The 55,184-nt window shown below is 64.2% G+C and carries 54 protein-coding genes (1 of these 54 running past the window's edge); 29 read left to right on the top strand and 25 right to left on the bottom strand.

The window, feature by feature from the left end:
* Together Q8N40_RS22695 and Q8N40_RS22690 are read right to left on the bottom strand one after the other, a co-directional pair.
* A protein-coding gene (locus Q8N40_RS22695; protein ID WP_305713391.1) for a hypothetical protein crosses the window boundary here: on the bottom strand, positions 1–261 show its 5' portion. The gene continues 225 nt to the left of window position 1, outside the view; 261 of the gene's 486 nt are visible here — the first part of the coding sequence; the start codon lies at positions 259–261; its stop codon lies beyond the left edge, outside the window.
* Between the two features lie 57 nt (positions 262–318).
* The gene (locus Q8N40_RS22690; protein WP_305322629.1) at positions 319–603 is read right to left on the bottom strand and encodes a YARHG domain-containing protein; all 285 of its coding nucleotides are present in this window, start codon (positions 601–603) and stop codon (positions 319–321) included.
* Between the two features lie 243 nt (positions 604–846).
* Here Q8N40_RS22690 and Q8N40_RS22685 point away from each other — a divergent pair, with 243 nt between their 5' ends.
* A complete protein-coding gene (locus Q8N40_RS22685; RefSeq protein ID WP_305713390.1) occupies positions 847–1,332 on the top strand; it encodes a Mov34/MPN/PAD-1 family protein in 486 nt (161 codons plus the stop codon).
* A 466-nt stretch (positions 1,333–1,798) separates the two neighbouring features.
* On the opposite strand, the gene Q8N40_RS22680 is transcribed toward Q8N40_RS22685, so the two are convergent.
* Complete coding sequence (locus Q8N40_RS22680; RefSeq protein WP_305322627.1) at positions 1,799–1,957, bottom strand: hypothetical protein; 159 nt, start codon at positions 1,955–1,957, stop codon at positions 1,799–1,801.
* Positions 1,958–2,585: 628 nt separating this feature from the next.
* On the opposite strand from Q8N40_RS22680, the gene Q8N40_RS22675 reads away from it, so the two are divergent.
* The 3 genes from Q8N40_RS22675 (at position 2,586) to Q8N40_RS22665 (ending at position 4,531) form a co-directional block, all read left to right on the top strand.
* Positions 2,586–2,789, top strand: coding sequence for a hypothetical protein (locus Q8N40_RS22675; RefSeq protein ID WP_305322625.1), 204 nt, complete (start codon positions 2,586–2,588; stop codon positions 2,787–2,789).
* Positions 2,790–2,808: 19 nt separating this feature from the next.
* Positions 2,809–3,468 carry a DsbA family protein gene (locus Q8N40_RS22670; RefSeq protein ID WP_305322624.1) on the top strand — a complete coding sequence of 220 codons (660 nt, stop codon included), beginning with the start codon at positions 2,809–2,811 and terminating at the stop codon, positions 3,466–3,468.
* 94 nt (positions 3,469–3,562) lie between these two features.
* Positions 3,563–4,531, top strand: a complete 969-nt coding sequence (locus Q8N40_RS22665; protein ID WP_305322623.1) for a tripartite tricarboxylate transporter substrate binding protein — start codon at positions 3,563–3,565, stop codon at positions 4,529–4,531.
* Positions 4,532–4,582: 51 nt separating this feature from the next.
* Here the strand turns inward: Q8N40_RS22665 and Q8N40_RS22660 are convergent, their stop codons facing one another.
* On the bottom strand, positions 4,583–4,837 hold the full coding sequence (locus Q8N40_RS22660; RefSeq protein ID WP_305322622.1) for a PilZ domain-containing protein: 255 nt from the start codon (positions 4,835–4,837) through the stop codon (positions 4,583–4,585).
* Positions 4,838–5,100: 263 nt separating this feature from the next.
* Here Q8N40_RS22660 and Q8N40_RS22655 point away from each other — a divergent pair, with 263 nt between their 5' ends.
* Positions 5,101–5,502: a VOC family protein gene (locus Q8N40_RS22655; protein ID WP_305322621.1), complete on the top strand. Its 402-nt coding sequence runs from the start codon at positions 5,101–5,103 to the stop codon at positions 5,500–5,502.
* Positions 5,503–5,772: 270 nt separating this feature from the next.
* On the opposite strand, the gene Q8N40_RS22650 is transcribed toward Q8N40_RS22655, so the two are convergent.
* Entirely contained in the window at positions 5,773–6,483 is a 711-nt protein-coding gene (locus tag Q8N40_RS22650) for a Spy/CpxP family protein refolding chaperone (RefSeq protein ID WP_305713389.1), read from the bottom strand.
* Positions 6,484–6,615: 132 nt separating this feature from the next.
* Between Q8N40_RS22650 and Q8N40_RS22645 the strand changes: the two genes are divergently transcribed.
* From Q8N40_RS22645 to Q8N40_RS22600, 10 genes are all read left to right on the top strand, one after another.
* Complete coding sequence (locus Q8N40_RS22645) at positions 6,616–6,861, top strand: hypothetical protein (protein WP_305713388.1); 246 nt, start codon at positions 6,616–6,618, stop codon at positions 6,859–6,861.
* 47 nt (positions 6,862–6,908) lie between these two features.
* The gene (locus Q8N40_RS22640) at positions 6,909–8,249 is read left to right on the top strand and encodes an ABC transporter substrate-binding protein (RefSeq protein WP_305322618.1); all 1,341 of its coding nucleotides are present in this window, start codon (positions 6,909–6,911) and stop codon (positions 8,247–8,249) included.
* Between the two features lie 135 nt (positions 8,250–8,384).
* Positions 8,385–9,323: a carbohydrate ABC transporter permease gene (locus Q8N40_RS22635; RefSeq protein WP_305322617.1), complete on the top strand. Its 939-nt coding sequence runs from the start codon at positions 8,385–8,387 to the stop codon at positions 9,321–9,323.
* A complete protein-coding gene (locus tag Q8N40_RS22630) occupies positions 9,323–10,237 on the top strand; it encodes a carbohydrate ABC transporter permease (RefSeq protein ID WP_305713387.1) in 915 nt (304 codons plus the stop codon). The genes Q8N40_RS22635 and Q8N40_RS22630 overlap by 1 nt, the downstream gene beginning before the upstream one ends.
* 5 nt (positions 10,238–10,242) lie before the next feature.
* Positions 10,243–11,343, top strand: coding sequence for an ABC transporter ATP-binding protein (locus Q8N40_RS22625; RefSeq protein ID WP_305713386.1), 1,101 nt, complete (start codon positions 10,243–10,245; stop codon positions 11,341–11,343).
* 34 nt (positions 11,344–11,377) lie between these two features.
* On the top strand, positions 11,378–12,367 hold the full coding sequence (locus tag Q8N40_RS22620) for a hydroxyacid dehydrogenase (RefSeq protein ID WP_305318002.1): 990 nt from the start codon (positions 11,378–11,380) through the stop codon (positions 12,365–12,367).
* A gap of 57 nt (positions 12,368–12,424) precedes the next feature.
* Positions 12,425–13,849, top strand: a complete 1,425-nt coding sequence (locus Q8N40_RS22615; protein ID WP_305318003.1) for an amidase — start codon at positions 12,425–12,427, stop codon at positions 13,847–13,849.
* A gap of 104 nt (positions 13,850–13,953) precedes the next feature.
* Positions 13,954–14,385, top strand: coding sequence for a hypothetical protein (locus tag Q8N40_RS22610; protein ID WP_305713385.1), 432 nt, complete (start codon positions 13,954–13,956; stop codon positions 14,383–14,385).
* Positions 14,386–14,562: 177 nt separating this feature from the next.
* Entirely contained in the window at positions 14,563–15,396 is an 834-nt protein-coding gene (locus Q8N40_RS22605; RefSeq protein ID WP_305713384.1) for a DUF2147 domain-containing protein, read from the top strand.
* Positions 15,397–15,553: 157 nt separating this feature from the next.
* Positions 15,554–15,913 (top strand): hypothetical protein, encoded by a 360-nt coding sequence (locus Q8N40_RS22600; RefSeq protein ID WP_305318006.1) that lies wholly within the window; start codon positions 15,554–15,556, stop codon positions 15,911–15,913.
* Between the two features lie 95 nt (positions 15,914–16,008).
* Here Q8N40_RS22600 and Q8N40_RS22595 read toward each other — a convergent pair whose 3' ends face one another.
* From Q8N40_RS22595 to Q8N40_RS22585, 3 genes are read right to left on the bottom strand one after another with little or no spacing between them, the layout of a single operon-like run.
* Complete coding sequence (locus Q8N40_RS22595; RefSeq protein ID WP_305713383.1) at positions 16,009–16,518, bottom strand: GNAT family N-acetyltransferase; 510 nt, start codon at positions 16,516–16,518, stop codon at positions 16,009–16,011.
* Positions 16,515–16,922 (bottom strand): cupin domain-containing protein, encoded by a 408-nt coding sequence (locus Q8N40_RS22590; RefSeq protein ID WP_305318008.1) that lies wholly within the window; start codon positions 16,920–16,922, stop codon positions 16,515–16,517. Before Q8N40_RS22590 ends, Q8N40_RS22595 begins: the two co-directional genes overlap by 4 nt.
* A gap of 41 nt (positions 16,923–16,963) precedes the next feature.
* Positions 16,964–17,662, bottom strand: coding sequence for a ribonuclease activity regulator RraA (locus tag Q8N40_RS22585; protein ID WP_304740306.1), 699 nt, complete (start codon positions 17,660–17,662; stop codon positions 16,964–16,966).
* Between the two features lie 226 nt (positions 17,663–17,888).
* On the opposite strand from Q8N40_RS22585, the gene pxpB reads away from it, so the two are divergent.
* Genes pxpB through Q8N40_RS22570 form a run of 3 tightly spaced genes read left to right on the top strand, consistent with a single transcriptional unit; the run spans position 17,889 to position 20,432 of the window.
* Positions 17,889–18,620, top strand: coding sequence for a 5-oxoprolinase subunit PxpB (gene pxpB, locus Q8N40_RS22580; protein ID WP_305713382.1), 732 nt, complete (start codon positions 17,889–17,891; stop codon positions 18,618–18,620).
* On the top strand, positions 18,617–19,642 hold the full coding sequence (locus Q8N40_RS22575; protein ID WP_305713381.1) for a biotin-dependent carboxyltransferase family protein: 1,026 nt from the start codon (positions 18,617–18,619) through the stop codon (positions 19,640–19,642). Before pxpB ends, Q8N40_RS22575 begins: the two co-directional genes overlap by 4 nt.
* A 19-nt stretch (positions 19,643–19,661) precedes the next feature.
* Positions 19,662–20,432 carry a LamB/YcsF family protein gene (locus Q8N40_RS22570; protein WP_305713380.1) on the top strand — a complete coding sequence of 257 codons (771 nt, stop codon included), beginning with the start codon at positions 19,662–19,664 and terminating at the stop codon, positions 20,430–20,432.
* A 95-nt stretch (positions 20,433–20,527) separates the two neighbouring features.
* On the opposite strand, the gene Q8N40_RS22565 is transcribed toward Q8N40_RS22570, so the two are convergent.
* From Q8N40_RS22565 to Q8N40_RS22545, 5 genes are all read right to left on the bottom strand, one after another.
* Entirely contained in the window at positions 20,528–20,680 is a 153-nt protein-coding gene (locus Q8N40_RS22565) for a hypothetical protein (protein WP_305318013.1), read from the bottom strand.
* Between the two features lie 292 nt (positions 20,681–20,972).
* Positions 20,973–22,580 (bottom strand): sulfite reductase subunit alpha, encoded by a 1,608-nt coding sequence (locus Q8N40_RS22560; protein WP_305713379.1) that lies wholly within the window; start codon positions 22,578–22,580, stop codon positions 20,973–20,975.
* The gene (locus tag Q8N40_RS22555; RefSeq protein WP_305713395.1) at positions 22,577–24,358 is read right to left on the bottom strand and encodes a NirA family protein; all 1,782 of its coding nucleotides are present in this window, start codon (positions 24,356–24,358) and stop codon (positions 22,577–22,579) included. The genes Q8N40_RS22560 and Q8N40_RS22555 overlap by 4 nt, the downstream gene beginning before the upstream one ends.
* A 323-nt stretch (positions 24,359–24,681) precedes the next feature.
* The gene (locus Q8N40_RS22550; protein WP_305713378.1) at positions 24,682–25,848 is read right to left on the bottom strand and encodes a CmpA/NrtA family ABC transporter substrate-binding protein; all 1,167 of its coding nucleotides are present in this window, start codon (positions 25,846–25,848) and stop codon (positions 24,682–24,684) included.
* Positions 25,845–26,435, bottom strand: coding sequence for an ANTAR domain-containing response regulator (locus tag Q8N40_RS22545; protein ID WP_305320300.1), 591 nt, complete (start codon positions 26,433–26,435; stop codon positions 25,845–25,847). The genes Q8N40_RS22550 and Q8N40_RS22545 overlap by 4 nt, the downstream gene beginning before the upstream one ends.
* 112 nt (positions 26,436–26,547) lie before the next feature.
* Here Q8N40_RS22545 and rimO point away from each other — a divergent pair, with 112 nt between their 5' ends.
* On the top strand, positions 26,548–27,873 hold the full coding sequence (gene rimO, locus Q8N40_RS22540) for a 30S ribosomal protein S12 methylthiotransferase RimO (protein ID WP_305713377.1): 1,326 nt from the start codon (positions 26,548–26,550) through the stop codon (positions 27,871–27,873).
* A gap of 235 nt (positions 27,874–28,108) precedes the next feature.
* Positions 28,109–29,305, top strand: coding sequence for an acetylornithine transaminase (locus Q8N40_RS22535; protein WP_305713376.1), 1,197 nt, complete (start codon positions 28,109–28,111; stop codon positions 29,303–29,305).
* A gap of 102 nt (positions 29,306–29,407) precedes the next feature.
* Here the strand turns inward: Q8N40_RS22535 and Q8N40_RS22530 are convergent, their stop codons facing one another.
* Together Q8N40_RS22530 and pcsA are read right to left on the bottom strand one after the other, a co-directional pair.
* Positions 29,408–30,382: a quinone oxidoreductase gene (locus Q8N40_RS22530; RefSeq protein WP_305713375.1), complete on the bottom strand. Its 975-nt coding sequence runs from the start codon at positions 30,380–30,382 to the stop codon at positions 29,408–29,410.
* Between the two features lie 108 nt (positions 30,383–30,490).
* A complete protein-coding gene (pcsA, locus tag Q8N40_RS22525; protein WP_305713374.1) occupies positions 30,491–31,228 on the bottom strand; it encodes a phosphatidylcholine synthase in 738 nt (245 codons plus the stop codon).
* 135 nt (positions 31,229–31,363) lie between these two features.
* On the opposite strand from pcsA, the gene Q8N40_RS22520 reads away from it, so the two are divergent.
* Complete coding sequence (locus Q8N40_RS22520; RefSeq protein ID WP_305713373.1) at positions 31,364–32,587, top strand: UbiH/UbiF family hydroxylase; 1,224 nt, start codon at positions 31,364–31,366, stop codon at positions 32,585–32,587.
* On the opposite strand, the gene Q8N40_RS22515 is transcribed toward Q8N40_RS22520, so the two are convergent.
* Positions 32,556–33,509 carry an AEC family transporter gene (locus Q8N40_RS22515; protein WP_305713372.1) on the bottom strand — a complete coding sequence of 318 codons (954 nt, stop codon included), beginning with the start codon at positions 33,507–33,509 and terminating at the stop codon, positions 32,556–32,558. The two genes, Q8N40_RS22520 and Q8N40_RS22515, sit on opposite strands and share 32 nt — an antisense overlap.
* 121 nt (positions 33,510–33,630) lie before the next feature.
* On the opposite strand from Q8N40_RS22515, the gene hspQ reads away from it, so the two are divergent.
* Positions 33,631–33,963 (top strand): heat shock protein HspQ, encoded by a 333-nt coding sequence (gene hspQ, locus Q8N40_RS22510; RefSeq protein ID WP_305319580.1) that lies wholly within the window; start codon positions 33,631–33,633, stop codon positions 33,961–33,963.
* Positions 33,964–34,207: 244 nt separating this feature from the next.
* Here hspQ and Q8N40_RS22505 read toward each other — a convergent pair whose 3' ends face one another.
* Positions 34,208–35,032, bottom strand: coding sequence for an invasion associated locus B family protein (locus Q8N40_RS22505; protein WP_305319579.1), 825 nt, complete (start codon positions 35,030–35,032; stop codon positions 34,208–34,210).
* 288 nt (positions 35,033–35,320) lie between these two features.
* Between Q8N40_RS22505 and Q8N40_RS22500 the strand changes: the two genes are divergently transcribed.
* The 3 genes from Q8N40_RS22500 to Q8N40_RS22490 all read left to right on the top strand — a co-directional run bounded on the left by Q8N40_RS22500 (position 35,321) and on the right by Q8N40_RS22490 (position 39,953).
* Positions 35,321–37,123, top strand: a complete 1,803-nt coding sequence (locus Q8N40_RS22500; RefSeq protein WP_371135789.1) for an extracellular solute-binding protein — start codon at positions 35,321–35,323, stop codon at positions 37,121–37,123.
* A gap of 4 nt (positions 37,124–37,127) precedes the next feature.
* Positions 37,128–38,633: a class I adenylate-forming enzyme family protein gene (locus tag Q8N40_RS22495; protein ID WP_305713370.1), complete on the top strand. Its 1,506-nt coding sequence runs from the start codon at positions 37,128–37,130 to the stop codon at positions 38,631–38,633.
* Between the two features lie 87 nt (positions 38,634–38,720).
* A complete protein-coding gene (locus Q8N40_RS22490) occupies positions 38,721–39,953 on the top strand; it encodes a GGDEF domain-containing protein (RefSeq protein ID WP_305713369.1) in 1,233 nt (410 codons plus the stop codon).
* 45 nt (positions 39,954–39,998) lie between these two features.
* On the opposite strand, the gene mfd is transcribed toward Q8N40_RS22490, so the two are convergent.
* On the bottom strand, positions 39,999–43,517 hold the full coding sequence (gene mfd / locus Q8N40_RS22485) for a transcription-repair coupling factor (protein WP_305713368.1): 3,519 nt from the start codon (positions 43,515–43,517) through the stop codon (positions 39,999–40,001).
* A complete protein-coding gene (locus Q8N40_RS22480) occupies positions 43,514–43,804 on the bottom strand; it encodes a succinate dehydrogenase assembly factor 2 (protein ID WP_305318682.1) in 291 nt (96 codons plus the stop codon). The genes mfd and Q8N40_RS22480 overlap by 4 nt, the downstream gene beginning before the upstream one ends.
* Positions 43,805–44,043: 239 nt before the next feature.
* On the opposite strand from Q8N40_RS22480, the gene recG reads away from it, so the two are divergent.
* Positions 44,044–46,152, top strand: coding sequence for an ATP-dependent DNA helicase RecG (gene recG, locus Q8N40_RS22475; RefSeq protein ID WP_305713367.1), 2,109 nt, complete (start codon positions 44,044–44,046; stop codon positions 46,150–46,152).
* 77 nt (positions 46,153–46,229) lie between these two features.
* Here the strand turns inward: recG and Q8N40_RS26750 are convergent, their stop codons facing one another.
* From Q8N40_RS26750 to glmU, 5 genes are all read right to left on the bottom strand, one after another.
* The gene (locus Q8N40_RS26750) at positions 46,230–46,457 is read right to left on the bottom strand and encodes a type II toxin-antitoxin system RelE/ParE family toxin (RefSeq protein ID WP_370870792.1); all 228 of its coding nucleotides are present in this window, start codon (positions 46,455–46,457) and stop codon (positions 46,230–46,232) included.
* The gene (locus Q8N40_RS22470) at positions 46,454–46,684 is read right to left on the bottom strand and encodes a hypothetical protein (RefSeq protein ID WP_305319316.1); all 231 of its coding nucleotides are present in this window, start codon (positions 46,682–46,684) and stop codon (positions 46,454–46,456) included. The genes Q8N40_RS26750 and Q8N40_RS22470 overlap by 4 nt, the downstream gene beginning before the upstream one ends.
* Before the next feature lie 58 nt (positions 46,685–46,742).
* Positions 46,743–47,519, bottom strand: coding sequence for a DUF502 domain-containing protein (locus Q8N40_RS22465; RefSeq protein WP_305713366.1), 777 nt, complete (start codon positions 47,517–47,519; stop codon positions 46,743–46,745).
* Between the two features lie 107 nt (positions 47,520–47,626).
* Positions 47,627–49,453 carry a glutamine--fructose-6-phosphate transaminase (isomerizing) gene (gene glmS, locus Q8N40_RS22460; RefSeq protein WP_305713365.1) on the bottom strand — a complete coding sequence of 609 codons (1,827 nt, stop codon included), beginning with the start codon at positions 49,451–49,453 and terminating at the stop codon, positions 47,627–47,629.
* Positions 49,454–49,581: 128 nt separating this feature from the next.
* Positions 49,582–50,940, bottom strand: a complete 1,359-nt coding sequence (gene glmU / locus Q8N40_RS22455) for a bifunctional UDP-N-acetylglucosamine diphosphorylase/glucosamine-1-phosphate N-acetyltransferase GlmU (protein WP_305713364.1) — start codon at positions 50,938–50,940, stop codon at positions 49,582–49,584.
* A 185-nt stretch (positions 50,941–51,125) separates the two neighbouring features.
* Here glmU and Q8N40_RS22450 point away from each other — a divergent pair, with 185 nt between their 5' ends.
* Positions 51,126–52,319 carry a hypothetical protein gene (locus Q8N40_RS22450; protein ID WP_305713363.1) on the top strand — a complete coding sequence of 398 codons (1,194 nt, stop codon included), beginning with the start codon at positions 51,126–51,128 and terminating at the stop codon, positions 52,317–52,319.
* A gap of 115 nt (positions 52,320–52,434) precedes the next feature.
* Entirely contained in the window at positions 52,435–52,815 is a 381-nt protein-coding gene (locus Q8N40_RS22445; RefSeq protein ID WP_305713362.1) for a hypothetical protein, read from the top strand.
* Here Q8N40_RS22445 and Q8N40_RS22440 read toward each other — a convergent pair.
* The gene (locus Q8N40_RS22440; RefSeq protein WP_305713361.1) at positions 52,775–54,400 is read right to left on the bottom strand and encodes a beta-(1-6) glucans synthase; all 1,626 of its coding nucleotides are present in this window, start codon (positions 54,398–54,400) and stop codon (positions 52,775–52,777) included. The genes Q8N40_RS22445 and Q8N40_RS22440 overlap by 41 nt on opposite strands.
* Positions 54,401–54,668: 268 nt before the next feature.
* Between Q8N40_RS22440 and Q8N40_RS22435 the strand changes: the two genes are divergently transcribed.
* A partial coding sequence (locus Q8N40_RS22435; protein WP_305713394.1) for a beta-1-3, beta-1-6-glucan biosynthesis protein occupies positions 54,669–55,184 on the top strand: 516 nt, incomplete at its 3' end.

Raw genomic sequence — 55,184 nt, 5'->3', positions numbered from 1 at the left:
TGATTCCTGCCCCACGGTCAGTTTCGCGGCGCGGCCGCTCGCGCCAAAGTCCGGATTGCCCATGGGACCGCCGCCGGGCGAAATGTTGACGAGCTGCAGCTTCCCGTCGGGACAGGCGATCGCGAAACAGAAATCGCGCTGGTCGCACTGCATGACGAGAAAACCGAACGCCGCCGGAAGTTGCGGCCTGATCCAGCCCGGCGCGGCGACGGCGTTGCCGCCGAAGCCGCAAGCGAGGACGATAAGAAGAACTCTGATCATCAGATCAACCACGAACTTGCGACCGCCACAGGAGCCCGGCAGCGCGGGCGGACATTCTTAATTGCAGCCGCTGCGCCGCTCGATCCGGGTGATCTCGGCAATACGGGCGCGGATATTGCGCGGCAGCGGCACGCTTGCCTCGATGTCATAGATGCAACCCCCGTTACCGAAATAGGAGATCGCCCTGGATGTCTTGAAGCAATAACCGGCTTGCTTGTAGTAGGAATTGCGCTCGACCCATAGATCCTGGCAGCTCTGGGCGCTGGCCGCCGCGATCGCGCCGATGCTGCTTGCCGCCACAACCAATACGCCAATCAGGTATCGATAGGCTCGAATCTTCATGGCGGTCGTCCCTCTTTATACAATTGTGATACACTCCTATATCCGCAGCGCGCGGGATATACCTTGCGGTGAATCAAGGGGCAGCCAGCCGCTACCGTCTTGGGTCCCTCACCACAGGTAAAGACCATACTCGCCTCCAGTTCAGGCCACACTTGCTCCGGAGGTTAACGAGCGGATCTCGGCATCATACAAAGCAGCACGGCGCAGGCACGCCGCGGCCATGATCGCTGCCGAGGCGGCCGAATGATCGCGTATCCCGTTGGTCGCTCCGGACAGATGCTGGTGTTCACGGATCCGTTCGTCGAAACCTTCGCGAAGAACAGGCAACTGCGCTTCTGGCAGGGCGAGGCCGGCGGCCAGTCGTTTGGTCGTTTTCACGGGGCGAGGATCAAAGTCGTAGAGGCGACCGGCCCGAGACGGACGGATCGGCGAACCCGAAGGTCGTACATCCCGGACAGGCGCGCCGAGCAGCGCGAGATCGACGACCGCTTCGATCGCGGTCTGCATTTCGTCGGAGATTGGCACACTCATCCTGAAACGACCCCGCGTCCCTCTTGGCCTGACATCGTCAGCCTCGACGACACCGTACGCAAGTCGGCCCATGCCATGTTAGCCCTTGTTCTGTCGTCGTTGGCCAGCAACCAGGGCCCGAAGGCCTTCATGTGTCTCTCTTTCGCGGCGACGGCACTTCCCGCGAACTGCAGCCAGCCAAAACGGATTGATGCCTAGTCAGACGCATCACTTGCTTCGAAACCTCAAACATTGGCGAAGGCCTGACGGGCCTTCTTCTATTCCTTCTGCCGCAGCGCCCCTCTATAGTCAGGCAGATCAACGCAGTCGTAGATCGAACCGTAGCTTCCGTGCATCTCATCGTAAAACAATGAGCTATTTCAACTAGGTTGACAGGCCACCCATTCCGCCAGCACGGGCGTCTTTTTTCACCTGGGAAGCCATGCCGCCGTCTGACACCCCAACTGCGCTGCCCCTTGAGGCCATAAAACCCCCTCGCTGCGCGATGTGCCGAACGCGAATGAAGCTAGCCAGCAGCGAATCTCAGGCCAACGGTGCCGAGAAGCACGTTTTCAAATGCCCGAAATGCGAATTCTCGAAAACGAAGATCGCCGGTGACCCGACCAGCGCCGGGCGCCATCGCCCTGCCAGGAAACGATGAAAGCTCCGGCGCGGTGATCGTCCGTCAACCCTTGGCTTTGTTGATCTGCTTCATTTTCGCGTCGGTGGCCTCGATCGACGACGCCAGTTCAAGGATGGCCTTCGATAGCAGTTCAATCGCCTCCTTCTCGTCCTGCGAGCGTGCGGCGCGAAGCGCATAGTTTTTGGCTGAGGATAACGACATCGGCAAACTTTCTCACGAAGAAACCCGCCGGTTGAGGACGGCGGGTTTCGTTAGCTCTCGCGGGATGAGTTACGAGACCCGCGATTACGCAAACGGTAGACGCAGGCGGTTAACAATTACTCCGCTCTGAAAATCTGCGGCGTGAAACGGTCCTGATCTTCAACAGATGCGCTGACGGGCTGCGCATGGTTCATGGAACCTCAGTCGTCCCATCTCAGCCTTGATTGTGGGTCGAGTCCGCCACATTGTCGTGGCAAGTCGCGCGGATGAACCGATTCTCGCCGCTTCTCACCTGCGTTTTGCTTGGCCTTACGGGCTTGCTGCTGCCGTCCTGCGCCGGAAAAACCGCGGGCGAACGGATGGCGGACCTGCCGCAGTGGATGGGCGGCATGCCTGCCGGAGTTCCGCCGCGGCGCGGTACGCCCGAATACGACGCATGGATGGCCGCGCGAGCCCAGGAAGCCGCCAGGCCGAAGGCCGATCAACCCAAATAGCGCCCTCGTCGCCCTCCCATGTTACCGCCGCAGCGGCCGCGATGCGATGCACGGGAGGCATGCCCGCAACAGGCTATTGCGCAGCTCCGCGGGCTGATAAACACTTCACTCGGTAAAGTACGCGGGGGCGTGAGATGAGTAAGCAAGACGGGGGATTTGACTACCACCGCTATCGGAGCCTGCTGGCTGACGCGGTCGACGAGCCCAGCCGGCTGGCGTTTATCGATCTGTTGATCGAAGAGCGCGCCAGGGAACGCCTGAAGGCCCTCAGCACCTCCGAGCGGTTAGCGATCACGGCGAAGACCGTTGCCAGTATTCTCGGTACGTCAAGGACCTGAATTGAACGGGAGCCGTCGGTTGGTCGCACTGCGCCGGGCCTTTACCTATGCGCTGACAAGGGCCGGGTTTGCCACTCTGCTCGGATTGATCGCGTTCCATCCGACCGGTGGCGCGATGGCGCAGCTCGCCACCGCGGCGCTGGTGGCGCAGCCGGTGTCGCTGCCGGACATGGCGCTCGGTCCCGCCGACGCGCCAGTGACCATCACCGAATATTCGTCAATGAGTTGCCCGCATTGCGCGGCGTTCGGCGAGAACGTGTTTCCGATGTTGCGGACGAAATACATCGACACCGGCAAGGTGCGTTTCGTGTTTCGGGAATTCCCGCTCGATATCAAGGCCGCGGCGGCATCGATGCTGGCGCGCTGTGTCGCCAATGGCGATGCCGAGAAGTTTTTCGGCACCGTCCAGCTCCTGTTTCAGCAACAACAGATGCTGATGGCGCAGACCAACGTGACATTGAGGGTGATCGGCAAGCAGGCCGGGATGAGCGAACAGGCCGTCGAGAGCTGCGGCAGGGATCAGACCCTGCTCGACAAGCTCGCCGCCGACCAGCGGTTTGCCCATGAGGTCATCAGGGTGGATTCGACCCCGACGTTTTTCGTCAATGGCGAACGGCTCAAGGGCGCGATGTCGTTCGAGGAGCTGGAACAAGCCATCAAGCCGCTGCTGAAGGAATAGCGACGGCAGATAGCTTTGCTGTTGTGTCGCTTTGCCCTTGTTCTGTACGGCGCCCTCGCCGATGATGGCGCCAACGAGAACAAAGGGGGGCGTCATGGCGTCTGTTTTGCGCGGAATTCTCGCAGCCGCGTTGTTGCTGTCCGGCATCGTGCCCTCGCTGGCGCAGGGCTATCCGAACCGGCCGGTGCGCGTGGTGGTCGGGTTTCCGCCGGGCGGTCCTACCGACGTCATCGCGCGACTCGTGGCGCAGCGGCTTTCCGAAAGTCTCGGCCAGCAGTTCTTTATCGAGAATATCGGCGGCGCGGGCGGCAACACCGCGGCCGGTCAGGTCGCGCGGGTCCCCCCCGACGGCTACACCATCATGGCGATCTCAACCGGCTTCGTGGTGAACCCCAGCCTCTATGCCAAGGTGCCGTATGATCCGGTGAAGGATTTCGCTGCCGTTTCGCTGGTCGCGGTTTCGCCAAACGTCGTGGTCGTTAACCCGTCGGTTCCGGCCAAAACGCTGCCTGAACTGGTGCAGCTGATCCGGGACAATCCCGGCAAGTACAGCTTTGCCGGCCCCGGCCTCGGCTCGACGCCCCATCTTGGCGGCGAACTGTTCCGTCTCGCGTTCAAGCTCGACCTGGTCCACGTCCCCTTCAGCGGCGCGGCGCCGGCCGTACAGGCCACCGTCGGCGGCCACACCCCGATCGCCTTTACGGCGTTGCCGTCGTCCCTTTCGGCCATCCAGGCCGGGCAAGTGCGCGCGCTCGGCGTGGCGGCGACCGCACGGGCGGGCGGAATACCCGACGTGGCGACTTTCGCCGAACAGGGCGTGAAGGATCAGGAAGCCGATACGCTGACCGGCATCGTGGCGCCGGCGGGAACGCCGAAAGAGATCGTCGAGCTGCTTTCCCGCGAGATCGCCAAAAGCGTAGCGCGGCCCGAAGTTACCGAGCGCCTCGCCGTACTCGGCTTCAAGGGGGTAGCCAATACACCCGACGAGTTCGCGGCGCGCATCAGGCTGGAGATCGAAAAGTGGGGCAAGGTAGTTCGTGATGCGAAGCTGAGGATCGAATAGCCGGCCGCGAATGGAAGGCCGGCCCAAGGGCGCCCTGCCCGGTTCAGACCGCTATGCCGGCGTGGTCTCGACGAAGGTGAGGCCGACCCGATTACGCTGGATCCAGGCCACCTGACACTCCCGGACCGAGGAGTCGCTGGCCATCACCAGACGAAAGCGTGGGGGTATGAAGGCTGGGTTCTCGATATCGATGGCCGCACCCTCGGGCGAGATATTGCGGACCGTGCAGCTCATGACCGAGCCGCCGGACGAAATGTAAGCCGGCTCATCGACTTCGGTGCGTGGGTGCTTACGTTTTTCTTCCATCTGCGGCGACCTTGGCTGGCGTCGGCGCAAGGCTAACGCTAAACCTTTAAATAATTAACGCTCTGCCGTGTTTCGCGTGTGCGAAAAGCGCCATTTGCGCATCCGTATGGTGCTCAAGCTGCACCGGGGTGCACCCCGGGCGGCCTACTGCAGCGCATCGTGCGCATCTGCCTTGCATATCCCAGGGCTTTCTCCGAACCCTGCGGCGCTGGATGATGAGCCGATTCCGGCCTCCTACAGGTCCAACTCTCCAGGAGACACCCATGCCGCTTGGCGTCCTGCAACACTACACCATCGAACCCTCCAACCTGGAGCGCACGAGGGAATTCTACTGCGACGTGCTCGGCCTCGAGAATGGCGACCGGCCGCCGCTCGATTTCCCCGGCTACTGGCTCTATTCCGGCGGCGTCGCCACGGTGCACCTGATGGGCACCCGCAAGCCGCGCGAAGGCATCGTGGTCCGCGGCACCGAGAAAAAGTACGACGACACCGGCCGGCTCGATCACATCGCCTTTGCCGCGACTGATCCGGATGGCGTGCGCAAGCGCTTGCAGTCGAAGAACGTCAATTTCCGCGAGAGCATCGTGCCGCGCACCGGCGATACGCAATTCTTCATGTACGATCCCGACGGCGTCGGCGTTGAGCTGAACTTCCCCAAGGCGTAGGGCGTCCTGAAGTTGCCCTTGGCGCTTGTTGCTCGTCCGACACACCGGCCGGCGAAATGCCGGCCGATCGGGCGTTTGCGGCGTGTTCCCGACAACGCCCCGAGTAAGCCATCTCTCGGGCGTGAATCGGTCGGCGTTTCCCCCATATTGCGTGACGAGTTGAGTGGCCGCGCCGCTGCGGCAGGATAGCCGGGTGCCGCGCCTTCGACCCCTACCCCAGAGGCACGCGTACCCGGCTATTCGCGCGCGGCAGGCTCGTCACGATCCGCGCTAGTCCAACCCGCGCTCGCGGCTCAGCCGCACCATTTCCTCGATGAATTTCGCCTTCTGCTTGGCGTCGAGACTCGCGAACAGCGGCTCGGCGGCATCGGCGACATTGCGCTGGTCGACCGCACGATCGTTGAGGAACTGGGCTTCGTTGCGCATCTGCTCGATAATGTCGTCGGGCGGGTCGCGCTTGGCGCGCGCAATTCGCAAATTGAGCCGGTCGGCGCCGTTGTTGCCGAGATAATGCATCGCGCTGTTGAAGCCGGCCCAATGCTTCTCCTGCTCCGGCGTCAGCTTCAATTCGGTCTTGATACGTTCGATATTCGCGTCGCTGTTGGAAACGATCTGTTCAGCGGTCAATTGCGGAGCGCCGTCCTGGGTCAGGACGGGGTTCTGCTTCGTCCCCTTCTTTCCCTTGGTACCCTTCTCGGATTTTGCCGAGCCACCCTGCTTCTCATTCGCCGGCGGCGGTGAAGCCTTCTGTTGCCCGGCACCGAGGACGCCGGTAAAGACGCCGACCACGCCGCCGATGGCGCCACCGAGCACACCGCCGACCGGTCCGGCGGCCTTGTTGCCTTCGCGGGCGCCTTTTTGAACGCCCTCGACCACTTGCGCTCCGGCCGTCGAGGGAGCGCTTAGAAGCAGCGCAACAACTGCGACAAGCACAAGGTGCAGTCTCAACCGCGCACGCGCTGCAGGTGTCGGGTTGATCATTCGTCGGTCTCCATGGTGACTTCGGCAGGCTGGCCCGGGATCCGGCAGCGCTCACGTTGAGTCGGACATTATCGTTTTCACACTAACCCCGTCTACGCCGCCACGCGACGGTCGTAACGGCAGCGCGCACAAATGAGTGCGGCGCAATATATGTTCCACGCCGCTCGGGTCGGCCGCCTGCCGCAGGCATTGCAATCATCGGCGGATCATCGACAATCCACAGCTGCCGATTTGAGCACAACGCAGGTTATATTGGGAGCGACACCAGATTTCTCGACAGACGCCGGCAATTCTGCTCTGATCGTCAATAACGAAGTCTCTGCGGCGTCTCGCATTGCCATCTCGGCCTGCCTGGCGGCGAAGAAAAAGCAACAATAACGAGACCACACCGCATCACGTTTTTGCTCACCAGGGAGAGAACGCCAATGTCACGGAAGAAACTTTCTCGCCGACAATTCGTCGCTGCTACCGCCATGTCATCGGCGGCGCTGATAACAGCCCCGTACGTTCGGTCGGCCAATGCGGCCGGCAAACTCAATATCGGTTTCTGGGATCATTGGGTGCCCGGCGCCAACAAGGCCTCGACCGATCTCGTCAATGAGTGGGCGGCGAAGGAGAAGGTCGAGGTTACGATCGATTACATCCCGAGCCAGGGCAACAAGAACCTCCTGACCATCGCCGCCGAGGCTCAGGCCAAGTCCGGCCACGACATTCTCGCGATGCCGACCTGGTGGCCACATGCGCAAGCCGACCTGCTTGAGCCCATGAATGACGTCGTCGAAGCGCTGATCAAGCAGAACGGCGACGTCAACGGGACCGTCAAGTATCTCGGCAAGGCCGGCGACAAGTGGCTGGCCGTGCCGGCCTGCATCGGCAGCCAGATCAAGGGCCCCTGCTCCCGCATCGATCTAATGAAGCAGCACGCCGGGATCGACGTCCAGGCCATGTACCCCGCCGGCCAGGAGCCGAAGGCGGATGCCTGGACCACCGATAACTTCCTGAAAGCCGCCGAGGCCTGCCACAAGGGCGGCGTTCCCTTCGGCATCGGTCTCGGCGAAACCAGCGATTCCGTCGACACCGTCGGCGCCTTCTTCCTGGCCTTCGGCGCAGAGGTCGTCAACGCCAAGGGCGACGTCGTCGTCAAAAATGACAATGTGCGTCAGGTCCTCGAATACTACAAAAAGCTGATGTCATTCCTGCCGTCGGACGCGCCGGCGTGGGACGATGGCTCCAACAACAGGTGGCTGGTCTCGGGCAAGGGCGCGCTGATCATGAACCCGCCCAGCGCCTGGGCTGTCGCCAAGCGCGATGCGCCGCAGATCGCCGAGCAGTGCTGGACCCACGGCTTCCCGGTGGGGCCGAAGGGCCGCTTTGCGCCTTACCTTCCGTATTTCTGGACCGCCTGGAATTTCGGCAAGAACAAGCCGGCGGCCAAGAGCCTGTTGACGCATCTGTCGCAACCGGCTGCGGTGGAGAAGTGCGTGGCGGCAAGCGGCGGCTACGATTTGCCGGCATTCGAGAAACTCACAACGCTGAAGACCTGGGCGGAGGAAAGTCCCCCGAAGGGGACGCTCTACCACTATCCGAATCCGCACAACCACCAGAAGCTGTCGATCTCGGCCGCGGGCGCGCCGCCGAAGGTTGCCCAGCAGATCTACACCCAGGCGACCCTGACCAAGATGTGCGTTCGCTACTACCGGGGCGAAGCCATGGATAAGACGCTGTCCTGGGCGCAAAGCGAACTCGAAGGCTTCATGCGGAGCTGAGGGAGCAGCCGCCACGGCCCGACGCGGGCCGCGGCGGCGCCCGCCTGTCAACACGATCGGGAGCCGGCGCGCGCCGGCTTCCCGACGCGGAAAATCTCACTTATCTGAAATCAGGCTTCGCGAGGAAGATGCATCATGGTTGATGTCGCGGTTGAACGGAACAGCGCCGCCCCTGCGCAGAAGGCACGCAAGCGCGTCACTCTGCGAACCGCGCTGAAGCGGAAATCCACCGCCGCCTTTCTGATGACGCTGCCGCTGATCCTGCTGATCTCGCTTCTGGTCATCTATCCCGCGTTCTACTCGCTGCATCTGGCGACGCTGAACAAGTCGATGCAGCGCTTCGTCGGATTGGGAAATTTCCAGTTCCTGTTCACCCGCGAAACGTTCTGGCTGGTAGTCCAGCAGTCCTGCATTTTTGCGATCACGGCGGTGATCTTCAAGGCGCTGATCGGATTCATCGTCGCCCACTTCGTCCACAACATTCCGGCCAAGGGCCAGCGCAAGTGGCGCGGCATGCTGCTGGTACCCTGGGTGATCCCGCCGGCCATGAGCACGCTGGCATGGCTGTGGCTGTTTGACCCGTCCTACAGCGCCTTCAACTATCTGCTGGCAGGCGTCGGCGTCGACCGTATTCCATGGACCGGCGAAACCGGCTGGGCCCGGTTCTCGGTCATCCTGGTGAATATCTGGGTCGGCGCTCCGTTCTTCATGATCATGTATCTGGCTTCGCTGAAGTCGGTACCCGATCAGCTCTATGAAGCCGCCGCCATCGACGGCGCGAACTGGTGGCAGCGCATCTGGTACGTGACGCTGCCGATGATGCGCAACATCATCGCGATCACCACGCTGTTCTCCCTAATCGTTACCTTCGCCAATTTCGATATTGTGCGCATCCTGACGGCCGGCGGCCCGCTCGACCACACCCATATCTTCGCGACATGGGCATTCCGCATCGGTATCGAGGGCGGTGACATCCCGCTGGGCGCCAGCGTCTCGCTGTTCATGATACCGATCCTCGCCATCGCGGCGGTCTTCATCCTGCGCGATATCAACAAACGTGGGAACGAAGCCTGATGACCAGTTCAGCCGTAATCGACAAATCCGCACCGACCCGCACCGTCAAACTGCGCAGCATGAGCCGCGACCGCACCTGGGCGTTGAGATGGTCGTACTTCTTCCTAACACTGTTCGCGATCTTCGCGCTGATACCGCCGCTCTACATGCTGATTACGTCGCTGAAGACAAGCGCCGAAATCTCGGCGGCAACCAATCCGTGGTGGGTCTACCATCCGACATTGTCGAACTACGTCGAACTGCTGACGTCAAACCAGTTCCTGACCTTCTTCCGCAATTCGGCGCTTGTCTCGATCTTCGTCGTCACTATCACCATGCTGATCAGCGTGCCGGCGGCTTTCGCGCTGGCGCGGATGCGGTTCTGGGGCTCGGCCACGCTCGCAACCGGTGTGTTTCTTACCTATTTGATTCCCGAGACGCTGCTGTTCCTGCCCCTTTTCAAGATGTTCGTGGTGTTCGGCGAACTGACCGGGATCCAGCTGATCAACAAATGGTACGTGCTGTTGATCGTCTATCCGACACTGACCGTGCCGTTCTGCACCTGGATCATGATCGGCTATTTCGCGTCCATCCCCAAGGAACTGGACGAGGCCGCCATCATCGACGGCGCCACCTGGTTCCAGACGCTGACGCGGATCTTCATTCCGGTCGCCCTGCCCGGCCTGATCGCCGCGACCATCTTCGCCTTCACGGTGTCCTGGGCGCAATTCCTCTATCCGCTGGTGTTCACCACATCGACCGATCAGCTGGTGCTGCCGGTTGGCATCATCACCACCCTGATCAAGGGCGACGTGTTCGCCTGGGGCCAGATCATGACCGGCGCCCTGCTCGGCGCCGCGCCGCCGTTGATCATCTATGCCTTCCTGATGGACTATTACATTGCCGGCCTGACCGCCGGTGCGACAAAGGGTTGAACTCAATGGCTGACGTCACGTTGCGAAAGGTTTTCAAGCGTTACGACGATGTCGAGGCGGTGCGCGGCATCGATCTCGACATCGCCGATCATGAATTCGTCGTGCTGGTGGGACCGTCGGGGTGCGGCAAGTCGACCACGCTGCGGATGATCGCGGGGCTGGAGGATATCACCGACGGCGATATCATGATCGGGGGCGACGTCGTCAACGACGTGCCGCCGAAGGACCGCGACATCGCCATGGTGTTCCAGAACTACGCGCTCTATCCGCACATGACGGTGGCGGAGAACATGTCGTTCGGACTGCGGCTGAAGCGTTATCCGAAAGCCGAGATCAAGAGCCGGGTCGATGAAGCCGCCCGGATGCTGGATATCGTCGAACTGGTGGACCGCAAGCCCAAGCAACTGTCCGGCGGTCAGCGCCAGCGCGTTGCCATGGGTCGCGCCATCGTGCGCAATCCCAAGGTGTTCCTGTTCGACGAGCCGCTCTCCAACCTCGACGCCAAGCTGCGGGTGCAGATGCGGATCGAAATCAAGAAGGTGCACCAGAAGGTCCGCACCACCACCGTCTATGTCACCCACGACCAGATCGAGGCGATGACGCTGGCCGACAGGGTCGTGGTCATGAACAACGGCCTCATCGAACAGATCGGGACGCCGAACGAACTTTATCACCATCCGGCCACCCGCTTCGTCGCCGGTTTCATCGGTTCGCCGGCGATGAATTTCATGGCCTGCAGGCTGGAGGACGTCGGCGGCAAGATGCATATCCGCCTGACCGATCGCATCGCCTTCCCGCTGCCACCGGCCCGCGCCGAACGCTACAAGACCATCTCGCGAACCGACAAATTGCTGCTCGGTATCCGGCCTGAACATATTACCGAAGCCAGTCCGCATGCGGAGCCCGGCGTGGAGCCCTTCGATGTGGTGCTGGATGTGATCGAACCGATGGGCATGGAGACGATGATTTATTTCATGATGGAGGGCGGCGAGATCTGTGGACGGGTTAGTCCCAATGCCGACGCGCGCGCGGGCGCCCCGATGCGATTGGCGATAGACCTCAACAATATGCACCTGCTAGATGAAGCCACGGGCGCCGTCATTTGACGGCCGCACAACAAAAAGAACCAGGGGCGCGGGAATGACGGCCAACAAGAAGAAGATTTTCATCACCGAATCGTTCTCGCAGGCCGGAAGAGTGTTGCTGCGGGAACGGGACGACCTCGACCTCGTCGAATTCCCGAACATGATCTCCGCCGCGGATTTCGAGGCCAAGCTCAGGGAGCATGCGCCGGTCCATGGCGTCGCGCTCGGCGCCACCCGCTTCGGCGAACCGGAGCTCGAGGCATCCGGGGACATGAAGGTGGTGACCCGTATCGGCGTCGGTTTCGACGCCGTCGACGTTCCCGCGCTGAGCCGCCGCAAGGTCCCGCTGATGGTGGCGGGCACCGCGAATTCGCCGTCGGTCGCCGAACAGGCGCTGTTCATGATGCTGACGCTGGCCAAGCGCGCGGTCGAAATGCATTCCATCGTCAAGGACGGCAAATGGGCCAGCCGGCTCGGCATGCTGCCCTACGACCTTTACGGCAAGACCGTGCTGATCGTGGGCTTCGGCCGCATCGGCACGCGCACCGCCAAGCGTTGCCTGGCGATGGAAATGAATGTCCTGATCTACGACCCCTACAAACCCGCCGCCGAAATCAAGGCCGCCGGCTGCGAGCCGGTCGCCGATCTCGATGCGGCGCTGCCGCGCGCCGATTTTGTCAGCATCCACTGCCCGAAGAACCCCGAGACGGTCGGGATGTTCAACGCGGCACGGCTGCAGCGCATGAAGCCGACCGCCTATCTGATCAACACCGCGCGCGGCGGCATCATCGACGAGCCTGCGCTGTACGACGTGCTCTCGTCCGGCAAGCTTGCCGGCGCGGGTCTCGACGTGTTCGAGCAGGAGCCGCCGCCGTCGGGCCATCAGCTGCTCGCGCTTCCCAATGTCATCATGGCGCCGCACGTGGCGGGCGTGACGGTGGAAGCGGTCGACCGGATGAGCGAGCAAACCGCGCGCAATATCCTGAGCGCGCTCGACGGCCAGCCGTTGCGCCAGAACGTCATCAACCAGGACGTGCTCGGCTGAGCCGGGTGCGACCGCGTCCTGCCTGAAACGCTTCGCCAGTTCCCCACGGATATCAGCATGGCTTTCAAGGAATATGGCATTCATGACGCGATCGGCCTTGCCGATCTCGTCCGGAAAAAGCAGGTCAGCGCGTCGGAGTTGCTGGACGAAGCGATTGCCCGCACCGCCAGGGTCGACCCCGAGATCAACGCCGTCGTCGTCAAGCATTACGACGATGCGAAGCGGCAAATCGACCAGGGGCTTGCCGACGGTCCGTTCACCGGCGTGCCGTTTCTGCTGAAGGATCTGGAGAATCTGGCGGGCACGCGGACCACGTTCGGCGCCAGCATCTACAAGGACAATTTCGCCGCTTATAGCGGCACCCTCGCCCAGCGCTTCCTGGACGCCGGCCTCGCGATCTTCGGCAAGACCTCCAGTCCGGAATTCGGTCTGATGCCGACCACCGAATCCCGCTTGTTCGGCCCGACCCGAAATCCCTGGAATCTGGCGCATTCGTCAGGCGGCTCATCGGGCGGAGCGGCCGCGGCGGTGGCGGCGCGCATCCTGCCGGTGGCGCATGCCAGCGACGGCGGCGGCTCGATCCGCATTCCGGCCTCCGCCTCCGGGGTGTTCGGATTGAAGCCGACCCGCGCGCGCACCCCGCTCGGGCCCGATCGCGGCGAAGGCTGGGGCGGATTTTCCTGCGGCCATGTCGTCAGCATCAGTGTGCGCGACAGCGCGGCGATGCTGGACGCGATCCACGGACCTGAAACGTCGAGCCCCTATGTGGCGCCGCAGCCGCAGCGGCCCTTCCTCGAGGAAGTCAGCCGCGATCCCGGCCGCTTGCGCATCGCCTTCACCGACAAATCGCCCTATGGCGACGCCATCGATCCGGAAATCGCCGCGGCGACGCGCGAGATTGCCGCGTTGCTCGCAGGCCTCGGCCACCATGTCGAGGAGCGGGCGCCGGTGCTCGCCGCCGATCCGGCGGCGGTGATGTCAACCATCGTCGCCGCCAACACCGCGCTGACCGTGCGGCTTGCCGAGCAGCGTTTCGGCCGCGCGATGACTTCAGGGGATTTTGAGGTGTTGACGCTGGCGAGCGCGCATAACGCGCAAAAGGCGAGCGCGACCGACTATGTCGCCGCGCAGCTCGGCGCGTTCCAGATTTCGCGCGCCCTCGCCACCTTCTTCGAGAGCTGCGATGTGTTTTTGTGCCCGACGCTTTGTTCGCCGCCGCTGCGGATCGGCGAACTCAATACGATGTCGGAGGATCTGTCGCATATCGCCCCGATCCTGCGGCGCTACATGCCGGCGACGGCCATGTTCAACATGTCCGGCCAACCCGCGATGTCGGTGCCGCTGGCATGGAACGCAGCCGGATTGCCGCTCGGAATGATGTTTTCCGCGCGCTTCGGCGACGAGGCAACGTTGTTCCGGCTGGCAGCTCAACTGGAGCAGACCCGTCCGTGGAAGGGCAAATTGCCTCCAGTTTGCGCGTAAGCTGACAAAACTCAGCCTTATTCGAGAGCGAGGAAGGGAACTCGGCGCTGGCAGCGGAGTTTCCCCTGATCGCCTGTTCACGGAAAGCCCGGAGGCTTCAGATCTTGAATCAAAGCGACCCGACAGATCATGCGCTTGCGGCCATTGCCAGCATTCTCGATCATCCGGAAACCCAACGCGAGCCGGAGAAATCGGCAGTACCGGAGAAATCGGCGGTAGAGGAACAGTCCGTTGCGCCTGTCGCGCCCGAAGCAATCGAGGCCGAGGGCTATTCGAAAATCGGCCCCGGCCCGATGGCCGCGATCCGCTTCAGATGGACGGTTCGCCGCGACGCCAATGACGAATATTATGTGGACGAGACGATCGGCGAGAATTCCGCGCCTATCGTCAGCGGGCCGCTGGCGCCGGATGAAGCGATCAGGTTGGTGGATGATCGTGCGAGTGCGGCGCGGGAGCGATTCGAACAGATCAGAACCGAAATGTCCGGACGCGCCGCGGCGGCGAATCTGGTCCGCAAGGACAGCGGCGAAATGTAGTTTTCCCCGTCAGCTCAGGCGGAAATTGACCGCGTCCTCCGGCGTCAACTAGACTACCGCATTGAACCAAACCTGTTAGCCCACGACTCATAACCGTCAAAGTGATGTAGGTCACGTTGCAAGAGACGGTAGCAACGTACGATGGATACTGAGATTTTCCCGGCTCAGGAGATCATGATGAAAACGCTTTTTGCGATCGCCGCGTTGTTGCTGGCAAGCACCGCAGCGCAGGCCCAGTACACATTCGACTACGGCGGTCGCACCATTACCATCGATCCCGATCGCGGAACGGTTTCGATCCCGGGCGTCTACGACAACACCGGAAAGAAAGCCAAACGCGATCAGGACAGCGATCGGCCGCGCAAACAGACACCGCAGCAGGCCAAGAGCGATCCGCAGGCGCCGGCTGCCGCCCCCGCACTGCCCCAGCAGGCCCCGGCGCCCGCCACCACGGCAGTCGAGCCTTCGGCGGTTCCCGCGGCTGTTACACCAGCACCTGTGGCCGCAGCGCCAGCAACGACAGCCGTGGCCCCCGCTGCGACCGCGACCCAACTCCCGACCAGGGCTCCCGCCCCCCAGGCCCAACAGGATCCGCCCCCCGCTGTGGCTGCCCAGCCTGCACCGGCGCCTGTCGTTGCGACGGCTCCAGCGGCGGCGCCCGTACCAGCACCAGGTCCGAAGCCGCAGGCGGCCGTCCCCGCCGCCGCGGCCAACTCACCGCTCGGCGTGTGGCTGACCGAAGAGAAGGAGGGCAAGGTTCGGATCGAACAATGCGGCCCCAACCTCTGCGGATACTCCGTCGACGCCAAATCGAACCAGAACGGCGAACAGGTCCTGATCAACATGAAGCCCGGCAAGGACGCCAAATGGAGCGGCCGGATTCTGGATCCGAACAGCGGCAGCACCTATGATTCGACGATCGCGCTGAAGGGCTCCGACCGGCTGCGCGTGCAGGGCTGCGCGTTCGGCGGAATGTTCTGCGGCGGCCAGACCTGGAGCCGGCTGAACTAGGCCATTCAACTCCATCGGTGTCGGGCCGGCCGAAATGGTGGGCCTCGCGGCGTCGTGGATGACGCCAAAACATGCGTTTTCTGTCGGCGTGATTCCCATCACATTCCGCTCCGTGCGGATATGCGACCATGCTCCCGTCATCAAGGGGAGAAGCGCCATGGAATCATTTCGCAAGATACACATCGCCAGCCGCATCCTGCTGCTCGCGGGCATCGCGATCGCCACGCCCGCCGCAGCTGCGACGTTTGACGGGGCCTGGAACGTGCAGATCGCCTCGGGCAACGTGGCGTGCCCGAGCGGGACGAGTGTCTCGATCGGCATCAACAATGGTCAGGTGGCTTCCAACGATTTCGCCGTCACCGCCTCGGGCCGCGTCGCAGAAGCCGGCACCATCAGTGTCACGCTGAGCAGCGGCATGAAGCGGGCCGTCGGCTCGGGCCGCCTCACCGCGACATCGGGATCGGGCACCTGGCGAGGCGCCATGTGCTCGGGCACCTGGACCGCGCAGCGGATTTGAGGAAATTGCAGGGCGGGCGCACGCGCCCACCATTCCTTTCGCAGGCTCACCACGTTCGAAGATCGGCACGGCGCGAAGGCGCGCCTTTGCCCACCTTACGCATTTGCCGTTGATCCAATTCTCATCAGCAAACGCGGCAGCGACCGGTCCGGGATCGATTGGGACGGAACGGACCCCACATGAAGCGCGCCCATTCGTTCGTAGAACGGGACCGCGCCGGGATCGGCCTCGATCATCATCCTGGTTGCGCCGAGTTCGTGCGCCTTCGCCGTTGCCCATTCGAACAGAAGGCGACCAATTCCCGCACCCAGCATGGCAGGTTCAACAAATAGCTTGAGAAGGTCTGCGTTCGCACCCATGACCTTGATTTGAGCGAGGCCAACTACCGTTGCATCACGTTCCGCCACCTGAAGGCTGGTGGTAAGAAGCTCGTGGAACTCAATCGTCAATTCAGTCCGGCAAGCCGCCAGGAATTCGGCGTCGTATCCCCAATGGGCCTTCGAGCGGAGGCATAATCCGCTTAAGCTCGAAAGCTCATTCTGCAGCACATTACGGAGCCGGATCACCGATACACCGCCTGTACTCTTGCAAATGTGCAGAATCATCCGCCAGGTTTCGCCGCATATTCCTCGTCGGTTACCGGCTCCATCCAGTTGACGAAACTTCCGTCCAGCGCTTCCTGCATCGCGACGTGCGTCATGCCATTGGTTGACGAGGCGCCATGCCAATGCTTTTCGCCGGCGGGAATCCATACCACATCGCCGGGACGTATCTCATAAATCGGGCCGCCCTTGGTCTGGACCCGGCCGACCCCCGAGAGGACATAGAGCGTCTGTCCCAGTGGATGCGTATGCCAATTGGTGCGCGCGCCGGGCTCGAAGGCAACGCGGTTCGAAGCAAGCCGCGCCGGGGCCTCGGTGGCAATGATCGGATCTTGCCAGACCGTGCCGGTGAAATACTCTTTTGGCGCGCGGCGTGTGGGCCGCGATCCCGCGAGATGGATATCCATGGTGTCCTCCTTGTTACCGACGCCTTATCGTTGCGCCCTGGTCATTTCTTCGAGGCGGCGTAGCGCGCCTTGGTTTCGGCGTTCATGGGATAGAGACCCGGCAATACCGCGCCGGCATTCACCTGATCGACGATCCAGGCTTCCATGCGCTCCTGCTCGGCGCCTTCGGCCAGAATGAGGTCGAGGAATGCCGCCGGGATCACCACGGCGCCGTCCTGGTCGGCGACGATGATGTCATTCGGGAAGATCGCGACCCCGCCGCAGCCGATCGGCTCGCCCCAGCCCACGAACGTCAGCCCGGCGACCGAGGGCGGTGCGGCAAACCCGTCGCACCACACTGGCAGGCCGGTGCCAAGCACGCCCTCAAGATCGCGCACCACGCCGTCGGTCACCAGCGCCGCCACACCGCGCTTGGCCATGCGGGCGCACAGGATATCGCCGAAGATGCCGGCGTCGGTGACGCCCATGGCGTCGACCACGGCGATGCAGCCTTCGGGCATAGCCTCGATCGCGGTCCGGGTCGAGATCGGCGACGACCAGGATTCCGGCGTCGCCAGATCCTCGCGGGCCGGGACGAAACGCAGCGTGAAGGCCGGGCCGACCAGCCGGGGCTGGCCCGGCCGCAACGGTCGTGAGCCCCGCATCCAGACGTTTCGCAGGCCCTTCTTGAGCAGAACCGTGGTGATGGTGGCGGTGGAGACGCGCGACAGGGTCGCGATCGCTTCAGGGGTCAGGGACATCGCAAAATCGGCTCCGGTCGGGATGGATGGGGCGCGCATCTTGCGGGGCACGGCCATCGCGTCAAGTGGCCTTGGCGATGAAGCTGCACCGCGCCCGGCGATCATCACCTGTTATCATGGGTATGCGGATTAATTTATTGAACTTGCAGGTTGATTTGCACGAAGCGAATTCCACTCCGGCGCAAAACGCGCTACAGCACGACATCCGCCGAAGAGTCATGAGGCCATGTCCGCGAAACTGCCCCCGCCCCGCCTTTTGCCTAGTGGCGACAGCGCCATCACGGTGGAATTCAGCCGCAACATCGACGACATGGCCAACCAGCGCGTGTTGGCGCTCGATCGCACGATCGCGCGCCAGACCATTGCCGGCGTGACCGAGGCGGTACCGACCTATCGGTCCCTGCTGGTGCATTACGATCCCCTGCAGATCGGTTTCGACGCCCTGAGCGCGCAGCTGCTGGCGCTGGCTCAGCTGCCGGTTCCGCCGTTCACGACGACACGGCGCTGGCGCATCCCCGTGGTCTATGGTGGCGAGCACGGCATCGACCTCGAGGACGTCGCCCGGACGCTGAGCACCACGCCGGACGATATCGTGGCGCGGCATGTCGCTGGTGATTACCGGGTCGCCATGATCGGATTTACGCCGGGATGGTCCTATTTAAGCGGCCTGGACAAATCGCTGCACCTGTCGCGGCGGCAAAATCCGCGGCTGCTGACGCCGGCCGGCACGATCTCGATCGGCGGCGTGCAGACCGGCGTGCAGTGTCTCGCGGGCCCGAGCGGCTGGCATCTGCTGGGACGGACTCCGGTCCGCACCTATCAGTTGCATCGCGATCCCACCTTCCTGCTCGAACCAGGGGACGCCGTCTCTTTTGCCGCAATCGATAAGAAGACCTTCACGGAACAGGACCGCGCCGCCGAGCATGGCGAGATCGTCGCCGAATTGATCGCCGCATGACCAGACTCGTGATTTCAGCGATTGGTCCCGCGAGTTCGGTGCAGGACGGCGGACGACACGGCGCCCAGCGTTACGGGCTGACGCCGAGCGGCGCGATGGACCGACTCGCGCTGGCGGCGGCGAACGTTCTGGTCGGCAACGTGCCCTTGGCGGCGGCGATCGAGATCGGCCCGTTTGGCGCTACCTTCACCGCGCGCGACGGCGCGGTTCGCGTCGCCCTGGCCGGCGCGCCGCGCAATGCCGACATCTCCGGGCGCGCCGCGGCATTCCATAGCTCGATGACGCTCGCCGACGGCGAGGCGCTGACGCTGGGTTTTGCGCGTGTCGGCTCGTTCAGCTACCTCGCGATCGAGGGCGGCATTGCGGGCGAGCCGATGTTCGGCAGCCTCGCGGTCAATGCCCGCGCCGGCCTCGGCAGTCCCTATCCGCGCCCGCTGCAGGCCGGCGACGAATTGCAGACTGCGGCGGCTACCGGCGCGGCCGAACGGCGGATCGAGCTTCCCGCGCTGACGGACGCGCCGATCCGTGTGGTGCTGGGTCCGCAGGACGACGAATTCGATGACGCCCAGAAGCGACTGTTTCTGGACGCGGAGTGGAAGATATCGGCCACCAGCGACCGCATGGGCTATCGGCTCGAAGGTCCCGTGATCAAGCATCTGCACGGCCACAACATCGTTTCCGACGGCACCGTCAACGGCAGCATCCAGGTGCCCGGCAACGGCGCGCCGATCGTATTGATGCCGGACCGCGGCACCAGCGGCGGCTATCCCAAGATCGCTACCGTGATTTCAGCCGATCTCGGGCGCTTCGCGCAAACACCGGCCGGCAAGGTTTTTCGGTTCCAGGCCGTCAGCATGGCAGAAGCGCAGGCCGAGTTCGGAAAATGGGCGGAGTTGCTGCGCACCCTGCCCGACCGTGTCAGGCCGATCGAAAACTTTGATCTCAACATCGAAGCGCTGCAAGATGCCAACGTCGCCGGCGCCGCCGTCAGCGCCGTCGATGCCGGAACGTGGTCCCCCTGAAACAACGCGAGCAAACAAAATGAAGACAGTCGATCTGAATTGCGATCTCGGCGAGGGATTCGGCGCATGGGAGATGGGCAATGACGCCGCCATGATCGATCTGGCCACCTCGGTCAATATCGCCTGCGGTTTCCATGCCGGCGATGCCGACATCATGCGCAGAACGGTGGACCTTGCGAAGGCGCGTGGCGTCAGTATCGGCGCGCATCCGGGCTATCGCGACCTGCACGGCTTCGGCCGGCGGCCGGTTCCCGGCATGAAGGCATCGGAGATCGAAAATCTGGTCGCCTACCAGATCGGCGCGTTGCAGGCGATCGCGACCGCGGCCGGCCACAAGGTGACGCATGTCAAGGCGCATGGCGCGCTGTCCAATGTCGCCTGCGAGGACGACATGACGGCCAAGGCGATCGCCTCCGCCATCCGGGCGGTCGATCCGAACCTGGTTTTCGTGGTGCTCGCCAATTCAAAGCTGGTGCAGGCCGGCGAAGCCGCCAATTTGCCGATGGTGCACGAGGTGTTCGCCGACCGCGCCTATGAGGACGACGGCTCGCTGGTGTCACGGCGCAAGCCCGGCGCGGTATTGCACGACCCGAAGGAAATCGCCGACCGCGTGGTGCGGATGGTGCAGGACGGCGCGGTGGTTTCGGTCACCGGCAAGGTGATCAAGATGCGCACCGACACCGTGTGTATTCACGGCGATACGCCCGGCGCGGTCGAGATCGCGCAAAGCATCCGGCAGGCGTTGAAGGCGGCAAAGATCGAAGTCAAGCCGTTCAAGGTGAATTCGTAGGGTGTGCAGAGCGTCGCGTGCCCACCACAGCGCCAGTAGCGTCAACGAAAAAAGGGGGGGCACGGCGCATACGCGCCTTTGTCCACTCTACAAAATCAGAACGGATGAACCGACAGCGTGCCGAACACCACGGCCGCGATCAGCGCCAGCGAGCCGTAGAGCGCGGCGGTATGAAACCCGGTTCCGCTCTGTCGCGAAAGCTGACGCGCGTGAAGGTGCAGGCAGGTTTCTGCCGATAGTTCGCGCATGGTCGATCTCCAACGCAGCATGGCCCGGTAATGAAGGGCTGTTCGCCGCTGCTTGCAAGATGATCGTGAAAATAGCGATGCCGGCGCCCAAATGGCGTTGCTTTACAGCCTAAAATTCTCCGAGGGGAATTCCGGCGAGAATATAATTCGCCAAGATTTTCAGCAAACTGACCGTCATCCTGAGGTGCGCGCACTTGCGCGCCTTGAAGAATGGCCGTGCGCACCGTCTTCGTGTCCATCCTTCGAGGCGAGCCGAAGACGGCTCACACCTCAGGATGACGGCGGCGCAGCTTCAATACACGTCCTGCTGGAACCGGCCCTTCTTCTTGAGATCGGCGACAAACAGCACCGCCTCGTCGGTCGACCGCGCGCCGAACTGCGCGACGATATCGACCAGCGCGCGCTCGACATCCTTCGCCATCCGCTTGGCGTCGCCGCAGATGTAGATGTTCGCGCCATCGGCCAGCCAGGTCCAGACTTCGCGGCCGAGTTCGCGCATCCGGTCCTGCACATAGAATTTCTTGTCGCCGTCGCGCGACCACACCAGCGACAGCCGCGTCAGCAGGCCGGCGGTTTTCATCGCATTCAAGTCGTCGGAATAGAAGAAATCGGATGCGCTGCGTTGATGGCCGAAGAACAGCCAGTTCTTCCCCTGCGCACCGGTCGCCTTGCGGTCGAGCAGGAAGGCGCGGAACGGTGCGATGCCAGTGCCGGGCCCGATCATGATAATCGGCACCTTTGGATCCTGCGGCAGCGCGAAGCCGTGGGCCTTCTGCACATAGACCTTGAGTTCGTCGCCGGGATTAATGCGCTCGGCGAGGAAGGTGGAGGCGAGCCCGATGCGCTTGCGCTTGCCGATCACGTAGCGCACGCAATCGACCGTCAGCGACAGTTTGCCGGGCGTCGCATTGTGCGACGAGGAAATCGAATAGAGCCGCGGCTGAAGCGGCTCCAGCGCCTCGACGAAAGCCTCGGGATGCGGACGCACGCCTGAAAATTTCTGCAGCGCCGCCATCACGTCGAGCGTGGTGGCATCGCCATCGGGATCCTCGCCCTGGGCCAGCGCCCGCGCCTTCTCGCGCTGCGCGCCGCCGGTGATGAAGGAAATCAGTTCGAACAGGCTGTCCGGCGCCGGCGCCAGCGAGACTTCATCGGTCAGCACTTCGCGCAGGGTCTTGCCGCGCACCTTGGTGGTGTGTGAGGCGCCCAGCAAGGCGATGATCTGGTCGACATGGCCGAGATCGTTGCGGGCGAAGATGCCGAAGCTGTCGCCGACGACATAGTCGAGGCCGGCGCCCGAGAGGTCGAAATCGATATGCCAGGTTTCCTTTTCCGATCCGGCCTTGTTGAGCAGCCGGCGCGACAGGAAGGTGGCCGCGACGGGATTGTCGCGGGACCGCCCCGGCTCCGCCGTGACTACGGGTTCCGCTGCGGCAGACGCTACTGCAGCCGGGCCGGACGCCGCCGGCGCCTTTTCCAGTTCCTCGTTCAGCGCTTTCAGCATTCGGGCGGTTTCCTTGCCGCCGGGGACGCACAGATTGAGGCGCGGCTCGGCCTTGCTCGCGATCGCGTCCGAATAGTCGTGGCAATTGTAGCCGCATTGGCCGCAATCCTGCTGCGCCATCGCCGCCATCATGCGCCGGCGCAGCGGCCGGCCTTCGGCCAGCTTCATGCGATCCGATATCGGCATGGTCTGGTCGTGCCAGGGCGCCTCGCCATCATCGCCATCGCCGGCCGGGCCTTGCAGCATGGACGCGCCCTGCTCCGACGACAGCGGCGTCGGACCGCCATCCGTCAACAGCCCGGCAAAGAAGCCGTTCAGCCAGGAGCGCTGCGCGTCGGAATACGGCGCGCTGGAGGGAATGATCTCGATCTTGGGGGGCGGTGTCATCTGGTTCATGTCGAAACCTCGGCATCGGCCAATTTGCGCAGCGTCTCGCCGTCATGGCGGCGCGCGAAGCTCAGGAACGTCTCGTCCGGCGAGGTGCGATGGGCGATGTAGGCTTTCAGCAACCGCTCGACATAGACAGGTGCGTCTTCCGCGGTGACGTCATGAAACACCTCCTGCCCCATCTCGGCTTGCGGACCGAAGCCGCCCCCGGTGAAGACATGGAAGCCATCGACGGTGTCGTCGCTGTCGCCAACCGCGATGCGCGCGCCGACCATGCCGATGTCGCTGATGTAATGCTGCGCGCAGGAATGGTGACAGCCGGTGAGATGGATGTTGATCGGGGTCTCGACCGGCACCCGCGGATCGCACCAGTCCGCGATCCGGGCGGCGGTGCGCTTGGTGTCGGCATTGCCGAACTTGCAGCCGGCGCGGCCGGTGCAGGCAATCAGCCCGGCGCGGATTTCCGAGGTTTTGATCGCCAGGCCGATCGCCTCGATCGCGGCCGTGGCCAGCGCCACCTTGTCGTCGGACACGCCTGATATCAGCAGATTCTGCCAGACCGTGAGGCGGATATCGCCATCGCCGAGGTCTTGCGCGATTTTGGCGAGGCCGCGCATTTGATCGCAGGTCACCTTGCCCAGGGGCAGTGCGACGCCGATCCAGTTCAGGCCGTCCTGCTTCTGCCGGTGCACGCCGATATGGGCGGTGCGGTCGAACGCCGGACGGGGCGCGAGGGCTTCCTGCGGCGCCCGGGTGAAGGGATGGCCGAGCTTTTCCTCGACCAATACGAGGAATCTTTCCATGCCCATGCCGTCGACGACGTATTTCAATCGCGCCTTCAGCCGGTTGGTGCGATCGCCGAGATCGATGAAGACGCGAACGATGGCGTCCGACACCCTGGTCGCATCGGCCGGCTTGACGATGATGCCGGTATCGGCGGCGAAATCCTTGTGGCCGGTGATGCCGCCGATGCCGAGCTTAAACCAGACGCCAGGCTCGACGTCGAAACCGTCTTTGACCTCGACCGCGGCAAAGGCGATGTCGTTGGTGTCTTCCAGCACCGCGATCTTGCCGGCGCCGTCGAAGGCGACATTGAATTTGCGCGGCAGGCCGGTCAGCGAGCGGTCGTTGAGGATGTGGTAGTGCCAATCGCGGGCGTATTCGCGGGTATCGAGCAATTCCTGCGGGTCGATACCGGCGGTCGGCGTGCCCGTGACGTTGCGAATGTTGTCGGCGCCGGAGCCACGCGAGCACAGTCCGAGGTCCTGAATGCCCTCGATCAGCATGACTGCGTGCGTCGGCGGGATCTCGCGCACCTGCAGGTTGGCGCGAGTGGTGACATTGCTGAACGGGCCACACAGCGGTTCGATCAGATCGGCCAGCCCGGAAAACTGCCAGTGCTTCATGATGCCGTTCGGAATCCGCAGCCGGCTCATATAGGAGTCCTGCGTCGGCCCGACATAAAACAAACCGTAATAGCGCCAGCGGAAATTGTCCGCCGGCGACGGACGCGCATCGGCGAGCGCCTGTTCCTTCAGCCGCGGATAGGCGTCGAACGGATGCTGCTCGCGCTTCCACTTTTCCTGGTCGACGAGCTTCTTGCCCGAGGCAAGCGTGCGGTCCTGCGCCTTGATGTGCGACGCTTCCGGGCCGCTCGGCTCCGCATTAGCCTTACCCGCGGCTGCGCCGCCGAGGCCGACCCGGCTGATCTGCAGGCCCGTCGTGAATCCTTCGAGGTAGCGTTTCTGCTCGTCCGTAAAATCGACTGAGAGCGTTTCCAGTTTCATGGTGCGCGACGAAGCTCCTGCGGCCACGACGGGTGGCTTCAACGGAAAAGGATTGCGACCGCGTTCAACTCATGCGAACCGGCCCGACCAGCTTCGTTGCTGCGGAAATCCATCTTGGACGTAGGCCAACGGGCATCTGCGACGGCTGGCCGCACTGCAACATTCAAGTTGCGTGCCACCCCGATTCATATAAATTATGTAGCGTATTCAATTGGTTGTATTTTAGGCTGGAGCCTGACCGCCGGCGCCGCCGCTGATTTCAAGCAGACAGCCTAATAATTAGACGGTTGGACCGGTTGCCCAACATCGTTCCACGGGCAGCCTCAGGGTTTCTGGCGACCGATCTTGAAGGCGGCCAGATGGCCGGCAATGTCATGGGCATCGAAGGTGGGGCCGGCGAAGGCGCCAATCCCGTTGGTGGCCTCCGACGGCTTGGCCTCGCGCCCCAATGCAGCGTCGTACAGGTCCGGCCGGAACACCGCCATGGCGACCATCAGCGCCTCTGGGCTAACCGCCGTCTGCCCCCACCGCACCATCTGGGCGTAGAGCCAGGCGGCCTGTACCGGATCCGGCCGCGCCGCGCCCTGCCGCCCCACCAGCAGATAGCGGCTGCTCTCGCGCATGGTTCCGTCAGGAGATATCTTGAGGCGGCCGTCGAGCGTTCGCTGGATCACCTCCGGGTCGACGCCGATACGCTCGGGTGCGCTGAGGATGCGCGCCGCCTCGGCGCGGTTCTGCGGCAGCTCGATGAATTCGGCGGCGCGTTCATGCGCCCGGATCAGGGCAGCCAGCACGGCCCGATTTTTCTCCGACCAGTCCTGCCGGACCGCCAGCACCTTCTCGACCGCGCGGACCAGAATATCGGCCACGAAATGCAGGATGTGGCCGACGCCGAGATCGACCGCCACCGAGTTCCAGGGCGCGCCGACGCAGAAGGCGTCGACATGACCGTTGGCGAGACTTTCCACCATATAGGGCGGCGGCAACACCACGAGACGAACGTCCTCGTTGGGATCGACGCCGCCGGCGGCCATCCAGAACCGCAGCTGGTAATTGTGGGTCGAGAACGGAAACGTCATGCCGAAGGTCAGCGGTTCGGCGCCGCTCTTGCGCCGCGCCGCGACCACGCGGGCCAGCGCCAGGGCCGTCGCCATCGGGTCGAACCGATCGCCCGATAGCTCCGCCATGATATCCGCATGCAGCGCTGGCGATACCGTGATGGCATTGCCGTTGAGCCCGAGATTGAACGGGGCCACGATCGGGACCTTGACGTGTCCGAGCCCGAGGCTGGAGGCGATTGCGACCGGCGCCAGCAGATGGGCTGCGTCGAAAAGGCCGATGTTGAGCTTGTCGCGGACGTTCGACCACGACACTTCCCGGACCAGCGTGACATCGAGCCCTTCGGCCGCGCAAAACCCCTTGTCGACGGCGACGATCAGGGCCGCGGCGTCGACCAGCGGAATGAAGCCTATGCGTAGCGCCTCGGTCATTTCAGCAACTCCGAAGCGGTCAGGATCGACTGCGCGATCTCGCCGATTTTCTTTTTCTCGCGCATCGCGGTGGAGCGCAGTAGCACATAGGCCTCGTCTTCGGTGAGGCCCTTCAGTTTCATCAGGATGCCCTTGGCGCGGTCGATCACCTTGCGGTCCTCGAGCGCGGACCTGGCGCGATCGAGTTGGTCCTGCAGATTGGAGAAGGCGTTGAAGCGCGAGATGCAGAGGTCGAGGATCGGCTTGATCCGCTCCTTCTTCAGGCCGTCGACGATATAGGCGGAAACGCCGGCATCGACCGAGGCCTGGATCGAGGCGGAGTCGCTCTGGTCGACGAACATCGCGATCGGCCGGCGTACCGCGCGGCTGACCTGGAACATCTGCTCCAGCACGTCGCGGCTGGGGTTTTCAAGGTCGATCAGGATGACGTCGGGGTCGAGCGCATAGATCCGGGCCAGCAAATTGTGCATTTCGCGGATATGCGTGACGCCGGTAAAGCCCGCCTCCCGCAGCCCCTCTTCGAGGATCGCTGCGCGGATCGGGCTTTCGTCAACAATGACGATCTTGGGAGACGTCTCGGAGCCCATCGATCACTCGCATTCCGTCAAAACACCTCTTAGCACGCCCGGAGCCGGCTTAAAGCCTTGTAATTGCGGACGATTGGGACTAGCTCCTGCCCATCAATCAGGCATATTCGACATGAACCAGGCCGCCGCGCCCAAAGTCAGCTTTGTTTCCCTGGGATGCCCCAAGGCGCTGGTGGATTCCGAGCGGATCATCACCCGGCTGCGCGCCGAAGGCTATGAGCTGGCGCGCAAGCATGACGGCGCGGACCTCGTCATTGTCAACACCTGCGGCTTTCTCGACAGCGCCAAGCAGGAATCGCTCGGCGCCATTGGCGAGGCGATGGCCGAGAACGGCAAGGTGATCGTCACCGGCTGCATGGGCGCCGAACCCGAGCAGATCGAGGCCGCCTACCCCGGCGTGCTGTCGATAACAGGGCCGCAGCAGTATGAAAGCGTCCTCGATGCCGTGCATCGCGCGTTGCCGCCGGTGCACAATCCGCACCTTGATCTGGTGCCGCCGCAGGGCATCAAGCTGACGCCGCGGCACTACGCCTATCTGAAGATTTCCGAAGGCTGCAACAACCGCTGCAGCTTTTGCATCATCCCGAAATTGCGCGGCGATCTGGTGTCACGGCCGGCCGGCGAGGTGTTGCGCGAGGCAGAAAAACTGGTCACCGCCGGCGTCAGGGAATTGCTGGTGATCTCGCAGGACACTTCGGCCTACGGCGTCGACATCAAATATGCCGACAGCCCCTGGAAGGATCGCCAGGTCCGCGCCAGATTTTTCGACCTGGCCAAGGAGCTCGGTGATCTCGGTGCCTGGGTCCGGCTGCAATATGTCTACCCCTACCCGCATGTCGACGAAGTCATCGGCCTGATGACTGAAGGCAAGGTGCTGCCCTACCTCGACATCCCCTTTCAGCACGCGAGCCCCGAAGTCCTGAAAGCCATGAAGCGCCCCGCCGCGCAGGACAAGACGCTGGCGCGGATCAAGAAGTGGCGCGAAGAGTGCCCCGAGCTGACGCTGCGCTCCACCTTCATCGTCGGTTTCCCCGGCGAGACCGATTCCGACTTTGCCTGTTTGCTCGACTGGCTCGAAGAGGCCGAGATTGACCGCGCCGGCTGCTTCAAATACGAGCCGGTGGCGGGGGCTACGTCGAACGCGCTCGGCAATCACGTTCCGCCGGAAATCAAGCAGGAGCGCTGGAATGCGCTGATGGCGCGGCAACAGAAGATTTCCGCCCGCCGCCTGAAGCGCAAGGTCGGCACGCGGCAGCAGGTCATCATCGACGAAGTCGGCCCGACCGTTTCGAAGGGGCGCTCGAAAGCGGACGCGCCACAAATCGACGGCGCGGTTTATTTGTCGAGCCGGCGTCCCCTGAAAGTCGGCGAAATCGTCACCGCGAAGATCGAGCGCGCGGACCAGTACGATTTGCACGGCAGCGTCGCGGGGTTCTGACACCGCTTGACATCATCAGCCCTTCGGCTGTATGGCCCTGCCCCATGATCCTGAACCGGACCAACACCCGCGCCACTTTCCGTCGTCGCTCTGTCGACGATGATGGGTCGCGCCGTGTCCGACGACAACGCTGAAACACTGGATCAGCAACGTTTTCGAGAAGGCCGCACCCGCAAAGTGCGGCCTTCCTGCTTTTCAGCCCGCTTTGCATCCCAAGTCAGCTGAGGAGTTCGACATGAGCATTGCCACGCATTCGTTTGGCGCATTGATGGAAATCACGTCCCGGCCGCCGACGATTTTCGTCCGCGGCGAAGGCTCTTTGCTGTGGGACGATAGCGGCAAGCGCTATCTCGATTTCGTCCAGGGCTGGGCGGTCAACTGCCTCGGCCATTCGCCGCCGGTTATTGCCGATGCGCTGGCCGCCCAGGCCAAGCTGCTGCTGACGCCGAGCCCGGCGTTCTACAACGGCCCCAGCCTCGAACTGGCGAAGGCGCTCACCGATCACAGCTGTTTCGATCAGGTGTTCTTCAGCAATTCGGGCGCGGAGGCCAACGAAGGCGCGATCAAGCTCGCGCGCAAAAACGGCGCCTTGCACAGAAACGGCGCTTACGAGATCATCACCTTCGAAGGTGGTTTTCACGGCCGCACGCTGGCGACGATGTCGGCATCCGGCAAGAAGGCGTTTGAACCCTTGTTCGAGCCCAAGGTGTCCGGCTTCCCCAAGGCCAGGCTGAACGACCTCGACTCCGTCAAGCGGCTGATCTCCGACAAGACCATCGGCGTCATGCTGGAGCCGATCCAGGGCGAGTCCGGTGTCTGGCCGGCGAGCGATGAATTTCTGCAGGCGTTGCGCGCGCTGACCAAAGAGCATGGCCTGCTGCTGATCCTGGACGAGATCCAGACCGGCATGGGCCGCACCGGAAAGCTGTTTCACTACGAGCATGCCGGAATCGAGCCCGACATCATGACGCTCGGCAAGGGCATCGGCGGCGGCGTGCCGCTGGCGGCCCTGCTGGCGACCAACAAGGCCTCCTGCTTCGCGCATGGCGACCAGGGCGGCACTTTCAACGGCAATCCGCTGATGTGCGCGGTGGGCCTTGCCGTACTGGCAGCGGTCAGCCAGCCTGCGTTCCTGAAATCGGCCGTCGAGGCCGGGCTGTTCCTGGAGAGTGAGCTGCAACGGCTTTCGGCGCGGCACGGCCTCGGCGAAGTCCGCGGCCGTGGACTGTTGCTGGCGCTCGATCTCAAGCACCCGATCGGCGCCTCCATCGTCGCGCAAGCGCTGGCGGACGGCCTGCTCTTGAACTCCCCGCAGCCGGACGCGCTGCGCTTCATGCCGGCGCTCAACGTGTCGCGGGAGGAGATTGCGGAGATGATCGACGGCCTCGACGCGATCCTGACGCGGGTGGGTGCGGCACGGCGGGTGGCGTAATTCGAAGTTGGTGTCATTCCGGGATGGTGCGCTAGCACCAGACCCGGAATCTCGAGATTCCTGGTTCGATGCTCCGCTTCGCCACGGAATGACGATTTCATGCTACGGCTTCAAAATCGACGCCCCGGTAGTGGCCCGCGCCTCTAACTCCGTATGCGCCCTGGCTGCGTCCTTCAGCGCATAGGCATGGTTGATCGGTACGTGCAGCTTGCCGTTGATGACGGCTGAGAACAGGGTGTCGGCGCCCTCAAGCAGGTCCGAGCGCTTGGCGACGTAGTCGTTGAGTTTCGGCCGGGTCGCAAACAGCGAGCCGTGATTGTTGAGTTCGGCAATCGAGAACGGCGGCACCGGACCCGAGGCGTTGCCGAAACTCACGAACAGTCCGCGCGGCTTCAGGCAGGCCAGCGAGCCCGGAAAGGTGGTCTTGCCGACGCCGTCATAGACCACATCGCAGAGTTCGTTGCGGCTGATCTGCTTCACCCGGGCGACGAAATCCTCCTCGTTGTAGAGGATGACGTGATCGCAGCCATTGGCGAGCGCCAGATCCGCTTTCGCCTTGGTGCCGACGGTACCGATGACATGCGCGCCCATCGCCCTCGCCCACTGGCACGCCAGCAGGCCGATGCCGCCAGCCGCGGCATGAATCAGCACCCGATGGTGCGGCTCAACCTTGAATGTCTTGTGCAGCAGGTACCAGACCGTCAGCCCCTTGAGCATCAGCACGGCGCCCTGCTCGTAGGTGATGTGGTCAGGCAGCTTCACCAGCTTGTCCCAGGGAATGTTGCGCTCAGTGCTGTAACCGCCAAGATTGAAATAATAGGCGACGCGGTCGCCGGGATGAAAATTGGTCACGCCTGGCCCCACTGCCACAACTTCGCCGGCGGCTTCATTGCCGGCGATGAAGGGCAGCCCCGGCGCCTTGTAGAGGCCGGTGCGGTAGTAGACGTCGATGAAGTTCAGGCCGATGGCATGCTGGCGGATGCGAACCTCGCCGGGTCCGGGCGCGGGTACGTCGACGGCTTCGTAAACCAGGGCTTCCGGGCCCCCCACCTTGTGCACGCGCACGGCCTTGATCATATCGAGTTCTCCTTAAGGCATCGCCTTGAAGCCGAGCGAAAGCCATCGGGGCAGCGATGTCAACTCGCCGCGGCGGCCGCTATGCTTGCGGGCTGGCGAATAATTCGATCATGCCCTGAAAAACCTCACTATCCGGATCGCCGCATCGCTCGCCACGACATAGAGGGCGATCGCACAAAGTCCGATGGTTACCGGAGCGCCCACGTCGAAATCACGGGCCAGCGCCAAGATCGCCAACACCGCCCAGATACCCATCAGAGAAAATGTCAGGCCGCGCAGCCGCACGACGCGGACCGGATGCATCACATTGAATGGGACGAATGTCAGCACGATCAGCAGCGCGACCATCAGGCTGGCCAACCATGGCCGCGGATGCAGCAGGAACAGATAGAATGCCGCGGCGTTCCACAGCGCCGGAAACCCCCGGAAATGATTGTCGTCGGTTTTCATGCGGCGATCGGCGAAATACAGCGCGCCGGAGACAACAATGCCCGCGCCCAGCAGCGGCGCCATCACCGGCAGCAGCAGGCCGCTGGCGGTGATCGCATAGGCCGGCACGAAGACATAGGTGACGAAATCGACCACGAGATCGAGCACCTCGCCCGACCAGTTCGGTTGCAGACGCACGACATCGAACCGCCGCGCGATCGGACCATCGAGCGCGTCGACCACCAGCGCCAGCCCGAGCCATGCGAACATCGCGGCCCAGTGCTCGCGCACCGCCTCCAGCATCGCGAGCAGGCCGATGCCCGCCCCCATCGCCGTGAAGATGTGCACGGAAAATGCAGCCGCCAGCGTTCCCGGCGATGCGCGTGGCGTGGAAACTGGCTGGTTCGACTCGTCCATCGGACCGATCTGCTATCAGGAATCGCCGCGATTTGCACACCGGTGTTTGCGGCGTTCCGCCGCGCAAATCGAAAGGAACATTTGACCTGATGATGCAGTCTTGAAAATGCCGCCGGGAACATCAATTGTCCCGGTATGATTGATGGATCCGGTATCTATGACGTCGTCGTGATCGGCGGCGGTCCCGCGGGACTTGGCGCTGCCGTCGCCCTGGCGGAAAGCGGCGCACGCACGGCGCTGGTCGCCCGCCGCGTGCCCTATGCCGACAATCGCACCACGGCGCTGCTGGGCGATTCCGTCGGTCTGCTCGAGCGGCTGGAGGTCTGGCCGAACTGCAGGGACCAGGCGGCAGCACTGCGTGTCATGCGGCTGGTCGACGATACCGGCCGCCTGATCCGGGCGCCCGAGGTCCGGTTCACCTGCGAGGAAATCGGCCTCGACGTGTTCGGCTACAACATCGAGAACCGCGCGCTGATCGAAGCGCTGGAACAACGCGCCGCCGGACTTTCCGGACTGACACGGTTCGACGATGAGGCCGCGACGATCAGCCCTGATGACGCCGAGGTTGCCATCCACACGCGCGGCGGCCAATCGCTGGCCGCGCGACTCGTGGTCGGCGCGGACGGCCGGCAATCCTTGTGCCGGCAGGCAGCCGGCATCGAGGTCAACCGCCGCAGCCTCAACCAGGCGGCATTGACCTTCAACATCGGCCATTCGCGGCCGCATCGAAATATCTCCACCGAGTTTCATACCCCGCAAGGTCCGTGCGTATTCGTTCCCCTGCCCGGCGACCGCAGCAGCGTGGTGTGGGTCGCAGCACCCAGGGAAGCCGAGCGGCTGATCGCGCTGAGCGATGACGAACTGTCGGAGGCCGCGGAACGGCAGTCGCATTCCATTCTCGGACGCGTCAGCGTCGAGCCGGGGCGGCATCTGTTTCCGCTCGGCATCGAACAGCCCCGGCAGTTCGCCAAGACGCGTATCGTGCTGGTCGGCGAAGCCGCTCATGTGCTGCCGCCAATCGGCGCGCAGGGCCTGAACATGGGATTGCGCGACGCCGCCGATATCGCCGATATCGTGCGCGACGCGATGCTGGCAGGCGAGGATCCGGGGGCCCCGCAGGTGATCAAGCGTTACGATTCTGCGCGGCGCAGCGACGTCGCCAGCCGCACCTTCGCGATCGACATGGCGAACCGCTCGCTGCTCAGCGATTTGCTGCCGGTGCAGTCGCTCCGCGCCGCAGGCATGCATCTGATCGGCTCGGTCGGCGCGGTTCGGCGTCTGGCCATGCGCGAAGGGCTTGCCCCGTCGTGGCGGGTCCGCCGCGGGGTCACGGGAACACCAGCCAGCCGCTCTGAATGAGCCACATCACGCTGGTCAGCGTGATGACGGAAGCGAATGTTCCGATCAGGACGGCGACCGACGCGGGCTCGACCCAGCTGTCGTGCTGCCGGGCTATCACGAACACGCTGAGCGCCGGCGGAAGTGCCGCCATCAGCACCGCGGTCGCCGCCCAGGGTTGCGGGAACGGTCCGAATTCCAGCATCAATCCAAACACGATCAGCGGATGGATCAGGAGCTTGATCGCGATGGCGCCGGGCACTTCCCAGGGCACCCCGGCCAACGGACGCAATGCAACCGTCACCCCCAGCACGAACAGCGCCACCGGCGCGGCGGAGTTCTGCAGGAACAGCAGCGTGTTGTCGATCGCCGCCGGCGGGCGGATCTGGAAGGCGGCGGCGAGCGCGCCGGCGCAGGCCGACATGATCAAGGGGTTCAGGACGATCTGGCGCGCCACCATGCCGAGCGTGCGCAGCAATGACTGACGGTCGCGATCGGTAAGCGCGATTAACAGGGGCACAACCGTAAAGAGAAAGATGGCGTCGCAGCAGAAGATCAACGCGGTCGGCGCCGCGGCCTTCGAGCCGAGAACGGCCAGCGCCAGCCCGGGGCCCATATAACCGATGTTGCCATAGCCTCCGGCAAGGCCCGCCAGAGTGGATTCCCGGACCGAAAGCCTGCCGGTCAGCTGGCTTGAGAACATCGCGAGGAAGAAGGCGCTGGCGGTGCCGAAGGTGGTCGCAATCAGGAATGGTGGATTATTCAGCTCCGCGAACGGCGTCTTTGCCATAATTCCAAACAGCAGCGCCGGCAACGAGACATAGAGCAGGAAGAAATTCATCCACGCCAGCCCGTCCTCCGGCAGGGCCTTGGCCTTGCCGCAGGCGAACCCAATGAAAATCAAGCCGAAATAGGGTAGCGCGAGGTTGAGAATGTCGATCATCGGGATGGGTCTTTTTCATCATTCTTGCCCCGCTCGACAGCCTGGACGGACCGGCACGGCAAAGGTTAATTCGACTGTTTGCCTCTAGCATCGGCCACAATCATGGTCTATTCGACGAGGCATGATCAAAGCGCGGACCGCCAAATTTCAGATCGGACAGATCGTCCGTCACCGGATCTTTTCGTTCCGGGGCGTGGTGTTCGATATCGATCCGGTCTTCAACAATACCGAGGAATGGTGGCTGTCGATCCCCGAAGAGGTCCGGCCGCACAAGGATCAGCCGTTCTATCACCTGCTGGCGGAAAACTCGGAGTCCGAATACGTCGCCTATGTTTCCGAGCAGAACCTGCTGCCCGACGAATCCGGTGAGCCGATCCGGCACTCGCAGGTCGCCGAGATTTTCGTCAAGGACAAATCCGGCGGCTACCGCCCGCGCAATCCGTCGCTGAATTAGCGATCCGACGAGCTCTGACGCACCCAACGAAAAAGGCGCCCGACCCGGGCGCCTCAGACTGCTGACAAACCTCCCGGTGCTGCCGGGAGAGGGCAAATTCACGGAACGTCTCGGATTCAAGTCGCGAACAAAGCAGAATCAAAACCCCTCATTTTTCGGCGCTTCCGAAAAACGAGGGGTTTGTAATCAATCTGAGGCGCCCGACCCGGGCGCCTTTTGTTTGTCGACAGGATCGCCCTGCGCCTTACTTCGCAGCCGGATTGGCCGCGGCGCCGGCGGGCGGGTTGGCCTCGAGCTTCTTGCGGGCTTCTTCAGCACGCTTTTGCAGCTCTTCCTGCAGCTTCTTCTGGGTTTCCTCGAACACCTTCGGGTCGGTCGGCGGGCCGTCATAGGCCTTGGCGAATTCGGCCAGCGGCAGCGGCAGCGTCAGCGGCGCACCGTTGGAGTTGATCGCCTGCACTACCAGGTTCTGCCCCTTCTTCAAGCTGGCGAGCAATTCCGGCGTGACGTCGTAGTCCGACATGCAGCCATTGGCGAAGCAGATCACATAGGGGCTCTGCGCCGGCGCATTGGCGTCGACGATCACGCGGGTTCCGTGAACCAGCTGCATGCCGAGCGGCAGCGTGACACGCAGGATCTTCTTCGGCTCGCCTTCGGGCTCGATGATGACGGCCGCGATGACGGGCTGGCCGGATTCGATGCGGCCGTCCTTGCCGGTGAAGCACACCTGCTTGGCGCCGGCGTCCTGGCCCTTCAGGCAGAATTTGGTCCAGGGCGCATAAATCAGCTGAACCTGCTGGTCGGGGGGCTGGGCGCCCGCGGCGGGAGCTCCGGCCGGCGGCGCGGCGGGTTGCTGAGCCGCCGGGGCCGGCGCCTTCGGGGCAGCCTTCGGCGGGGCCTTCGGTGCCGGAGCGGCCTTGGGTGCGGCGGCAGGGGCGCCGGGCGCCGGTTGGGGCTGCTGGGCCTGCGCGCCGGAAGCCAGCAACGAGACGGACAGTGCGGTCGCTACCAGCAGGGCGGTAACCCGCCCACGCGGCGACACCGGCGCGGCCAAGATACGGAAATTCATTGCGGAAAACCCTTTCTGAACGGAAGCGGCAGAAACCGCTGCAGGCACCGACACCTAGCCGTTGGGCGGCTGTCTCTTTGCCAAATGAGGCGGATACGTGACAGGCCCTGTCGTCTTGGTCAATTGCCCGCCTTCAATACAGCGGCGGGCGAAAAGATCAATGCCGACAGGCATCTTTGCCGTCTGCCGGGACCGGCTGTGGCGGCTATGGTAAGAGCCGCTGTGCACAAGATCGAATCAAATCCACGCGCCGCATTGCCCGTTTCCGGGCCTCCACGCATTCGAGCCGTGGCCTGCGCGTTACTCGCTCTCGCCGGCGGTGTTGCGCTCGCGGCCGACACCTGCCGGGCGGCCGAACCGCGCCATGCCATCGCCATGCACGGCGCCCCGGCCCTGCCGGCCGATTTCACCCATATGCCCTATGCCAATCCCGCCGCGCCGAAAGGCGGCCGGCTGGTGCAGGGCATTCTCGGCACCTTCGACAGCCTCAACCCGCTGATCGTCAAGGGCCTCGCGGTGCAGCAGGTCCGGGGCTTTGTGGTCGAAAGCCTGATGGCGCGCGGCCATGACGAGGCCTTCACGCTTTATGGCTTGCTGGCCCAGCGCGTCGAGACCGACGACAGCAGGAGCTACGTCACCTTCCATCTCGATCCCAAAGCGCGCTTCTCCGACGGCAAGCCTGTGCTCGCCGAGGATGTGCTGTTTTCCTGGGGCCTGCTTCGCGACAAGGGCCGTCCCAACCATCGGCAGTATTACGCCAAGGTCGCCAGGGCCGAAGCAACCGATACGCTCACGGTGCGGTTCGACCTCGCCGGCGCCAACGACCGCGAGCTGCCGCTGATCCTCGGCCTGATGCCGGTATTGCCAAAGCACGCGGTCGACGTCGCAACGTTCGAGGAAACCTCGATGACGGCGCCGGTCGGTTCCGGCCCCTACCGCATCACCGCGGTGAAGCCCGGCGCCAGCGTCACGCTGATCCGCAATCCCGACTATTGGGGCCGCAACCTACCGGTCAATCGCGGACTGTGGAATTTCGACGAGCTCAGGCTGGATTTCTACCGTGAGGCCAACGGCGCGTTCGAAGCGTTCAAGCGCGGCCTCTACGATTTTCGCGTCGAGAACGAACCGCTGCGCTGGCACGACGGATATGATTTCTCAGCAGCCCGCAGCGGCGAGGTGATCCGCGACGCCATCAAGACCGGGATGCCGCAGCCCGCCGAATTCCTGGTGTTCAATACACGGCGTCCGGTTTTCTCGGATATCCGCGTGCGCCAGGCTTTGACGCTGCTGTTCGATTTCGAATGGATCAACCGCAATTACTTCTTCGGGCTCTATGGGCGTACCGCGAGCTTCTTCGCGGGCTCGGTGCTGTCGGCCTATGGCCGCGCGGCTGACGATCGCGAGCGGGAATTGCTGAAACCGTTCGCGCTGCATATGCCGCCCGACATTCTCGACGGTAGCTACCGCCTTCCCGTCACCGACGGTTCAGGCCGCGATCGCGCCACGCTGCGCGGCGCGCTGAAGCTGCTGTCGGAGGCCGGCTACGAGCTCGACGGCGCGGTGCTGCGGCAGCGTTCGACCAAAAGCCCCCTCAGCTTCGAAATCCTGGTAACGACGCGCGATCAGGAGCGGATTGCGCTGGCCTATCAGCGCGACCTGAAGCGGGCCGGCATCGACGCCTCGGTGCGCGCGGTCGACGCCGTACAGTTCGACCAGCGCCGTCTCGCCTTCGACTTCGAGATGCTGCAGAACCGCTGGGATCAATCGCTGTCGCCCGGCAACGAGCAGTCGTTCTACTGGGGCAGCGAGGCCGCGGGAATTCAGGGCACGCGGAACTATATGGGAGCCAAGGACCCCGCGATCGACGTCCTGATCGCGGCCTTGCTGGAAGCGCGCGAGCATGCCGATTTCGTCCCGGCGGTGCGGGCGCTGGACCGGACCCTGATGTCGGGCTTCTACGGTATTCCGTTGTTTAACGTTCAAGAGCAATGGATCGCGCGCTGGAATCGGATAGAACGGCCTGATGCCACCGCCCTGACGGGGTACCTGCCGGAAACCTGGTGGCAGCGGCCCGACGCCCAACCGAAGTGATCCCGTGACCCAGACCAACGCCTCGCCGACGCTCGACGGATTGTTCAAGCGGATCCTGGCCCGCAAGCCCGATGCACTGGCGCTGCTCGATCCCATCAACAAGCAGCGCATCACCGGCCAGCCGGCAAGGAACCTGAGCTACGCGGAAGCCGACCGGGCGATCTCGGCGCTGTCGGCACATTTCATCGAATCCGGCCTGCCGTCCAATTCCGTGATCGCGGTGCAACTGCCCAACACGGTCGAGTTCGTACTGACAGTGCTGGCCGCGCATCGCGCCGGGCTGGTGGTGGCGTTGTTCCCGCTGCTGTGGCGGCAGGCGGAATTGACGGTCGCGCTCAACCGTACCGGGGCGCGGGCGATCGTGAGCATGAGCCGGATCGATGGCGTGCTGCATTCCGATCTCGCCATGAACGCCGCGGCCGAAGCCTTTTCGATCCGCCATGTCTGCGGCTTCGGCGGCGACCTGCCGGAAGGCATGGCCTCGCTCGATCTGGCGCTGTCGACCAACTCCGCCACCTCGCGCTCGGTGGTGCAGGACGGCCGCAAGGCGGCGATCATCTCGTTCGACGTCACCGGCGACGGCTTTCGACCGGTGCCGCGCACGCACCTGAACCTGATCGCCGGCGGCCTCGCGCTGTCGCTCGAAAGCGACCTGCCGCAGGGCTCGACCATCATGTCGGCGTTCACGCCGTCGTCGTTCGCGGGCCTCACATCGTCGCTGGTGATCTGGCTCTTGTCGGGCGGAACCCTGGCGCTGCATCATCCGTTCGATGGCGACGTACTCGAGCAGCAGATCGCCGAGCACAGCTGCGATACGCTGGTCGCACCCGCGCAACTGGCGTTGCGGCTGGGCGAGATCGACATGGCGTCGCGTCTGCCGACCCTGCGCACCATGATCGGCCTCTGGCGCGCGCCGGAACAGGTGGCATCGTCGCCGTCCTGGACGCAGCCACAGGTGACGCTGACGGATGTCTATCTGTTCGGCGAAGCCGGCCTGTTCGCCGCCCGCCGCATCGCGGCCGATGGCACCCCGGCGTCGGTCCGGCCGGGACCGCACAGCGCGCCGCGCGAAGCTCCCGGCACTTCGATATCTGGCGAGATTTTTCTGACACCGCGGGGAACGCTGGCTCTGCGGGGGCCGATGATTTCCACGGCGCCCTACGCACCACCGCCACCGCCGAGCGACTCCCTGATCGCGCAGCCGCCGCGCGATTATGTCGACACCGATTATGCCGCCCGGATTGACCGGTCGACCGGCGCGATCAGCATTACCGCGCCACCGACGGGGATCATGGCGGTCGGCGGTTACCGGTTCCTGTCCGACGATCTGCAGGAGTGGGCCCGGCGGCTCGGACAGGGCGCGCTGCTGACGGCGTTGCCGGACCGGCTGAGCGGTCACCGGCTGGCCGGTCGCGCCCAGGACAATGGCCGCGCCCGCGAGGCGCTCGCCGAACTAGGGCTTAACCCGCTGATGGTGGAAGCGTTTCGCGACCGGGCCAATCAGGTCTGACTGAAATCCACAGGTCCCGTTGACGCGACATTAAGGCCGGGGAACTAGGGTTTGCGCGTTCTATCCAACGTGTAATCCGAGTAGCAGATGTCCCAGCAAGGCCCGCTCATCGTCGTATCGACCGCCGGGCGCCCGGCATTCGCCAGCACGCTCGACGAAGCCAAAATGTTCCCGATGATCGACGCCGGCTGGGCCGATGCATCGCGCGCTGTCGCGCAAATGCAGCCGGCGGCGGTGCTGGTCGCGATGAACGGCACGGCCGAACCCGGTCTCGACACCCTCGCCAAACAGATCGCCGCGCAGCGGCCCTATCTGCCGCTGATCACGGTCGACCCCGCGACCTCGCTGCCCGACAACGCCATTCCGTTCTCGCAAACCGGCGGCAGTTTCGATCGCCTGACGGCGCGGCTGCGCGCTGCCGTGCGGGTGCGGGCCCTGGATATCACCGTAATGCGCCGCATGGACGCTGAGCCGTCGGCGCGCGCAACGGCATCCGACTTCGATCCGACCCGCGACGCCACCGTGCTATTGATCGGCCGCGGCGCCGCATATCCCGCGCTTTCGGTATCGCTCGGCGAACGCATCGGGGTGGTCGGCGCGCTCTCGATCGAAGCCGCCGCCAGGCATCTCAACACCCGAGACATCGACGGCATCGTGCTCGGCGAAGGCTTCAGTCCGCGCGTGGTGGATGCCTTCCTCACGGTGCTGACCGAGGACGCCCGCTTTCGCAACCTGCCGGTGGTGATGACGTCGGATGCGCTGGCGCCGGCCTATGATCTGCCGAATCTAGAGATCATATCGGGCGAGCCTGCGCGTATTGCCGCCAACGCGCTGCCGCTGATCCGCCAGCATGCCTTCGAGGCCCATCTGACCCGCACGCTCCGATCGATCGACGCCGAGGGCCTGCTCGATGTCAGGACCGGTCTGTTGACGCCGTCAGCCTTCAACCGCGACTTCGCCACCGCGGTCTATCAAACGCTGTCGCGCGGCGGCGGCTTTTCGGTGGCGCGCTTTGCCTTCGATCCCGCCCACCCGCGCGCGCAACTCGACGGCGCCCGGATCATCAGCCGGCTGATGAGGCAGATGGATTTCGGCGCCGCCCAGGATGACGGCTCGGTCATCGTGGCGTTCGCCGATACCGACCTGCGCAACGGATACCTGATCGCCCGGCGGCTCTCCAGCGTGATGCGCCACACCAGCCATGGCAAGCGCGACGCCAGCTCCGAGCCATCGGTGACGGTCGCGACCATGATGCCGAACGATACGGCGAAATCGCTGCTGGCGCGACTCCATGATGAAGCGCGCCGCGCGGCGTCGTGAGCAATCCGCCTTCACCCTCCCATGTAGGGGGAGCAAGCGCGCGACCTAAGCCGCTTTCTTGTTCTCCGCGAGATTGGCGAGTTGCCGCAGGATCTCCGTGGTGCCGTACAGGCGTTCTTCCGGCGTTTCCCAAACCTGCAGGAACACTACCTTCATGTCCGGGCGCACCTTGGCGGCGTTGCCGTGTTGGCGGATGAAGAAGACCAGGCGATCCGGCTGCGCGAACTTGTTGTCGCGGAAGGTGATGACCGCGCCCTTCGGTCCCGCATCGACCTTCTCGACATTGGCCCTGCGGCAGTAGCCCTTGATCGCGGCGATCTTGAAGAGATAGCGCACCTCGTCCGGCAGCACGCCGAAACGGTCGCGCAACTCGGCGGCGAAATTGTCGATCTCGTCGTCGGTGTCGAGATCGGCCAGCCGCCGGTATAGCGACAGCCGCACCGCGAGGTCGTTGACGTACTCTTCCGGGATCAGCACGGGCATGCCGATGGTGATCTGCGGCGACCAGCGGTCCGCCACAGGCTCAACCACGCCGGCCTTGAGGTTGAGGATCGCCTCCTCCAGCATCGACTGGTACAGTTCGAAGCCGACCTCCTTGATATGGCCGGACTGTTCCTCGCCGAGCAGATTGCCGGCACCGCGAATATCGAGATCGTGCGAGGCCAGCTGGAATCCGGCGCCGAGCGTCTCCAGCGATTGCAGCACCTTGAGGCGCCGCTCCGCCTGCGCCGTGATCTTCGCCTGCGCCGGCAGCGTGAACAGCGAATAGGCGCGCAGCTTGGAGCGCCCTACCCGGCCGCGCAACTGGTAGAGTTGCGCCAGGCCGAACATGTCGGCGCGGTGCACGATCAGGGTGTTGGCGGTGGGGATATCGAGGCCGGACTCGATGATCGTGGTCGAGAGCAGGATGTCGTATTTGCCGTCATAGAAGGCCGACATGATGTCCTCGATCACGGTCGGCGGCATCTGGCCATGCGCGACCGCGACCTTCATCTCCGGCACGTTCTTGTCTAGAAAGTCTTTTACCCCGGCGAGGTCCTCGATCCGCGGCACCACGTAGAACGCCTGTCCGCCGCGGTAGCGTTCGCGCAGCAATGCCTCGCGGATCATCAGGGGATCGTGCGGCGCCACGAAGGTGCGGACCGCGAGGCGGTCGACCGGCGGCGAGGCGATGATCGAGAGGTCGCGCACCCCGGTCAGCGCCAGTTGCAGCGTGCGCGGGATCGGCGTGGCGCTCAGCGTCAGCACATGAACCTGGGCCCGCAGCTGCTTCAGCTTCTCCTTGTGGCTGACGCCGAAATGCTGCTCCTCGTCAACGATCACGAGGCCGAGATCCCTGAACTTGATCGATTTGCCGAGCAGCGCGTGGGTGCCGATCACGATATCGACCGCGCCCTCCGCGATGCCTTTCTTGACCTGCGTCAGTTCCTTGGCCGGCACCAGCCGCGAGGCCTGCGCGACATTGACCGGAAAGCCGCGGAATCGCTCGGTGAAATTCCGGCTGTGCTGGCGCGCCAGCAGCGTGGTCGGCACCACCACGGCGACCTGCTTGCCCTCGAGCGCCACCGCGAACGCCGCGCGCAGCGCCACCTCGGTCTTGCCGAAGCCGACATCGCCGCAGATCAGCCGGTCCATCGGCCGGCCGGTTTCGAGATCTTTCAGCGTTGCATTGATGGCGCCGAGCTGGTCTTCGGTTTCCTCGTAGGGGAAGCGCGCGCAGAATTCGTCATAGAGATGCGGCTGTACCGGCATCTTCGGTGCTTCGTGCAAATGTCGCTGGGCGGCAATCTTGATCAGCTCGCCGGCGATCTCGCGGATGCGGTTCTTGAGTTTCGCCTTGCGCGCCTGCCAGCCGCTGCCGCCGAGCCGGTCGAGCTCGACATTGGCGTGGTCGGAGCCATAGCGCGACAGCAGTTCGATATTCTCGACCGGGAGAAAAAGTTTGGTGTCGGCGGCGTAGTGCAGTTCGAGACAATCATGCGGCGCACCACCGACCTCCAGCGTCTGCAACCCGATGAAGCGGCCGATACCGTGCTCGACATGCACCACGAGATCGCCGGTGCTGAGGCTGGTGACCTCGGAGATGAAATTGTCCAGCTTGCGGCTGGCCTTGCGCGGCCGCACCAGGCGGTCGCCCAAAATGTCCTGCTCGCTGATGACGGCGACATGCTCGGTCTCGAAACCGGATTCCATGCCGACTACCGCCAGCATGGCCTCATTGCGCGGCGTCGCCTGCACCGTGCGCCAGGAATTGACGCTGGTGAGCTGGCCGAGCTTGTGGTCTTTCAGCATGCTGCCCATGCGGTCGCGCGAGCCTTCGCTCCACAGCGCGATCACCACCTTCTTGCGCTGGGCGTGCAGGGCCTGCACATGCGCGACCACGGCCTCGAATACGTTGACGGAGGTATCGGCGCGCTCCGGCGCGAAATTGCGGCCCTGCCGGGCGCCGGCATCGACCGTGCCGGCGCTGCCGCCGGGAACGGCGAATGGCGACAGCCGCGCCAGCGCCGCTTCATCCAGCCGCCTGCCCCACTCGTCTTCGGTGAGATACAGCCGGTCCGGTGGCAGCGGCTTGTAGACCGCGCCGCCGCCGGGATGCTCCAGCGCCTCGCGCCGCGCGTCGTAGTAGTCCGCGATCTGCTTGAAGCGCTCGCGCGCGGCGTCCTCGCTCTGCGGCTCGATCGCGACCGGGGCGCCGTCGAGATAATCGAACAGCGTGTCCATCCGGTCCTGGAACAGCGGCAGCCAGTGCTCCATGCCGGGATGACGGCGGCCCTCGCTGACGGCTTCATACAGCAGATCGTCACGACCGGGCGCGCCGAACGCTGCCACATAGCCCATCCGGAAGCGCCGGATGGTCTCGGTGACCAGTTGAAATTCCGAGATCGGCACCAGATCGAGCGAGCGCATCGGCAACAGCGTGCGCTGGGTCTCTGCATCGAAACTGCGGATCGATTCCAGGCTGTCGCCGAAGAAATCGAACCGCACCGGCTGGTCGAGCCCGGCCGGAAACAGGTCCAAAATACCGCCGCGCACGGCATATTCGCCGGGTTCGCGCACCGTGGAGGAACGGTTGTAGCCGTTGTGCTCCAGCCACGAGATGATGGAAGCCATCGGCACGACGTGGCCCGGCGCCACCGAGAGCGCCTGCGCCGCGACGGTTTCGCGCGCCGGCACCCGCTGCACGATGGCGTTGACCGTGGTCAGGACGATCAGCGGCTTGTCGCTGCCCACGAGGCGCGACAATCTTGCGAGTGTGGTCAGTCGTTGCGCCAGAATGCCGCCATGCGGCGACACCCGGTCGTAGGGCTGGCAGTCCCACGCCGGGAACTGCATCACCGGCAGATCGGGCGCGAAGAATTCCAGCGCGCGGGCCAATTGCTGCATGCGCGGGCCGTCCCGGCAGACCACGGCGAGGCTGACCGCGGGCGGGTTCGGCCGCGCCGCGACCGCGCGCGCGAGGTCGGAAACCACCAGGCCTTCGGCGCCCTCGGCGACATTGGCAAAGGTCAGCGCCCGGCCGGGTGCCAGCAATTGCGCCGGCGATTGTGTCGGCGGCTTCATGCGTCGTGATCCACCGCGCCACGCGCCTTGATGCGGTCGAACAGCGTGCTGGCATATTCCGGCGGAAGCCGCTTGTCGCCGGTCAGCGCCGCGTAGAGATCGGGGTCGGGCAACTCAATCAGATGTTCGAGTTGCGCCAGTTCATCGTCGCCGAGGGTCGCGATCTCGGCATCGGCAAAGCGCCCAAGAATGAGGTCCATCTCCCGGGTGCCGCGATGCCAGCAGCGAAACAACAGCCGCTTGCGACGGTCATCCAGGCCGTCGCTCGATCGTGTCGATCCCGTCATTGATGATTCCCATCCGAACGCCAAAAGCCCGGACGTGCCGGGCGAGGTTGATATAGCCATGGGAACGACGAATGTCAGCCCTCAATGTCCGGTGAATTATCACGGGTGTCGTCATTGCCGGGCTTGACCCGGCAATCCAACGCCTCTTGAAGATGGATGCGCGGGTCTCTAGCGCGAAGACGCGCTTCGCGCTTGACCCCGCGCATGACGGGTTGGTTGTGTACGACGAGAAAGTCCCGATGCGCCCTGCTCTGCTCAATCCCCTGTTCGCGCCGGTCACAACCCTTGGCGGCGTCGGGCCGAAGCAGGACCGACTGTTTCGCTACCTGCTCGGCCGCGATGAGACGCCGCGGCTGGTGGACCTGCTGCTGCATTTGCCTGCCAGCGTGATCGATCGCCGGGCACGGCCCAAAATCCGCGACGCCGCCCAGGGAACCGTGGTCACGCTGGAGGTGACCGTCGACCGTCACCGTCCGCCGCCGCCGCGCAATGCGCGCGCACCGTTCCTGGTCTATGCGAGCGACGACACCGGCGACGTGGTGCTGACCTTCTTCCGGGCCAAGCCCGGTTATGTCGAGAAGCTGCTGCCGGTCGGCGCCAGGCGCTACGTCTCCGGCACCCTGCAGATGTATGACGGAATCCCGCAGATCGTGCATCCCGACCGCGTGGTGGATGAGGAGGGTTTTGCAAAACTGTCGGGCATCGATCCGGTCTATCCGCTGACCGAGGGGCTGGCGCTGGGCTCGCTGCGTCGCGCGATGGTGCAGGCGCTGCAGAAGCTGCCTGCCCTGCCGGAATGGATCAGCCCGGAGGTGATCCGCCGCTGCAAGTTTCCGCCAGTTGCCGAAGCGCTCAACCGGGTCCACGTGCCGGTCGAACTCACGGACATCCTGCCGGATGGCCCGTTCTGGTCCAGGCTCGCCTTCGACGAATTGCTGGCCGGTCAACTGGCGCTTGCGCTGGTGCGGGCGCAGTTGCGCCGCCCGGCCGGCGACCGCCACGCCGGTGACGGCCATCTGCGCAGCCGGATCATCGACGCGCTGCCCTATGCGCTGACGACGTCGCAACGCGAGGCGGTCGCCGCCATCATTGACGATCTGCGCCAGCCCTTGCGGATGTTGCGGCTGCTGCAGGGCGACGTCGGCTCCGGCAAGACCGTGGTGGCGCTGCTGGCGGCGGCCGCCGTCACCGAAGTCGGCAAGCAGGCCGCCTTGATGGCGCCGACAGAAATCCTGGCGCGCCAGCACATCAAGACCATCACGCCGCTGGCCGAACGCGCGGGCCTGCGGGTCGCGATCCTTACCGGTCGCGAAAAGGGCCGTGAGAGACGCGATCTGCTGGCGCGGCTCGCCGCCGGCGAGATCGATTTCCTGGTCGGCACCCACGCGCTGATCCAGGACGACGTGGCGTTCAAGTCGCTGGCGCTGGCCGTGGTCGACGAGCAGCATCGCTTTGGGGTGCGCGAACGGCTGGCGCTGACCAACAAGGGCGAAGCGGTCGACGTGCTGGTGCTGAGCGCGACGCCGATCCCGCGCACGCTGGTCATGACCTATTTCGGCGACATGGACGTTTCGGAATTGCGCGAGAAGCCGGCGGGACGCCAGCCGATCGATACCCGCACGGTGCCTAACAGCCGCCTCGGCGAGGTGATGGACGGTGTCGGCCGTGCGCTCGACAAGGGCAAGCTGGTCTACTGGATCTGCCCGCTGGTCGAGGAGTCCGAAGCCGAGGGCATCGAACATCTGACCAACGCCACCGAGCGATTCGAGAGCCTGAAGCAGCGCTTCGGCGAACGTGTCGGTCTGGTGCACGGCCAGATGAAGGGCACCGAGAAGGACCGCGTGATGGCGCAGTTCGCCGCCGGCGAGATCGGGCTTCTGGTCGCCACCACCGTCGTCGAGGTCGGCGTCGACGTGCCCGCCGCCACCATCATGGTGATCGAGAATGCCGAACGTTTTGGGCTGGCGCAATTGCATCAGCTGCGCGGCCGCATCGGCCGCGGCTCCGAAGCGTCGACCTGCCTGCTGCTCTACAAGGAGCCGCTGAAGGAAATGTCGACCGCGCGGCTGAAAGTGATCCGGGAAACCACCGACGGTTTTCGTATCGCCGAGGAAGATTTAAAACTGCGCGGCGAAGGCGACGTGCTCGGCACACGGCAAAGCGGCCTGCCCGGCTACCGCATCGCGCGCTCCGAGGTGCACGCCCAGCTCATCACCCAAGCCCGCGACGAGGCGCTGCGGGTCATGAAGGACAATCCGAAGCTGAAAGGCGAGCGCGGCGAAGCGCTGCGGGTACTGCTGTATCTGTTCGAGCGGGATGAAGCGGTGCCGCTGATTGGAGCGGGGTGAAGATCACTCCACGAACGACGCCATCTCAATTCACCACCGCCCTCAATCCACCTTTCCACCTCCGGCCACGGCGACGCTTATCGGCCCCAACCGGGCGGACGCCGACGCGACGTGTGGCGGATGTGGGTGACGTGAATCTCGTCACCGGTAACCAAATAGCCCTGGAATGGGTTATCGGCCAACTCCCTCGAACGTTCGACCAAACGCGAGACAAATCGAGTGGCGATATCAGGACTGTCATCACTGATGTAATCGTGGATCTGAGCGAGATCACGCTGCGCCCTCCGGGTAAAGCGAACCTTCATGCACGGGGATGCAAACGATAAAGTTCGTCGATTTCCTCGTCAGACGCGAAATCCCCGCGACGCGCGTCTTCCATTCCCGCGCGGACTGCGGTTCGCTCTTCATCGGAAAGCCGGTACACGCCGGTGCGACGCGATTCGATCTCGCGGGCTACCTCAGCGAGCTCTTCCTGATCCTCTTGCGGCCAGGACTGAACCTGCTCCAACAATGCTTTGGTTCCGGGGGTCATGCTCACAAATATAGCATAGCCGCGCTATTCCGCCACTCCAGTCAAAGCAGCGAAGCTCTCAATCCACCTTCGCCGGCTCCGGTCGCGCTGCGGCTGTATTCGCCACGCGCGCGGCGTTCGCCATCTCCGCCATGGCCGCGATCTTCTTCTGGCCGTCGGAGCCGGGCTGCACCACGCCGCAGGACATGATCAGGGTGGCGGCGTCTTCGGCGCTCATCTGGACTTCGACGATCTTGCTCTTCGGCACATAGAAGAAAAACCCGGTGGTCGGGTTCGGCGCGCACGGCAGGAATACCGAGATGTGCTCGTCCTGGCCCGGGAGCTTGTTGGCGATCTCCACGCTCGGCAACTGCGAGATCAGCACGATCGACCACATGCCGGGCGCCGGGAATTCGACCAGGCCGACGCGGCGGAAGCTGGAGCCCTGCCCCGAAAACAGCGTCTCGAACACCTGCTTCAGGCCGCGATAGATCGCGCGCACCACCGGCATGCGGCCGAGCAGCCGCTCGCCGAGATCGACCAGGGTCCGCCCGATCAGGTTGGCGGCGAGGAAGCCCAGCAGCGTCAGCGCGAACACCGCGACGATCAGCCCGGCGCCGGGCAGCCCGAACGGCAGGTAGGTTTCCGGGCGATAGGCCAGCGGAATGAACGGCCGGACGATGCCGTCAACCCAGGTCACGAACCACCAGGTCAGATAGAAGGTGATGGCGATCGGACCGGCGACAATCAGGCCGGTCAGGAAATAGTTCCGGAATCGGGCCAATAATCCATGCGGAGCCTCCGGCGGGGGAGGCAGGTCTGTGTCAGGCTCGATGGGGGAAGGTTCGCGGTTCATTCGGGTTCCAGATCAGTCGAGGCGGCTATTGTACGATGCAGCTAAGCCATCCTAGCAGACTTTGGAACACCCCGGCCACAGCCTGGTCACATCAGGCGGCGTGACACTTATTCCACCGTCACCGATTTCGCCAGATTGCGCGGCTGGTCGACGTCGGTGCCCATGATCACGGCGGTATGATAGGCCAGCAGCTGCACGGGAACGGCGTAAACCATCGGCGTAAAGGTGGCGCCCATGTCGGGCAGCACGATGGTCACCAGCGACTCGATGGTTGCCTCCGCCGCGCCCTTGGCGTCGGTCATGAGAATGATATTGCCGCCGCGGGCGGCGACTTCCTGCATGTTGGAGACGGTCTTCTCGAACACCCGGTCATGCGGCGCGATCACCACGACCGGCATGTTCTCGTCGATCAGCGCGATCGGGCCGTGCTTGAGCTCGCCGGCGGCGTAGCCCTCGGCATGGATGTAGGAAATTTCCTTCAGCTTCAGCGCGCCCTCCAGCGCCAGCGGATAGCTGGTGCCGCGGCCGAGATAGAGCACGTCCTTGCATTTTGCCAGTTCGCGCGCGAGCTTTTCGATCTGCGGTTCGGTCTTCAGGGCCTCGGCCATCAGGCGCGGAATTTCCACCAGCCCATGCACCAGCCTGGCTTCGTCGGTTTCGGACAATTCGCCGCGCGCCTTGCCGGCGGCCACCGCGATCGCGGCCAGCACCATCAGCTGGCAGGTAAACGCCTTGGTCGACGCGACGCCGATTTCCGGACCGGCCAGCGTCTGCAACACCGTTTCGCTCTCGCGCGCGATGGTCGAGCTCGGCACGTTGACCACGGAGAGCGTGTGCACCCCCTCCGCCTTGGCGTAGCGCAAGGCCGCCAGCGTGTCGGCGGTCTCGCCGGACTGCGAAATGAAGATCGCCAGATCGCCCTTGCGCAGCGGCGCCTCGCGGTAGCGGAATTCCGAGGCTACATCGAGCTCGACGGGAACGCGGCCCAGGCGCTCGAACCAGTATTTGGCGACGTAGCCGGCATAGCTCGCGGTGCCGCAGGCGACGATCGAGATGCGCTGGATATTCTTGAAGTCGAACGGCAGCGTGACCGGCAATGAGACTCGCTCGGTCGCCATGTCGACGTAGCGCGCCAGCGTGTGGCCGACCACCTCGGGCTGCTCGTGGATCTCCTTGGCCATGAAGTGGCGGTAATTGGCCTTGTCGACCAGCGAGGTCGAGGCGGCGTGCTTGAGCACCTCGCGATGCACGACCGCATTGTGCTTGTCGTAGATCACCGCGCCGGTGCGCGTCAGCACGACCCAGTCGCCGTCCTCGAGATAACTGATGGTGTCGGTGAACGGGCCGAGCGCGATGGCGTCCGAACCCAGATACATCTCGCCGTCGCCATACCCGATCGCCAGCGGCGGGCCGTTGCGGGCGCCGATCATCAAATTGGCGTCGCCCGCGAAAATGAAGCCGAGCGCGAACGCGCCGCGCAGCTGCGACAGCGAAGCCTTGACCGCCTCGACGGGATCGATGCCCCTGGCCAGATAGCTGTCGACCAAATGCAGCACGATCTCGGTATCGGTCTCGGTCCTGAAGACCGCGCCCTTCTTCGTGAGCGCTTCGCGCAACTCGCGAAAATTCTCGATGATGCCGTTGTGAACCACGGCGACGCGGTCGGTGGCGTGCGGATGCGCGTTGTTTTCGGTCGGCTTGCCGTGGGTGGCCCAGCGGGTATGCCCGATGCCGGTGTGCCCGGCCAGCGGCTCGGCCCGCAACCGCGCTTCGAGATTCTTCAGCTTGCCCTCGGCGCGGCGGCGCTCGATGTGATCGCCTTCCAGTGTCGCGACGCCAGCGGAATCATAACCGCGATATTCGAGCCGCTTGAGCGAATCCACCAGTTGCTCCGCCACCGGAGCCCGCCCGAGAATGCCGACAATGCCGCACATGCGGTTCAATATCCCCAAATTCGACGAAAAGGCGCCCGCTTCTCTTAACGAGAATCGCGCCGGTTCAGATACTCAATAATTATTGCCGATTGAGACAGCGTTAAGCGGAAAGCTTAATAACAGCAGCATTAGCCATCTTTCGGTTTCTTGCTGCGCGTCTTCAGCTCGCGGTAGCGCTTGGCGCCGCCCTCGCGGTTGGTCTGCGGGCTGCGTTCGACGGCGAGCGCGTCGTCGGGCACGTCCTTGGTGATGACCGAGCCCGACCCGATATAGGCGCCGTTGCCGATTTTCACCGGCGCCACCAGCGAGGAATTGGTGCCGACAAAGGCGCCCTCGCCGATCGTGGTCTTGTGCTTGGAGAAGCCGTCATAGTTGCAGGTGATGGTGCCGGCGCCGATGTTGGAGTTGGCGCCGACATCGGCGTCGCCGATGTAACTGAGGTGGTTGACCTTGACGCCGGCTGCCAGTGTCGCCGCCTTGACCTCGACGAAATTGCCGATCCGCGCGCCGTCGCCGAGCGAGGTGCCCGGCCGCAACCGCGCATAGGGGCCGACCGAAGCCTTCCTGCCGATCGAGGCCTGCACGATGTGGGAGAACGAATGGATCACCGCGCCGTCGGCGATGGTGACGCCGGGACCTATCACCACGAACGGCTCGATCGTCACGTCCTTGCCGAAGGTGGTGTCGGCGGCGAGATAGACCGTCTCGGGCGCGATCAGCGTCACGCCGGCCTCCAGCGCTGCCTTGCGCAACCTGGCCTGCATGACATGCTCGGCCTCGGCGAGCTGGGCCTTGGTGTTGATGCCCCGCACTTCATCCTCGCTGGTTTCGATCACGACGGCCTCCCATCCCAGATCCCGAACCACCGTGACGGCGTCGGTCAGGTAATACTCGCCTTTGCTGTTGGCATTGCCGATGGCGTCGATGATCTGCAGCGCCTTGCGGCCATCGAACGCCATCACGCCGGCGTTGCAGAGTTTGATGGCGCGTTGCGCCGGCGTGGCGTCGGCATGTTCGCGGATCTCGACCAGCCGGTCGTCCTCGACCAGCAGCCTGCCATAGCCGGCGGGATCGGCGGCGCGAAAGCCGAGCACTGTCAATGCTGCGCCCGACTGCAGCGGCGCGCGCAGCCGCGAAAATGTTTCAGCCGAAATCAACGGCGTATCGCCGAACACCACCAGCAAGTCGTCGGCGCCGCTGACAATCGCGTCGCGGGCCGCCAGCACCGCATGTGCCGTGCCGAGCCGCTCGCGCTGAACGAAGTTATCGGCGTCGGGACGGATGCGCCTGGCCTCGTCGGCGACCGCCTTGTGGTCGGGTCCGATCACCACGGCAAGCCGGGCATCCGCGCCCTTCGGGGCGGCGCCGAGCACATGCGCCAGCAGCGACTGGCCGGCGACGGGATGCAGCACCTTCGGAAGCGACGATTGCATGCGCGTGCCCTCACCGGCGGCGAGCACAATGGTGAGGCTGGATCGAGCGGACATTCGTATCCCTGTGTTGGCCCTGCGTGAGCAGCCGATGTGGCATCGCCGCCCTCTTAGAGGGTTTTCGTCCCGCATGGAAATCCGATTCGCCCCATGGGGAACGGTACGGATTCAAGCTGAGGACGCTTTCCTGTTAATGTTTGCGCTGTGATTCGGGCAGGCCTCGGGAGGGCCGACAACTTCGCATGGCCAAGAATACTGACCATCTGGGTGGCGGTTTCGAAACCGAGAATACCGGCGGCGTGCTAACCGGCTTTTTGGCGGAGGAGGACGAATTCGACCGCCGCGCGCTGTGGCGGCTCGGATCGTGGGGCGTTGCCTCCGTCGGCGCGGTGGTTCTGGCGGTGCTCGCCAATCAGTCGTCGGTCGGATGGCGGCGCGACCAGGTCGCGGCGGCCGACCTGAGCCGCCAGGCGCAGCAGCTTCAATTGGTCGCCAGGGACAGCCAGAGCGAGGCGAAGCGGCTGGCCTCCGCGATCGAAACCCTGAACAGCGATCGCGACCGGCTGTATTCCCGCGTCACCGTGCTGGAACAGGGACTGGATACCGCGACCGGCGCCCTTGCCCGGCAGGCCGCCGCCCCGGCGGCCCCCCAACGGGTTCCGGCCTGGCCTGAGGCCGAGACACCGGCGGTGCTGGCCAGTCCGCCTCCGGTCGTCGGCCCCGTGGCGACAACGGCCGCTGCCGTCGCCGAGAAGCTGCCGAAGGCAATCATGGCGCCCAGCGTGGCGCCGGAGCCGGCTCCAGCCAACGTCTCTTCGGTTGGACCGGCCTCTCAAAATCCGCCGCCGGCGAACCCGGCTACGCCGCTGATGGCGGAGCGCTCGATGATGGCGCCACCGGATGCCGCGGCCGGCAAACTGATCGAACCGGAGACCCCGGCCAGGAACTTCTCGGCATCGCCGATGCCCGAAATCGTTACCGTTGCCGGCATCGACGCCGAGGCGGAGGCGATTGCTCCCAAACTGCTGCGCACCGAATTCGGCGTCGATGTCGGCGGGGCCAATTCGGTCGGCGGGCTGCGCGCGCTGTGGCGCGGCCTGCTGAAGTCGAAGTCGAATGCGGCGCTTGCTTCATTGCGTCCGATCATCGTGGTGAAGGAAGGCACTGGTGGCCTCGGTCTGCAGCTGCGGCTGGTCGCTGGACCGCTGCGCGATGCGGCGGCGGCTGCGAAAATCTGCGCCACGCTGGTCGAAAACCAGCGGACCTGCGAGACTACCGTGTTCGACGGCCAGCGCCTGTCGCTGCAGGCCGACGAGCCGCCCGCCGCCGTCAAACCGGCGCCGCGCAAGCGGAGCAGCGCCAAGCTGAAGCCGGCGGTCGAGGAAGCCAGGAAGCCGGAACCCCGGACGCTTTCCACGTTGTTCAGGCGCGACTGATAAACCCTGCAATCAGAACACGTTGGACGACCATTTTGATGCATTTTCACGGTGCCGGGGCATTGGCGGAAGGCACCGGGTTGTCCCGCCCGGAATTACCGAGCATATTCGAACCATGAAAAAAATCCCGTTCCGGCTGACGCCCTATCAGGTGCAATGGCTGCTGGTCGTCGGCTTCATGACCGTCGGCTACGCGCTCTATCTGCGCTATCTCGCCATCGAGTTTTCGACCGTGGCGCTGGCCTGCGATGCCGGCCTGCAGAGCATGCTGTGCAAGACCCGGATCCTGGTGACGTCGCTGTTCCGCAACTCGGTATTCGGCATCGTCGCGCTGATCATCGCAACGCTTCATCTGCTGCGGCCGTCGATTGTGCTGCTCACCGGCGGGCTGATCGCCGCCGGCTTTGGCATCGTGCTGTACAATATCGGCCTGTCGGGTCTGGCGATCGGCCTGCTTATTTTGGGATTTGCACGCCCCGCGCCCGCCACAGCGTAACCGCCAGCAGGACGAATACCGCGCAGGTCCACAGCGACTGCCAGTTGTCCTTGCCTTCGTTGATGCCGGTGTAGAGCGCGGCAGCGGCGAACACGCCGGCAAAAACGGATTCGGCGATCGGGCGGATGCCCTCCTGCGGCCGGTTGAGCGCCATCAGCGTCCAGAATGGCAACACCGCCATGGTCAGGGCGGCAAACGGAAAATCCTTGTAGCGCGGATCGAAGATGAACCCGAGCGCGGTCTCGGCGCCGATCAGGGTGGTCACCAGCAGCGCCGCGCCCAGCAGGAAGGTCAGCACCGATCGGGCGCGCTGATCGCGCGGCCCGAGCAGTTGCACGAATGTCGGCAGCGCCCGTCCCGACATCAGGGCGTTGGCGCAGAGCATCGGCGACGCGATCCCGGCCGCCAGCAACCCGCCCCATTTCAGCCAGCCGCCGATCCCGTAACTCTCATAGAACATCTTGTCGAACGCTACGCCCAACAGGATGCCGGCTGCGGTTGCGGAGATGCTGACCGCGACCCAGGCTGCCAGCCGCGGCGTCCAGGGCCGGCGGCGCAGCGTCAGCAAGGCCGCGCCGAACACCAGGATGCTCAAGCCCATGCCAGCTGCCATCTGCAGCTTCCAGAACGGGTAGTTGCTGATGGCCGCATTCGCGGGATATTTCACGGCGCGTTGGGCGGCATCGATCAGGCCCCAATAACCGCCGACGGTGCCTTCGAGCTGGCGCTTCCAGGGCTGGTCATAGGCCTCGATCAGATTGACGCGAAAATTCTCCCGCTTCGCCAGCGCCAGAATTTCCGAGACCACCTTGGCCTGATTGGCACGCGACGGCAGCGCGCCTTCGCGCATCCGTCCGGCACTCGGCCAGCCGGTTTCGCCGATCAGGATTTCCTTGGCCGGAAACGCCACCGCCATCCGCTTGTAGATGGATTCGACATGGGCCGCGGCGTGTCTGGCGCGGATCGGGTGGTCTTCCCAATACGGCAGGATGTGGATGGTGACGAAGTCGACGGCGTCATAGACCTCCCGGTGGCGCAGCCAGAACTCCCATACATCGGCGTAGGTAACAGGAATGGTGACCTGCGCTTTGACCAGGCGGATGTTGGCCGCGAGATCGGCGGCCGTCATCTCGCCGCGCAGCAGCACCTCGTTGCCGACCACGACAGAGGTAATGATTCCGGGATACTCCCGGGTCAGACGCACCGCCGTCTGGATCTGCGCGAGATTCTTCAGCCGGTTGCTGCCAAGCCAGATCCCCTGAATGACCTTCAGCCCGACCTTGGCGGCGAGCGCGGGAACCTGATCGAGACCGTTGTCGATCGAATAGGTGCGAACGCATTCGGATATCTTGGCGAGTTGCGCCAGATCCTCGGCGATCTGTTCCGGACCGATCTGCAAGGTCGGCACCAGCGGCGTCTGGTCGCCGCGGAACGGCGCGTAGGACACGCATTGCAGCTTGGCGTTGGGGTCGATCGGCGCGCGCGCCAGATTGATGGGCGTGGCCAGCCACCACCACACCGCGGCGATCGCACTCAGGGATAGCAGGAGAAGCGCCAGTGGCGTACGAAGTGAAATCGGTTCCATCCTCCGGGCGAGGATCGTCGATTAGCTTGTCACCGGCCTCCTGCCAAGAGCCGGATGGTCGCAATCGGGGCTTTCCCGGACTGCGACTTTACCACTCCGCGATAAAGTTGTGACTTTGCTGGACAAAATCCGAAATGTCCGTCATGGGAATCGTTCTGGGATTCTCTTGGGAATCCACAGGGGTCGCCGCCGCAATGGGGACCCATTTGGACGGCATCAAACCAGCGCGTCCGGGCTGGCCTCGGGACGGCAACAAATCGGGGAATCTATGCGTCGACGGGTGCTTCAGTTTCAGAGTGCGACTTTGCGCCATCTCGCCGTTCTCGGGCTCGCCCTCCTGATCGGTATCGGCGGCGCCCTTGCCCAAAGCGGCGATTCCCGCGCACAGGATCCAGGTAAGCCCGCTGCGGCCACCCCCGTCGATGTCGCCAGGGATAACCAGCGAAAGACCGACCAATTCCTGGAGGCCTCGCAGGCCATCAACGGCCCGGGAGGAAACCCCGAATGCGTCTGGCTCGGCCGCCGCGTCGTCCGCCTGATGTGGCTCGACGATCTCGACACCGCGTTCCGGCACCTCGATCTGTATGACCGGTTTGGCTGTCCCGGCGGGCATGTGCAGGCGACGTTCCGCTGCCTGACCCGTTTTGGCGCCGAGATCGATCCAAAAGTGGCGGACACGCTGAGCGGCCGTATTCATGCCTGCTGGATCAATCCGGCAGCGCAGCCGCAGACCGCCGCGGCCTCGCCACCGGCCGCCACCGCCGGCAGCGCCGCGCCGCCTCCC

It is taken from the genome of Bradyrhizobium sp., assembly GCF_030693485.1.
In the GTDB taxonomy this organism is placed as follows: Bacteria; Pseudomonadota; Alphaproteobacteria; order Rhizobiales; family Xanthobacteraceae; genus Bradyrhizobium.
This window is presented reverse-complemented; position numbering and strand designations above follow the sequence as displayed.

What these genes read in the sequence shown, in the direction of transcription:
- glmS (WP_305713365.1), bottom strand. Translation starts at nt 49,453, where the DNA reads ATGTGCGGCATTGTCGGCATTCTCGGGCGGGCTCCGGTGGCGGAGCAA.
- Q8N40_RS22685 (WP_305713390.1), top strand. Translation starts at nt 847, where the DNA reads ATGATCGCGTATCCCGTTGGTCGCTCCGGACAGATGCTGGTGTTCACG.
- Q8N40_RS22470 (WP_305319316.1), bottom strand. Translation starts at nt 46,684, where the DNA reads ATGACCCCCGGAACCAAAGCATTGTTGGAGCAGGTTCAGTCCTGGCCG.
- Q8N40_RS22665 (WP_305322623.1), top strand. Translation starts at nt 3,563, where the DNA reads ATGGCGTCTGTTTTGCGCGGAATTCTCGCAGCCGCGTTGTTGCTGTCC.
- Q8N40_RS22650 (WP_305713389.1), bottom strand. Translation starts at nt 6,483, where the DNA reads ATGATCAACCCGACACCTGCAGCGCGTGCGCGGTTGAGACTGCACCTT.
- Q8N40_RS22655 (WP_305322621.1), top strand. Translation starts at nt 5,101, where the DNA reads ATGCCGCTTGGCGTCCTGCAACACTACACCATCGAACCCTCCAACCTG.
- Q8N40_RS22615 (WP_305318003.1), top strand. Translation starts at nt 12,425, where the DNA reads ATGGCTTTCAAGGAATATGGCATTCATGACGCGATCGGCCTTGCCGAT.
- Q8N40_RS22440 (WP_305713361.1), bottom strand. Translation starts at nt 54,400, where the DNA reads ATGGAACCGATTTCACTTCGTACGCCACTGGCGCTTCTCCTGCTATCC.
- Q8N40_RS26750 (WP_370870792.1), bottom strand. Translation starts at nt 46,457, where the DNA reads ATGAAGGTTCGCTTTACCCGGAGGGCGCAGCGTGATCTCGCTCAGATC.
- pxpB (WP_305713382.1), top strand. Translation starts at nt 17,889, where the DNA reads ATGTCCGCGAAACTGCCCCCGCCCCGCCTTTTGCCTAGTGGCGACAGC.
- Q8N40_RS22645 (WP_305713388.1), top strand. Translation starts at nt 6,616, where the DNA reads ATGAGTGCGGCGCAATATATGTTCCACGCCGCTCGGGTCGGCCGCCTG.
- Q8N40_RS22445 (WP_305713362.1), top strand. Translation starts at nt 52,435, where the DNA reads ATGAAAAAAATCCCGTTCCGGCTGACGCCCTATCAGGTGCAATGGCTG.
- Q8N40_RS22620 (WP_305318002.1), top strand. Translation starts at nt 11,378, where the DNA reads ATGACGGCCAACAAGAAGAAGATTTTCATCACCGAATCGTTCTCGCAG.
- Q8N40_RS22660 (WP_305322622.1), bottom strand. Translation starts at nt 4,837, where the DNA reads ATGGAAGAAAAACGTAAGCACCCACGCACCGAAGTCGATGAGCCGGCT.
- Q8N40_RS22570 (WP_305713380.1), top strand. Translation starts at nt 19,662, where the DNA reads ATGAAGACAGTCGATCTGAATTGCGATCTCGGCGAGGGATTCGGCGCA.
- Q8N40_RS22585 (WP_304740306.1), bottom strand. Translation starts at nt 17,662, where the DNA reads ATGTCCCTGACCCCTGAAGCGATCGCGACCCTGTCGCGCGTCTCCACC.
- Q8N40_RS22595 (WP_305713383.1), bottom strand. Translation starts at nt 16,518, where the DNA reads ATGATTCTGCACATTTGCAAGAGTACAGGCGGTGTATCGGTGATCCGG.
- Q8N40_RS22490 (WP_305713369.1), top strand. Translation starts at nt 38,721, where the DNA reads ATGTCCCAGCAAGGCCCGCTCATCGTCGTATCGACCGCCGGGCGCCCG.
- Q8N40_RS22675 (WP_305322625.1), top strand. Translation starts at nt 2,586, where the DNA reads ATGAGTAAGCAAGACGGGGGATTTGACTACCACCGCTATCGGAGCCTG.
- mfd (WP_305713368.1), bottom strand. Translation starts at nt 43,517, where the DNA reads ATGAAGCCGCCGACACAATCGCCGGCGCAATTGCTGGCACCCGGCCGG.
- Q8N40_RS22520 (WP_305713373.1), top strand. Translation starts at nt 31,364, where the DNA reads ATGATTGATGGATCCGGTATCTATGACGTCGTCGTGATCGGCGGCGGT.
- hspQ (WP_305319580.1), top strand. Translation starts at nt 33,631, where the DNA reads ATGATCAAAGCGCGGACCGCCAAATTTCAGATCGGACAGATCGTCCGT.
- Q8N40_RS22625 (WP_305713386.1), top strand. Translation starts at nt 10,243, where the DNA reads ATGGCTGACGTCACGTTGCGAAAGGTTTTCAAGCGTTACGACGATGTC.
- Q8N40_RS22600 (WP_305318006.1), top strand. Translation starts at nt 15,554, where the DNA reads ATGGAATCATTTCGCAAGATACACATCGCCAGCCGCATCCTGCTGCTC.
- Q8N40_RS22565 (WP_305318013.1), bottom strand. Translation starts at nt 20,680, where the DNA reads ATGCGCGAACTATCGGCAGAAACCTGCCTGCACCTTCACGCGCGTCAG.
- Q8N40_RS22575 (WP_305713381.1), top strand. Translation starts at nt 18,617, where the DNA reads ATGACCAGACTCGTGATTTCAGCGATTGGTCCCGCGAGTTCGGTGCAG.
- rimO (WP_305713377.1), top strand. Translation starts at nt 26,548, where the DNA reads ATGAACCAGGCCGCCGCGCCCAAAGTCAGCTTTGTTTCCCTGGGATGC.
- Q8N40_RS22505 (WP_305319579.1), bottom strand. Translation starts at nt 35,032, where the DNA reads ATGAATTTCCGTATCTTGGCCGCGCCGGTGTCGCCGCGTGGGCGGGTT.
- glmU (WP_305713364.1), bottom strand. Translation starts at nt 50,940, where the DNA reads ATGTCCGCTCGATCCAGCCTCACCATTGTGCTCGCCGCCGGTGAGGGC.
- Q8N40_RS22550 (WP_305713378.1), bottom strand. Translation starts at nt 25,848, where the DNA reads ATGACCGAGGCGCTACGCATAGGCTTCATTCCGCTGGTCGACGCCGCG.
- Q8N40_RS22515 (WP_305713372.1), bottom strand. Translation starts at nt 33,509, where the DNA reads ATGATCGACATTCTCAACCTCGCGCTACCCTATTTCGGCTTGATTTTC.
- recG (WP_305713367.1), top strand. Translation starts at nt 44,044, where the DNA reads ATGCGCCCTGCTCTGCTCAATCCCCTGTTCGCGCCGGTCACAACCCTT.
- Q8N40_RS22590 (WP_305318008.1), bottom strand. Translation starts at nt 16,922, where the DNA reads ATGGATATCCATCTCGCGGGATCGCGGCCCACACGCCGCGCGCCAAAA.
- Q8N40_RS22480 (WP_305318682.1), bottom strand. Translation starts at nt 43,804, where the DNA reads ATGACGGGATCGACACGATCGAGCGACGGCCTGGATGACCGTCGCAAG.
- Q8N40_RS22605 (WP_305713384.1), top strand. Translation starts at nt 14,563, where the DNA reads ATGAAAACGCTTTTTGCGATCGCCGCGTTGTTGCTGGCAAGCACCGCA.
- Q8N40_RS22555 (WP_305713395.1), bottom strand. Translation starts at nt 24,358, where the DNA reads ATGAAACTGGAAACGCTCTCAGTCGATTTTACGGACGAGCAGAAACGC.
- Q8N40_RS22690 (WP_305322629.1), bottom strand. Translation starts at nt 603, where the DNA reads ATGAAGATTCGAGCCTATCGATACCTGATTGGCGTATTGGTTGTGGCG.
- Q8N40_RS22560 (WP_305713379.1), bottom strand. Translation starts at nt 22,580, where the DNA reads ATGAACCAGATGACACCGCCCCCCAAGATCGAGATCATTCCCTCCAGC.
- pcsA (WP_305713374.1), bottom strand. Translation starts at nt 31,228, where the DNA reads ATGGACGAGTCGAACCAGCCAGTTTCCACGCCACGCGCATCGCCGGGA.
- Q8N40_RS22630 (WP_305713387.1), top strand. Translation starts at nt 9,323, where the DNA reads ATGACCAGTTCAGCCGTAATCGACAAATCCGCACCGACCCGCACCGTC.
- Q8N40_RS22680 (WP_305322627.1), bottom strand. Translation starts at nt 1,957, where the DNA reads ATGTCGTTATCCTCAGCCAAAAACTATGCGCTTCGCGCCGCACGCTCG.
- Q8N40_RS22545 (WP_305320300.1), bottom strand. Translation starts at nt 26,435, where the DNA reads ATGGGCTCCGAGACGTCTCCCAAGATCGTCATTGTTGACGAAAGCCCG.
- Q8N40_RS22635 (WP_305322617.1), top strand. Translation starts at nt 8,385, where the DNA reads ATGGTTGATGTCGCGGTTGAACGGAACAGCGCCGCCCCTGCGCAGAAG.
- Q8N40_RS22535 (WP_305713376.1), top strand. Translation starts at nt 28,109, where the DNA reads ATGAGCATTGCCACGCATTCGTTTGGCGCATTGATGGAAATCACGTCC.
- Q8N40_RS22640 (WP_305322618.1), top strand. Translation starts at nt 6,909, where the DNA reads ATGTCACGGAAGAAACTTTCTCGCCGACAATTCGTCGCTGCTACCGCC.
- Q8N40_RS22530 (WP_305713375.1), bottom strand. Translation starts at nt 30,382, where the DNA reads ATGATCAAGGCCGTGCGCGTGCACAAGGTGGGGGGCCCGGAAGCCCTG.
- Q8N40_RS22465 (WP_305713366.1), bottom strand. Translation starts at nt 47,519, where the DNA reads ATGAACCGCGAACCTTCCCCCATCGAGCCTGACACAGACCTGCCTCCC.
- Q8N40_RS22450 (WP_305713363.1), top strand. Translation starts at nt 51,126, where the DNA reads ATGGCCAAGAATACTGACCATCTGGGTGGCGGTTTCGAAACCGAGAAT.